Annotated in this window: 53 protein-coding genes and 1 pseudogene; 22 read left to right on the top strand and 32 right to left on the bottom strand. The window is 69.4% G+C overall.

Translation table 11 applies throughout. The features are described from left to right. Positions 1-6: 6 nt before the first annotated feature. Positions 7-333 (bottom strand): hypothetical protein, encoded by a 327-nt coding sequence (locus VFZ09_RS33680; protein WP_329731832.1) that lies wholly within the window; start codon positions 331-333, stop codon positions 7-9. Between the two features lie 264 nt (positions 334-597). Further along, complete coding sequence (locus VFZ09_RS33675) at positions 598-810, bottom strand: SDR family NAD(P)-dependent oxidoreductase (RefSeq protein ID WP_329731831.1); 213 nt, start codon at positions 808-810, stop codon at positions 598-600. A 216-nt stretch (positions 811-1,026) separates the two neighbouring features. Between VFZ09_RS33675 and VFZ09_RS33670 the strand changes: the two genes are divergently transcribed. After that, complete coding sequence (locus VFZ09_RS33670) at positions 1,027-2,961, top strand: serine/threonine-protein kinase (RefSeq protein WP_329731830.1); 1,935 nt, start codon at positions 1,027-1,029, stop codon at positions 2,959-2,961. An 18-nt stretch (positions 2,962-2,979) separates the two neighbouring features. Here the strand turns inward: VFZ09_RS33670 and VFZ09_RS33665 are convergent, their stop codons facing one another. Then, positions 2,980-3,378 (bottom strand): hypothetical protein, encoded by a 399-nt coding sequence (locus VFZ09_RS33665; protein WP_329731829.1) that lies wholly within the window; start codon positions 3,376-3,378, stop codon positions 2,980-2,982. After that, positions 3,375-3,992, bottom strand: coding sequence for a hypothetical protein (locus VFZ09_RS33660; protein WP_329731828.1), 618 nt, complete (start codon positions 3,990-3,992; stop codon positions 3,375-3,377). Before VFZ09_RS33660 ends, VFZ09_RS33665 begins: the two co-directional genes overlap by 4 nt. Positions 3,993-4,134: 142 nt before the next feature. On the opposite strand from VFZ09_RS33660, the gene VFZ09_RS33655 reads away from it, so the two are divergent. Next, positions 4,135-4,854 carry a hypothetical protein gene (locus VFZ09_RS33655; RefSeq protein ID WP_329731827.1) on the top strand — a complete coding sequence of 240 codons (720 nt, stop codon included), beginning with the start codon at positions 4,135-4,137 and terminating at the stop codon, positions 4,852-4,854. A gap of 155 nt (positions 4,855-5,009) precedes the next feature. Next, positions 5,010-6,242: a hypothetical protein gene (locus VFZ09_RS33650; protein ID WP_329731826.1), complete on the top strand. Its 1,233-nt coding sequence runs from the start codon at positions 5,010-5,012 to the stop codon at positions 6,240-6,242. Positions 6,243-6,294: 52 nt separating this feature from the next. On the opposite strand, the gene VFZ09_RS33645 is transcribed toward VFZ09_RS33650, so the two are convergent. Next, on the bottom strand, positions 6,295-7,608 hold the full coding sequence (locus tag VFZ09_RS33645) for a hypothetical protein (RefSeq protein WP_329731825.1): 1,314 nt from the start codon (positions 7,606-7,608) through the stop codon (positions 6,295-6,297). A gap of 110 nt (positions 7,609-7,718) precedes the next feature. Then, positions 7,719-8,246, bottom strand: coding sequence for a hypothetical protein (locus tag VFZ09_RS33640; RefSeq protein WP_329731824.1), 528 nt, complete (start codon positions 8,244-8,246; stop codon positions 7,719-7,721). A gap of 178 nt (positions 8,247-8,424) precedes the next feature. Between VFZ09_RS33640 and VFZ09_RS33635 the strand changes: the two genes are divergently transcribed. The 3 genes from VFZ09_RS33635 to VFZ09_RS33625 all read left to right on the top strand — a co-directional run bounded on the left by VFZ09_RS33635 (position 8,425) and on the right by VFZ09_RS33625 (position 11,998). After that, complete coding sequence (locus VFZ09_RS33635) at positions 8,425-9,360, top strand: peptidoglycan-binding protein (RefSeq protein ID WP_329731823.1); 936 nt, start codon at positions 8,425-8,427, stop codon at positions 9,358-9,360. 358 nt (positions 9,361-9,718) lie between these two features. Beyond that, entirely contained in the window at positions 9,719-10,825 is a 1,107-nt protein-coding gene (locus VFZ09_RS33630; protein ID WP_329731822.1) for an acetyltransferase, read from the top strand. Between the two features lie 114 nt (positions 10,826-10,939). Continuing rightward, the gene (locus tag VFZ09_RS33625) at positions 10,940-11,998 is read left to right on the top strand and encodes a hypothetical protein (protein ID WP_329731821.1); all 1,059 of its coding nucleotides are present in this window, start codon (positions 10,940-10,942) and stop codon (positions 11,996-11,998) included. On the opposite strand, the gene VFZ09_RS33620 is transcribed toward VFZ09_RS33625, so the two are convergent. After that, the gene (locus VFZ09_RS33620; RefSeq protein WP_329731820.1) at positions 11,995-12,777 is read right to left on the bottom strand and encodes a glucose 1-dehydrogenase; all 783 of its coding nucleotides are present in this window, start codon (positions 12,775-12,777) and stop codon (positions 11,995-11,997) included. The genes VFZ09_RS33625 and VFZ09_RS33620 overlap by 4 nt on opposite strands. 191 nt (positions 12,778-12,968) lie before the next feature. On the opposite strand from VFZ09_RS33620, the gene VFZ09_RS33610 reads away from it, so the two are divergent. Beyond that, complete coding sequence (locus VFZ09_RS33610) at positions 12,969-13,757, top strand: LysR family transcriptional regulator (RefSeq protein WP_414640776.1); 789 nt, start codon at positions 12,969-12,971, stop codon at positions 13,755-13,757. A gap of 1 nt (position 13,758) precedes the next feature. Here VFZ09_RS33610 and ygiD read toward each other — a convergent pair whose 3' ends face one another. Together ygiD and mobA are read right to left on the bottom strand one after the other, a co-directional pair. Next, a complete protein-coding gene (gene ygiD, locus VFZ09_RS33605) occupies positions 13,759-14,556 on the bottom strand; it encodes a 4,5-DOPA dioxygenase extradiol (RefSeq protein WP_329731819.1) in 798 nt (265 codons plus the stop codon). Positions 14,557-14,794: 238 nt separating this feature from the next. Continuing rightward, positions 14,795-15,484: a molybdenum cofactor guanylyltransferase gene (mobA, locus tag VFZ09_RS33600; RefSeq protein ID WP_329731818.1), complete on the bottom strand. Its 690-nt coding sequence runs from the start codon at positions 15,482-15,484 to the stop codon at positions 14,795-14,797. A 109-nt stretch (positions 15,485-15,593) separates the two neighbouring features. Between mobA and glp the strand changes: the two genes are divergently transcribed. From glp to fdhD, 3 genes are read left to right on the top strand one after another with little or no spacing between them, the layout of a single operon-like run. Then, positions 15,594-16,835 carry a gephyrin-like molybdotransferase Glp gene (gene glp, locus VFZ09_RS33595; protein ID WP_329731817.1) on the top strand — a complete coding sequence of 414 codons (1,242 nt, stop codon included), beginning with the start codon at positions 15,594-15,596 and terminating at the stop codon, positions 16,833-16,835. Continuing rightward, complete coding sequence (gene mobB / locus VFZ09_RS33590) at positions 16,835-17,338, top strand: molybdopterin-guanine dinucleotide biosynthesis protein B (protein ID WP_329731816.1); 504 nt, start codon at positions 16,835-16,837, stop codon at positions 17,336-17,338. The genes glp and mobB overlap by 1 nt, the downstream gene beginning before the upstream one ends. Further along, positions 17,335-18,219, top strand: a complete 885-nt coding sequence (gene fdhD, locus VFZ09_RS33585; protein ID WP_329731815.1) for a formate dehydrogenase accessory sulfurtransferase FdhD — start codon at positions 17,335-17,337, stop codon at positions 18,217-18,219. The genes mobB and fdhD overlap by 4 nt, the downstream gene beginning before the upstream one ends. Before the next feature lie 30 nt (positions 18,220-18,249). Here the strand turns inward: fdhD and VFZ09_RS33580 are convergent, their stop codons facing one another. The 3 genes from VFZ09_RS33580 to VFZ09_RS33570 all read right to left on the bottom strand — a co-directional run bounded on the left by VFZ09_RS33580 (position 18,250) and on the right by VFZ09_RS33570 (position 21,608). Further along, positions 18,250-19,302, bottom strand: coding sequence for an Rpn family recombination-promoting nuclease/putative transposase (locus VFZ09_RS33580; RefSeq protein ID WP_414640775.1), 1,053 nt, complete (start codon positions 19,300-19,302; stop codon positions 18,250-18,252). A gap of 161 nt (positions 19,303-19,463) precedes the next feature. Continuing rightward, positions 19,464-21,101: a phosphoglucomutase (alpha-D-glucose-1,6-bisphosphate-dependent) gene (gene pgm / locus VFZ09_RS33575; RefSeq protein ID WP_329731814.1), complete on the bottom strand. Its 1,638-nt coding sequence runs from the start codon at positions 21,099-21,101 to the stop codon at positions 19,464-19,466. A 93-nt stretch (positions 21,102-21,194) separates the two neighbouring features. Then, positions 21,195-21,608, bottom strand: a complete 414-nt coding sequence (locus VFZ09_RS33570) for a hypothetical protein (protein WP_329731813.1) — start codon at positions 21,606-21,608, stop codon at positions 21,195-21,197. A gap of 273 nt (positions 21,609-21,881) precedes the next feature. On the opposite strand from VFZ09_RS33570, the gene glgC reads away from it, so the two are divergent. Then, entirely contained in the window at positions 21,882-23,135 is a 1,254-nt protein-coding gene (gene glgC / locus VFZ09_RS33565; RefSeq protein ID WP_329731812.1) for a glucose-1-phosphate adenylyltransferase, read from the top strand. Between the two features lie 67 nt (positions 23,136-23,202). On the opposite strand, the gene VFZ09_RS33560 is transcribed toward glgC, so the two are convergent. From VFZ09_RS33560 to VFZ09_RS33530, 7 genes are all read right to left on the bottom strand, one after another. Further along, entirely contained in the window at positions 23,203-24,912 is a 1,710-nt protein-coding gene (locus tag VFZ09_RS33560; protein WP_329731811.1) for a WD40 repeat domain-containing protein, read from the bottom strand. A gap of 70 nt (positions 24,913-24,982) precedes the next feature. Continuing rightward, the gene (locus tag VFZ09_RS33555) at positions 24,983-26,056 is read right to left on the bottom strand and encodes a hypothetical protein (protein ID WP_329731810.1); all 1,074 of its coding nucleotides are present in this window, start codon (positions 26,054-26,056) and stop codon (positions 24,983-24,985) included. A 69-nt stretch (positions 26,057-26,125) separates the two neighbouring features. Next, positions 26,126-26,467 carry a hypothetical protein gene (locus VFZ09_RS33550; RefSeq protein WP_329731809.1) on the bottom strand — a complete coding sequence of 114 codons (342 nt, stop codon included), beginning with the start codon at positions 26,465-26,467 and terminating at the stop codon, positions 26,126-26,128. A gap of 244 nt (positions 26,468-26,711) precedes the next feature. Further along, positions 26,712-27,491, bottom strand: coding sequence for an AHH domain-containing protein (locus tag VFZ09_RS33545; protein ID WP_329731808.1), 780 nt, complete (start codon positions 27,489-27,491; stop codon positions 26,712-26,714). Between the two features lie 37 nt (positions 27,492-27,528). After that, positions 27,529-27,846 carry a DUF4150 domain-containing protein gene (locus VFZ09_RS33540; RefSeq protein WP_414640774.1) on the bottom strand — a complete coding sequence of 106 codons (318 nt, stop codon included), beginning with the start codon at positions 27,844-27,846 and terminating at the stop codon, positions 27,529-27,531. A gap of 100 nt (positions 27,847-27,946) precedes the next feature. Then, positions 27,947-28,972, bottom strand: a complete 1,026-nt coding sequence (locus tag VFZ09_RS33535; protein ID WP_329731806.1) for a DUF2169 domain-containing protein — start codon at positions 28,970-28,972, stop codon at positions 27,947-27,949. 15 nt (positions 28,973-28,987) lie between these two features. After that, on the bottom strand, positions 28,988-30,436 hold the full coding sequence (locus tag VFZ09_RS33530) for a TIGR02270 family protein (protein WP_329731805.1): 1,449 nt from the start codon (positions 30,434-30,436) through the stop codon (positions 28,988-28,990). Between the two features lie 155 nt (positions 30,437-30,591). Between VFZ09_RS33530 and VFZ09_RS33525 the strand changes: the two genes are divergently transcribed. The 3 genes from VFZ09_RS33525 to VFZ09_RS33515 all read left to right on the top strand — a co-directional run bounded on the left by VFZ09_RS33525 (position 30,592) and on the right by VFZ09_RS33515 (position 32,854). Beyond that, positions 30,592-31,362 carry an energy transducer TonB gene (locus tag VFZ09_RS33525; RefSeq protein WP_329731804.1) on the top strand — a complete coding sequence of 257 codons (771 nt, stop codon included), beginning with the start codon at positions 30,592-30,594 and terminating at the stop codon, positions 31,360-31,362. Between the two features lie 94 nt (positions 31,363-31,456). Next, entirely contained in the window at positions 31,457-31,906 is a 450-nt protein-coding gene (locus VFZ09_RS33520; protein WP_329731803.1) for a hypothetical protein, read from the top strand. 51 nt (positions 31,907-31,957) lie between these two features. After that, on the top strand, positions 31,958-32,854 hold the full coding sequence (locus VFZ09_RS33515; RefSeq protein WP_329731802.1) for an alpha/beta fold hydrolase: 897 nt from the start codon (positions 31,958-31,960) through the stop codon (positions 32,852-32,854). A gap of 86 nt (positions 32,855-32,940) precedes the next feature. Here the strand turns inward: VFZ09_RS33515 and VFZ09_RS33510 are convergent, their stop codons facing one another. After that, positions 32,941-34,179 (bottom strand): saccharopine dehydrogenase family protein, encoded by a 1,239-nt coding sequence (locus VFZ09_RS33510; protein WP_329731801.1) that lies wholly within the window; start codon positions 34,177-34,179, stop codon positions 32,941-32,943. Positions 34,180-34,232: 53 nt separating this feature from the next. Here VFZ09_RS33510 and VFZ09_RS33505 point away from each other — a divergent pair, with 53 nt between their 5' ends. Beyond that, positions 34,233-35,045 (top strand): sterol desaturase family protein, encoded by an 813-nt coding sequence (locus tag VFZ09_RS33505; RefSeq protein ID WP_329731800.1) that lies wholly within the window; start codon positions 34,233-34,235, stop codon positions 35,043-35,045. Here VFZ09_RS33505 and VFZ09_RS33500 read toward each other — a convergent pair. The 6 genes from VFZ09_RS33500 to VFZ09_RS33475 all read right to left on the bottom strand — a co-directional run bounded on the left by VFZ09_RS33500 (position 34,988) and on the right by VFZ09_RS33475 (position 41,390). Continuing rightward, positions 34,988-36,124 carry an aminotransferase class V-fold PLP-dependent enzyme gene (locus VFZ09_RS33500; RefSeq protein WP_329731799.1) on the bottom strand — a complete coding sequence of 379 codons (1,137 nt, stop codon included), beginning with the start codon at positions 36,122-36,124 and terminating at the stop codon, positions 34,988-34,990. The two genes, VFZ09_RS33505 and VFZ09_RS33500, sit on opposite strands and share 58 nt — an antisense overlap. Next, positions 36,121-37,290, bottom strand: coding sequence for a GAF domain-containing sensor histidine kinase (locus VFZ09_RS33495; protein WP_329731916.1), 1,170 nt, complete (start codon positions 37,288-37,290; stop codon positions 36,121-36,123). The genes VFZ09_RS33500 and VFZ09_RS33495 overlap by 4 nt, the downstream gene beginning before the upstream one ends. After that, on the bottom strand, positions 37,220-38,722 hold the full coding sequence (locus VFZ09_RS33490) for a PAS domain S-box protein (protein WP_329731798.1): 1,503 nt from the start codon (positions 38,720-38,722) through the stop codon (positions 37,220-37,222). Before VFZ09_RS33490 ends, VFZ09_RS33495 begins: the two co-directional genes overlap by 71 nt. Before the next feature lie 182 nt (positions 38,723-38,904). Then, positions 38,905-39,588 (bottom strand): CHAP domain-containing protein, encoded by a 684-nt coding sequence (locus VFZ09_RS33485; RefSeq protein WP_329731797.1) that lies wholly within the window; start codon positions 39,586-39,588, stop codon positions 38,905-38,907. 204 nt (positions 39,589-39,792) lie between these two features. Beyond that, positions 39,793-40,227, bottom strand: coding sequence for a hypothetical protein (locus tag VFZ09_RS33480; protein WP_329731796.1), 435 nt, complete (start codon positions 40,225-40,227; stop codon positions 39,793-39,795). An 11-nt stretch (positions 40,228-40,238) separates the two neighbouring features. Next, entirely contained in the window at positions 40,239-41,390 is a 1,152-nt protein-coding gene (locus tag VFZ09_RS33475) for a zinc-dependent alcohol dehydrogenase (protein WP_329731795.1), read from the bottom strand. Between the two features lie 281 nt (positions 41,391-41,671). On the opposite strand from VFZ09_RS33475, the gene VFZ09_RS33470 reads away from it, so the two are divergent. Together VFZ09_RS33470 and VFZ09_RS33465 are read left to right on the top strand one after the other, a co-directional pair. Beyond that, the gene (locus tag VFZ09_RS33470) at positions 41,672-42,613 is read left to right on the top strand and encodes a DUF3445 domain-containing protein (protein WP_329731794.1); all 942 of its coding nucleotides are present in this window, start codon (positions 41,672-41,674) and stop codon (positions 42,611-42,613) included. Positions 42,614-42,688: 75 nt separating this feature from the next. Beyond that, positions 42,689-44,911, top strand: a complete 2,223-nt coding sequence (locus tag VFZ09_RS33465; protein WP_329731793.1) for a hypothetical protein — start codon at positions 42,689-42,691, stop codon at positions 44,909-44,911. Positions 44,912-44,953: 42 nt separating this feature from the next. Here VFZ09_RS33465 and VFZ09_RS33460 read toward each other — a convergent pair whose 3' ends face one another. Continuing rightward, entirely contained in the window at positions 44,954-46,198 is a 1,245-nt protein-coding gene (locus VFZ09_RS33460) for a hypothetical protein (protein WP_329731792.1), read from the bottom strand. A gap of 404 nt (positions 46,199-46,602) precedes the next feature. On the opposite strand from VFZ09_RS33460, the gene VFZ09_RS33455 reads away from it, so the two are divergent. Beyond that, complete coding sequence (locus VFZ09_RS33455; protein WP_329731791.1) at positions 46,603-47,052, top strand: hypothetical protein; 450 nt, start codon at positions 46,603-46,605, stop codon at positions 47,050-47,052. Here the strand turns inward: VFZ09_RS33455 and VFZ09_RS33450 are convergent. Then, positions 47,030-47,428 (bottom strand): hypothetical protein, encoded by a 399-nt coding sequence (locus VFZ09_RS33450; RefSeq protein ID WP_329731790.1) that lies wholly within the window; start codon positions 47,426-47,428, stop codon positions 47,030-47,032. The genes VFZ09_RS33455 and VFZ09_RS33450 overlap by 23 nt on opposite strands. Beyond that, entirely contained in the window at positions 47,425-47,877 is a 453-nt protein-coding gene (locus tag VFZ09_RS33445; RefSeq protein WP_329731789.1) for a hypothetical protein, read from the bottom strand. Before VFZ09_RS33445 ends, VFZ09_RS33450 begins: the two co-directional genes overlap by 4 nt. Positions 47,878-48,235: 358 nt before the next feature. Here VFZ09_RS33445 and VFZ09_RS33440 point away from each other — a divergent pair, with 358 nt between their 5' ends. Both VFZ09_RS33440 and VFZ09_RS33435 read left to right on the top strand, forming a co-directional pair. Then, positions 48,236-48,982 (top strand): hypothetical protein, encoded by a 747-nt coding sequence (locus VFZ09_RS33440; RefSeq protein WP_329731788.1) that lies wholly within the window; start codon positions 48,236-48,238, stop codon positions 48,980-48,982. Positions 48,983-48,988: 6 nt separating this feature from the next. Continuing rightward, positions 48,989-49,717 (top strand): hypothetical protein, encoded by a 729-nt coding sequence (locus VFZ09_RS33435; protein ID WP_329731787.1) that lies wholly within the window; start codon positions 48,989-48,991, stop codon positions 49,715-49,717. A 35-nt stretch (positions 49,718-49,752) separates the two neighbouring features. Here VFZ09_RS33435 and VFZ09_RS33430 read toward each other — a convergent pair whose 3' ends face one another. Further along, the gene (locus VFZ09_RS33430; RefSeq protein WP_329731786.1) at positions 49,753-51,144 is read right to left on the bottom strand and encodes a PLP-dependent aminotransferase family protein; all 1,392 of its coding nucleotides are present in this window, start codon (positions 51,142-51,144) and stop codon (positions 49,753-49,755) included. A 126-nt stretch (positions 51,145-51,270) separates the two neighbouring features. Here VFZ09_RS33430 and VFZ09_RS33425 point away from each other — a divergent pair, with 126 nt between their 5' ends. Next, positions 51,271-52,338 carry a branched-chain amino acid aminotransferase gene (locus VFZ09_RS33425; RefSeq protein WP_329731785.1) on the top strand — a complete coding sequence of 356 codons (1,068 nt, stop codon included), beginning with the start codon at positions 51,271-51,273 and terminating at the stop codon, positions 52,336-52,338. 107 nt (positions 52,339-52,445) lie between these two features. After that, positions 52,446-53,519 (top strand): enoyl-CoA hydratase/isomerase family protein, encoded by a 1,074-nt coding sequence (locus tag VFZ09_RS33420; protein WP_329731915.1) that lies wholly within the window; start codon positions 52,446-52,448, stop codon positions 53,517-53,519. A 35-nt stretch (positions 53,520-53,554) separates the two neighbouring features. On the opposite strand, the gene VFZ09_RS33415 is transcribed toward VFZ09_RS33420, so the two are convergent. Further along, positions 53,555-54,190 (bottom strand): DUF4304 domain-containing protein, encoded by a 636-nt coding sequence (locus VFZ09_RS33415; protein WP_329731784.1) that lies wholly within the window; start codon positions 54,188-54,190, stop codon positions 53,555-53,557. Positions 54,191-54,426: 236 nt separating this feature from the next. Beyond that, positions 54,427-54,653, bottom strand: a pseudogene (locus tag VFZ09_RS33410) (serine/threonine protein kinase); the annotation flags it as partial.

Below are 54,653 nucleotides of genomic sequence, written 5' to 3'. Positions count from 1 at the left end.
TCTCCGTCAGAAGTCGTTGGCGTTGGGACGACACCCCAACGCTTTCTGCGCCCGCTTTATCTTCCGCACCTCTGCCGTGTCACCACGTGCAGCGGCATCTTTCTGCAGGTCCCGAAGCCAGGCGCAAGGATCCGTTCCCTTGGGTAGATCCCTGGCCTGAAGCACGTACTCATTGTCGATGTTCTGCTTTCCGCCCTTCGCGCAAAGGACCTCGTACTTCTCGCAGAAATCCTCCAGCGACATGCTCTCGGAAAGAGCAACAGCCTCAATGGCTCCAGCCAGCCCCCCCGTAAGCTCGATGAGGGTCTTCCCACATGCGTAGGTGTCACCCACGACAGCGCATCCGGGATAGCAGCTCATGGTCTCCGACGGGCATGCATGGAGACCGTGCGGCCGTGGAGGGTGACTCGGGAGAAGCCCATTACTTCCACCATGGTCCGGGAGAACGAGCACCCCCAGGGATACCTCGCGTGCAGATGCCGCCGCGCAGCCCTCCTGAAGCCAAAGCACGCAGCAGAAAAGCATCAGCAACGGACGTATCCACATCGGGCGCCCTCCTTCGCTACAGCCCCGCCATGATTCCGCCGTCCACCGTCATCATGCAGCATCCCGTGCTTCCCCATGTCCACCTGCACGTAGAGCGCCTCCAGCCCCTCCTCCTTCAGCACCCGCCGCCGCCTCGCCCCGCTCCCGGCCCCGGCCCACCAGCGCCACCTTCGCCCCCGCCCTCCCCAGCTCCCTCGCCGCCGCCAGTCCGATCCCCGAGCTGCCCCCCGTCACCAACGCCACCTTGCCCTCGAGTCCCTTCATCGCGTTCCCCTTCTTCCTTCGGTGAGTGTCCGCCACCTCAACCTCCCATTCTCCCGTCCCTTCCCTCCCCCCCTCCACTGTCGGCTAGCGAGCACAATCCTGCACCCTGAATGAATCATTACAGCCGGGCTCGCTGCGCCTACACGGGCGGGTGGGGAACAATGGCATCCACGTTTCCAACCCAGGTGGAGAGGGATGTCCCGGGGGGGAGTTTTCGTGGGACCATCCCTTTCCGCCTTCAGCGCCGTCCGTCCCATGTCCAGCGAAGCAGGCCCCGACAACTCCGCCGATCTGCGCACGACCCTCGAGCCCTCGGTGCAACGCCGGGAGGCGGGAGCGGACTCGCTGCTGGGGACGAGCATCGGCAGCTTCCGGCTCACCCGGAAGCTGGGCCACGGGGGCATGGGCGCGGTGTACCTCGGCGAGCACGTGGACATCGGCAGCCGCGTGGCCATCAAGGTGCTGCACGGACGGCTGGCCAGCTCGCCCCAGGTGCTGCGCCGCTTCCACATGGAGGCCCGCGCCGTCAACCTCATCGGCCACGAGAACATCGTCAACATCATCGACATCAACCCCGCGCCGCCCCGGCCCTACCTCGTCATGGAGTACCTCGAGGGTGAGCCACTCTCCGCGCTGCTCTCCCGCGGGCCCGTGCCCGCCGAGGTCGCCGTGGCCCTGCTCGCCCAGGTGTGTGACGCCCTGCAGGCCACGCACGCGCGAGGCATCGTCCACCGCGACCTCAAGCCCGAGAACCTCTTCCTGCTGCAGCGCGGCCACGGCCCCGCCTTCGTGAAGGTGCTCGACTTCGGCATCGCCAAGCTGCTCGACAGCGAGGAGCGCGGCACCGACACGCAGGAGGGCGCCATCATCGGCTCGGCCGACTACATGGCGCCGGAGCAGTCGCGCGGCGAGGCCCTGGATGGCCGGGCCGACCTCTACGCCCTCGGGGTCATCGCCTACCAGCTCGTCACCGGGCGGCTGCCCTTCGTCGAGCGCTCCCTCACCGCGCTGCTGCTCGCCCACCAGACGAAGCAGCCCATCGCCCCCACCTCGTTGTACCCCGACGTGCCGCCCGCGCTCTCCAGCGTCATCCTGCGCGCGCTCGCCAAGGAGCCCGGGGACCGTTTCCAGAGCGCCTCGGCGATGCGCGGCGCGCTCCAGGTGGCGCTCGACATGGTGCGCTCGCCGGCCGGCCCCGCCCGCACGCCCCCGCCCGTGGGCCCCTTCGCCGTGCGCCCCGCCCTGGCCCTGCCCGTGCTGGTGACGGCGCGGCCCGGCGCCGCGGCCGAGCAGCTCACGTGCACGGACCTGACGCGCGGAGGCATGTTCCTGTGCACGGACCAGGCCCTGCCGCCGCTGCTCTCCCGCGTGGTGGCGGCGCTGGAGCACCCGGATGGGGAGCTCACGTGCGAGTGCGAGGTGGTGCGGCACGTGCAACCCGAGGAGGCACAGGCCTGGGGCATGGCCGCCGGCTTCGGCGTGCAGTTCGTGGAGCCGTCCGTGTCATTCAAGGCGGCGGTGGCGCACCTGATGTTGGGGCAGCCGCTCAACACGCTGCGCCCGCCGATGGACCCGGCCGCCGAGGCCGAGGTGGAGCAGGTGCTCGCCCCGTATCGCGAGCGCGGGACGGAGGACCTCTATGTCTTCCTCGCGCTGCCGCCGGACTCGGGGTGCGAGGAGCTGCGGGTGCGTGCGCGCCGGGCGTGCAGTGCGCTGGAGCGGTTGCGCGAGCGGCCCATCTCTCCCGCGCTGCGCGCCAAGGTGGAGCTGGTGCTGGACCGGGTGCGCAAGGCGTCCGAGACGCTCGGCCAGCCGCAGCGCCGGGCCGCCTACGACGCCGAGCGGGGCAACTTCCAGGGCGTGGCACGCTGTCTGGCCGCGGGGCTCACCGCCACGCAGTTGGAGGAGCTGCGCCGGGACTTCCTCACCCGGCGGCCGCATGCGCAGGGGCCGTTGCGGGTGCACCTCGCCACGGCCCAGGCCCACCAGCAGGCCGGGCTGCTCTCCCACGCGCGCGAGGCCTATGAGCGGGCGCTCATCCTGGACCCGCTGTCGCTCGAGTTGCACAAGCAGTACCTCGCCGTGTGCCGGGCACTGGGCACCTCCGGACGTCCGGGCCCCGGCTCCGGTGGCAAGGTGAACATCGCCTGACGCTCGCCCGGCCGTGCTTCAACCGTTGGCCGAAGCAGGAGGCGTGGGGTTCTGGACGGCGAACTCGGCCACGGTGTCCAGGTACCGCTGGATGGCCTTCAGGTGGTCTCCCCCGCATTCAGCGAGGTACCGCTTATGCCAGCCCTCCGTGGAGAGCTCCCGTTTGAAGAGCCAGCCATTGAATGCCTCGTACCAGGGGTCCTCCATGCCCTGGTACCGGCAGCAGGCCCGATAGCCGGTCTCGAAAGCGGCCACGGCCTGGGTCGTCTCCATTCCCCCGAAGAAGACCCACAAGGGCCTGCCGCGCGCATGCTCGGACCGGACGCGCAGCAGGACGTCGATGAGGGAGACGAAACGCCCGCGCCACTCCTCGGGAAGCGGCACGACCTTGACGACGGTTTCCGGGCCACGGGTCATGGTTCGTCCAGGCTGTTCAGTACCGCGGAGGAGATCTTCATTCCCTCTTCCGTCACGAGGCGGCGAATGTACTCGTCCTCCGGCAGCCCCTGTGGCCCGGTGAAGGCATCGTAGATCTTGTTCTGCAGACGTACAGCGACGTGCAGGCCCAAGTCCGAGAGCTGAACCGTGCTGCGTGGCTCACCCGCGCGCATCTCGAAGGCGAGATATCTCGAACCATGTGGCGTGAACCGGATGAACTCGGGCTTGCCGCCGAGTTGTTGGAACGCCGTGAAGATGCGCCGGGCCACTTCGAGGCAGGGTCCTGGCCTGCGGTTCTCGGCGGTGAAGGCGAGCTCGAGGAGTTGAAGCCACCGCGGAAGGGTCTGCCGGCCCGTCTCCAACTGGTAGAGCGCGATGGCCTTCTGGATGTCTCCCCTGGCGAGCATCGCCAGCATCTGCGCCCGGACCGTGTCCGTCATCTGGAGCACGGCCTGGGAAATCCGCAGAGGCTGCGTGGACGCCTGGGCCACGACGAGCTGCCGCACCCGTGTTGCCGGATGCGACGTCACCGGCGCGGAGGCGGTGGCCGTGGCGGCCCACAGCACGAGCAGTCCAAACAGGCGAGCACGCATGAGTCCCTCGACGATGGCCCTCTATGTAGGACAAGTCAGCCGCGGTGGCGAGGTGCCCATCACGTAACGCTCGCGTCCTCTCAGCGCGTGGGAAGCCTCACGGCGCGCGCCCGTCCGTGCTAATTCCCCGCTGACTCCACCTATGTCCTCGACATCCGGCTCCGAGCCGCAGCCCTCCGCCGTGTCCCCGCAGGTGCAGCGTGTGGCGCTGTACGCCGTGGCCTCCGGCCTCACCCCCCTCATCCCCGTCCCCTTCCTCGACGAGTACGCCCTGCGCCGCGTCCGCGAGGGCATGGTCCGCACCATCCTCCGCGAGCGCTCCTTCTCCCCTCCGGAGCGCACCATCACCGTGCTCGCCGGCCTCCACCCCCGCGAGGGCAGCCGCCTCCAGCAGCTCGCCAGCAAGATGGCCCTCTTCTCCCTGCGCCTCACCTGGCGCAAGGCCTACAGGCGCATGGCCACCGCCCTCTGGGTGAAGGACTGCGTGGACATGGCCTCCGTCTCCCTCCACCACGGCTACCTCCTCCAGCACGCCCTCGAGCGGGGAGACCTCGACGCGGCCACCCTCGCCACCGAGGACGTCCCCCGCCGCGTCCACGCCGCCATCGACGCCGCCTGCAAGGAGTTGGACGCCCGCCCCGTCAACCAGGCCCTGCGCCGTCTCTTCGCCGGCAGCCGCCTCCTCCTCTCCGAGCTCTCCAAGGCCCTCGAGACGTGGAACGGCGCTCCCCGCACGCCCCTCGAGGGCGAGGAGCAGGAAGTCGCCTCCCTCGCCGAGCGGCTCGCCGCCGCCATGTGGGAAGAGCGCGGCTACTTCCAGTCCCTCGAGTCCCTCTACGCCAGGCACCTCCAGGCCCGCTGACCGCTCCCCCTCCGTGACGGACCCCCCACCCGCCCGTCACGGACCCCGTCGCTTGCCAGACAAAGCATTGCGAAACATCGCGGTGCATTGACTTGAACGTGGAATTCCGGAAACTACCGGATAGGTTCCGGGCGTCTCCCTCCGGAAGGAATTCCATGCTCCCCCCGTCCGCGAAGCGCCGCGGTGCGCGCGCCCTCGCCTTGCTGCCCCTGCTCGCCGCCTGCGGTGGGGGCCTCGAGTCCGAGCCCACCGCCGCGCCCGAGACGGGCACGCGGCAGTCCCCCGTCATCCTCGGCGCCAACCGCTATGGCGTGGTGACGGGCGGCATCTACAACGCGGGCCCCCAGCCCCTGAGTGACGCCGCCTCGCGCGCGAAGTTCTTCTGCGAGATGAAGCAGCTCAACGCGAAATGGCTGCGCATCGAGGCCGCCTGGCCGAACGTCTCCACCACCACGTACCAGCAGCTCGTCGCCGACGCGCACGCCAACGGCCTCAAGGTCATCGTGCTGTACACGCACCCGCAGTTCTGCGGGGACCCCAACAGCGGCGCCTCGCGGGACGCGTACATCAACGACTACCTCACCCACAAGGTGAGCGGGTGGACCTTCAACGTCTTCAACACCACCGTGAATGGCTGGTCCACCAAGGCCGACGCCATCGAGGTGATGAACGAGCCCAACATCGCCGAGCCGTGCCCCGATGGCAGGACGCCCTTCCGCGTGGAGCCCAACACCTTCGCCTGGACGGTGCGCCGCGTGAAGGAGTGGAAGCAGGCCAACGGCCGCTCCGAGCTCATCATCTCCGGCGGCATCCTCAACACGTACACCACCGAGTCCTTCTGGACGGGGCTGTTCAGCTCGGGCGCGCTCACCGCCTACAAGGGCAACCCGCCCTGGGACTCTTTCGGCATCCACCCCTACAACCCGTACAGCTACGACTGGAACTGCCTCAACAACGGAGGCGGCTCGGCGTGCTTCGGCACCTCCACCTCCGGGTACAAGTACACGCTGCGCACCGGCCTGCAGACGGTGCAGAGCAAGCTCAACTCCGCCACCGGCGTCACCAACACCCGCCTCTTCGTGACGGAGTTCGGCTTCCAGGAGCGCGGCTCCGTCACCGGGCCCGACAACGCCGTGCGCACCGAGGCCGAGGTCGCCGAGGCCATGCGCATCTCCGCCGAGGCCTTCGGCGACTCGGGCGTGGTGGACTCCGCGCTCTGGTACGCGTACCGCAACCACTCGGACGGCTCGGGCGACTTCGGCCTCCGCAATGACTGGAATGGCTCCACGCACTACCCCTCCAAGTGGGAGCCGTGGCACGAGTTCCAGAAGCTGTCCAAGGGCCTCACCACCCGCACCGGTGACAGCCCCGACGCCTGCTGGCTGTAGCAGTCCGTGGTACCGGGGCGGAGGCGGTGCCGCTCGTGTCACCGCCTCCGCCCTACTGCCCCTCCTGCGTCATGTAGAAGAGGCCCAGGCACATCTCGTCCCCCGTGCCCTCGCCCCAGTTGGCCTCCGCCGCTCCCGGCGCGCTGTTGTTCCAGTGGCACTCCAGCCGCAGCGTGTCCCCCGGCTGAATCACCCGCGACCGCGTCAGCGTGTAGCTCGCCTGCCAGTGGAAGTCCCAGCGCGGAATGTCGAGCAGGCACTCGCGGCCCGCCGTCTGGCGTTGAATCTCCAGCCGCGTGCTCGTCCCCAGCGTGTGCATGTGCAGCGCCACGGAGTGCACCGTGAGCGGCTCGTTCTTCCGGAAGAGGCCTCCCGTGAGCTGATCCGCGATGCTCGTCGGATCGAACGCCCAGTCGTGCACCACGTCCGCCTGGCCCGCGGGGATGTTCATCGTCTTGCGGGTGATCCACTCGGGGTTCGCCCAGGGCTGCACGAAGGCCACCTTGTCCACGCGGGAGTCCACCTTGAAGGACACCGAGGTCCTGTCCGGCCCTCCCGCGGGCTCGGCGTGGAGCCCGTGGCCCGTGTTGTAGTGCACCTGGAGGATGACCTTGGAGCCGCCCTGCACGAGCAGGCCCGTGCCCGCCGGGTAGTCCATGCCCGGGCTCCCCGGCGCCCACGAGCCGAGCCACGCGACCTGGCCCCCGTTCAGCCCCGGCCCTCCGAAGCAGGTGTAGCCCGGCCCCTCCTCCTGGTCGTCGAGCGCCTGCGCCTGCGCCACCTGCGAGGGCAGCGCGAGGAACGCGATGACGTGGTGGACGATGCCCATGTTGCCCGGGTTCGCGCGGAAGCCCGTCACGTAGCGCGTGTCCGCGTACGGCCAGTCGAGGATGAAGCAGCGGTAGTCATCCGGTGACTGCCTCGGCGTGTACTCGGTGGGCATCTGAAGCGTGGCATCCACGCGGGACAGTCCTCCCGGTGGGGGAGCGGGCGTGCCGGGCGCATCGGCCGGGTTGCCCTCGGGACCGCCCGCGTCCACCCAGCGCGTGATGAGCGCGAGCTGCTCGTCGCTCAGCGAGCGGTCCTCCACGTACCGCGCGCACTCGTTCGACGGCGGCCACGGCGGCATGTGGCGCGACTGCACCGAGGCCTTGATGGCCTCGCGCTGCGCGTGGGCGTCCGCGTACGTCTGGAACGCCATGGGCCCGATGCCTCCCTCCACATGGCACCCGCCGCACTTCTGCTGCACCAGTGGCCCCACGTCCTTGTGCCACGTGATGGCCTCGGGCTGGGGTTTCGGCTCGTCGTCACAGGACGTGAGGACGGCCAACATCAGGAGCGCGCTCGCTCCGAACCTTCGACGCATGGTGGGTCTCCTCCTCAAGGGGCGCGGATTGTCTCCAGACGCCTTCGCCTCGGGGCCTCCATGCTTCGTCAGTCATCACAAGTGGACAGGCACTGCTCGGGAAGTGTGCATCAGTGCAACAGATTGCCGGCGCCGCCCTCGTTGGCGTCCCCGCGGCCCTCGATGCGCACCACCGCTTCCTTGAAGCTCTCCACGTACCGGCGCAGCTTCGCCCCCAGCTGCACCGACGGGCTGTCGTAGCGCGCCAGGCACAGCGTCACCGCCCGCCCCCGCACAGGGTCTTCCCCCGGCACCAGCGTCGTCTCCCGCGCCTCGCCGAACACCAGCCAGTCCAGCTTCCACAGCGCGTCCAACAGCTGCGCGAAGTGCTCCTCCATCTCCTCGCGCAACGCGTCCGGCAGCCCGTGCACGTCGCTGTACTCCGAGCAGTCCCTCAGGAAGCGCTCCACCACCGCGCTCTCCTCCGCACGCTCCGGCACCTCGTGCGAGAAGGAGCACGCCATCGCCCCCTCCAACAGCCGCGCCAGCTCCTCCCCTCGCGTCACCAGCGCGAGCCTCGGCCCGTCCTCCTGGTGCGCCACCCCATCCTCCAGCCGGAGGAACGTCTCCCCCGCCAGCGTGTCGAGTCTCATCCTCATCGCCACGTTCCCCTCCCGGAACCCGAGCCCCTCCAGCGTACCGGCCCTCGGCCCCGCGTGGCAGCGCTTTCCTCTCCCCTCGTGGATCACCCCCATCGACACGTGTGAGGAAACTTCTTCCTGGCACCTACGAAAATAGGAGCAGGTTTTCCCCTTCGACCCCCCGAGCCCCCCCGCCATGGTCGCCATCGCCCGCTCCTCCGCCGCGCTCGCCCCCCGCGCCACCACCGCGCTCGCCGCCCCCCCCACGCTCCGCCTCAACGCGAGCGGCCCCGCGGTGACCTCCCTCCAGAACAAGCTCCAGGCCGCGGGCTTCAACCCCGGCGCCGCCGATGGCTCCTTCGGCCCCAAGACGCTCGCCGCCGTGAAGGCCTTCCAGAAGGCCAAGGGCCTCGAGGCCGATGGTGTCGTGGGCCCCAAGACGTGGAGCGCCCTCGACAAGGCCACCGCCCCCAAGCCCTCCACCCCCGCCTCCTCCGGCGGCTCCGGCCCCACCCTGCGCGAGGGCGCCCGCGGTGAGCCCGTCCGCGCCCTGCAGAACCGCCTCAACCAGCTCGGCTTCAACGCCGGCACCGCCGATGGCTCCTTCGGCCCCAGGACCGAGGCCGCCGTGAAGGCCTTCCAGAAGGCCAAGGGCCTCACCGCCGATGGCGTCGTCGGCCCCAAGACGTGGGACAAGCTCGGCATCAAGGTGTCCGGCCCCGTCACCACCCCGGGCACCGGTGGCGGCCGCGCCGTGAAGGGCTACGTCAACGGCGTGCCCCGCGACATCACCGTGTCCCCCATCGCCGGTGGCAAGGAGATGCGCTCGGACGCCGCCGCCGCCTTCAACCGCATGCACGCCGCCGCCCAGGCCGCCGGCATCAACCTCCACGTCAACAGCGCCTTCCGCTCCATGGAGGAGCAGCGCGTCCTCTACCAGAAGTACCTCAACGGCACCGGCAACCTCGCCGCCAGGCCCGGCTACTCCAACCACCAGGGCGGCATCGCCCTCGACATCAACGTGGGCGGCACCGGCACCTCCACCTATAAGTGGCTGGCCAACAACGCGAGCCGCTTCGGCTTCGCCCGCACCGTCCCCTCCGAGCCCTGGCACTGGGAGTACCGGCCATGATGCCGGCGGGCACCCTCTGAACCGCCCCCCCCCACGGACCCCCGCCCCTCTCCCCGAGGCGCGGGGGTTTTCGTTTTTCTGTCCGAAAACACGTCATTTCCTGTCCTCATTCAGGACAGTGGAGGGAGTCTACGTATAACCCCTGAAGACTCCTGGATTCTTGGCTTCCGGGAGCCCCCTCGGGCGCGGGGAGCGCGTGGTTGACTGGAGCATCAATGCTCCACTCCTCCTACATAACGCAATGCGTCGTCCCCGCATCGATGACGCAACGGGTCTGGCGCGAGGATTGCTGGGGGAGGTGAGCCACACCCCCACTGCCCTGACCGGGCCCCCGGCAGGGACACCCCAAGGAGTCCCCATGAAGAAGCTGCACACCCTCGTGATGGCGCTGTGCGCGCTCGGGCTGACCACCCAGGCGCACGCCGGTGCCGCGAAGACGACCTACCCCGTGGTGTTCGCCCACGGCATGGCCGGCTTCGATGACATCCTCGGCTACGACTACTGGGGCGACGACTACGGCATGTTCGTCGGCGACACCTGCGGCCTCTTCGAGGTGCCCTGCAACGAGGACCTCGCCAGCGGCCAGAAGAGCTTCGTGGGCCAGGTGCAGCCCTTCCAGAACTCCGAGGTGCGTGGCCTGGACCTGGCCAACGACATCGAGGGGTACATGGCCAGCTCGGGCGCCACGCGGGTGAACCTCATCGGCCACTCGCAGGGCGGCATGGACGCGCGCAAGGCGGCCAAGGTGCTCTACACCCGCAAGGGCTACACCGTGGTGAGCGTGCTCGTCAGCGTGTCCTCGCCCCACCGCGGCTCGCCCGTGGCCAAGTACATCCTCGACCTGAAGCCCGGCGTCACCAGCGTCGTCTCCGCCCTGGCCGAGTTCTTCGGCAACGTCGTCTACCAGCCGGGCAATGACGCCTTCGCCGGCGCCAAGCAGCTCGTCTACAACGACTACAGCTCCACCGACGGCCTCACCACCGGCGCCAAGACCTTCAACGTCAACAACCCCATCGACGCGCGCTACGCCTCGCGCTACGTGTCGCTCATCACCGCGCAGAACGGCGTCAACGTGAACCCCGCGCTCTGGCTGCTCAACGAGTTCATCTTCGATATCGACGGCGACGGCTACTGCCTGGAGGACTGCGACAACGACGGCGCCGCCGGCAAGGGCGACGGCATCGCCAACGAGTCGGATGACGACGGCGTGGTGGGCATCAACTCGCAGCAGATGGGCTACCGGCTGAAGTACACCGAGTACGCGCTGGGCTTCGACTACGTGGGCACCGACGCCAACGTGCCGTACATGGGCAACATCAACACGCCCAGCGCCTCCTCGCAGATGACCTCCACCTCGAGCGTCATCACCCAGGACCACCTGGACGTCATCGGCGTGGGCCCCGACACCTTCGATGAGCCCGAGTTCTACGCCGCCATCATCGACTACATCGCCTACTTCGACTGAGCCGTCCCCGCTGTCCCGCTGTCCCCCCCGGAGGGCCCCCCCATCGCGCGCGAGGGCCTTCCGGGGGTAGCCTTCTCCCGCTTCCGCCCCCCCCACTCCGAGATGAAGCCGCCCATGAACCGTCGGAAGGCTCCGCTGTTGCTGGCATTCGTGTTGCTCCTCGCCGGCTCCGCCCTGCTCGTCTTCAAGGGGCGTCCCGGCTCCGGCCCGTCCTCCGAGCCGGCCACGGCGCGCGCCCCCGCCCCGGTGGCCCCGGGCGCCCAGGTCCGCGTGGACCAGACGCCGGGCCCCCTCTCGGAGGAGCAGCAGCGCGAGGACGGCCTGGAGCGGCCGGAGAAGGACATCGTCTCCTACCTGCGCTCGCGCTACGGCGCCCGCATCCGCGACCCGCACACGCAGATGCGCATGCTCGAGCAGCTCATGCGCCACTTCCAGAAGCTCAACCCCACCGGCTGGGAGGCGGACCTGCTCGCCGTCCTCAAGCAGGCCTTCCCCGAGCTGTATGACGAGCTCGTCCAGCGGCTGCGCCAGCGCCTGGACTACGAGTCGTGGGTGAAGGAGCACCACGCCGAGCTCAAGGACAAGCCGGAGGCCGAGCGCCGCGCCGCCATCTGGGAGGAGCGCAACCGGCTGTTCGGCAAGGACGTGGCGGAGAAGATCTGGGCCGCCGAGCTGCGCAACACCGCCGTGGCGGATGCGCTCAAGAGCATCGACGCGCTGCCCGGCGCGAGCGTGAGCGACCGGATGGCGCAGTACAAGCAGAGCCTGGAGAAGACGTACGGAGAGAAATCGCAGGCCTACGTGCAGGCCCACCAGCAGGAGCTGATGAACCACTTCCTGGACCTGGGCTCGGTGCAGAAGGACCTGGCGGCGATGCAGCCGGAGCAGCGCGCGAAGAACCTGCGCACCATCCGCCAGGAGATGGGCCTGGACGAGCAGGCGCTGCAGCGCTGGGAGGAGCTGGACCGGGCGCGCGATGCGCGCTGGGAGCTGGGAAGCCAGTACATGTCCGAGCGCGAGGCGCTGGCCCAGCAGTACTCGGGGCCGGAGCTGGAGGCGCGGCTGACGGAGCTGCGCGCGCGCTACTTCGCCGACGAGGCGCAGACGGTGGCCGAGGAGGAGCAGAGCGGCTTCTTCCGCTTCACCCGCCCCCGGCAGTGGGGCCGCAACTAGCGCGCGGTGTAGCCGCCGTCCACCACGAGCTCCGCGCCGGTGACGTAGCGCGAGGCGTCCGAGGCCAGGTAGAGGATGGCCTCGGCGATGTCCTCGGGCTCGCCCATGCGGCCCAGCGGCGCGGCGCCCTCGAGCCGCTTCCAGGCGTCCTCCTCGCTGCCCACCTGCTGGACGAAGCCGTCCCACCAGTCCGCGTTCTGCCAGATGGGCGTGCGCACCCCGCCCGGGAACACCGAGTTGACGCGGATGCCATCCGGCGCGCACTCCATGGCCACCGCCTTGCTCAACATGCGCACCCCGCCCTTGCTCGCCGAGTAGGCCGCAGTCCCGGGACTGCCCACGAGTCCCGACACCGAGGCCACGTTGACGATGGAGCCCCCGCGCTTGCCCAGCCGCATGGTGCGCACCGCGTACTTGGTGCCCAGGAAGACGGCGTCCAGGTTCACCGCCATCTGCTCGCGCCACTCGGCCATGCTCATCTCCGCCACCGAGCGCGAGATGGCGATGCCCGCGTTGTTCACCAGCACGTCCAGCCGGCCATACACGTCCAGCGTGCGCGCCATCACCTTCTGCCAGGTGACTTCGTCCGTGACGTCATGCACCGCGAAGAAGGCCAGCCCTCCGGCCGCGCGAATGTCCTGCGCCACCTGCTCGCCCGCCGGCGAGATGTCCGTCACCACCACCCTCGCGCCCTCCCGCCCGAACATCAGCGCCGTGGCACGCCCGATTCCCGAAGCCGCCCCCGTCACGAGGGCCACCTTGTCCTTCAATCGACTCATAGCGGCCGCACCACCTCGTCCTCTCCACCCGGAGGGACACCTGGGTGGGAACGCACGTTACTCGACTTGCTGGCCTTTCCGACTGTGTAATTTTCGAGAAGGACTGGAGTTTTTCCCACTTCGGGTGAAAACCCCGCTTCTCGGAAGCGGCCCGCAGGCTCGGGCTGCCCAAGTCCTCCGTGAGCCGGGGCGTGGCGAGCCTCGAGGACTCGGTGGGCACGCGGTTGCTCCACCGCACCACCCGCCACGTGTCGTTGAGCACCGCCGGCTCCGCGCTGTACGAGCGCGCCGCGCCCCTGCTCGCCTCCCTGAAGGAAGCCGTCGGCACCCTGCCCGAGCGCGAGGAGGCCCCGTCCGGCGAGCTGCGCCTCACCGCGCCCCATGACATGGGCGCCACCTTCCTGCCCGAGGTCGTCGCCCGCTTCACCGCGCGCTACCCCTCCGTGCGCGTCGACTGCCGCCTCACCAACCGCAACGTGGACCTGGTCGCCGAGGGGTTCGATCTCGCGCTGCGCGCCTCGGGCGCGAAGCTGGCGGATTCCTCGTTGATGGTGCGGCGGCTCGGGGTGCTCGACGTGCAGCTCTTCGCCTCGCCCACGTACCTCGCCCGGCGCGGAACGCCTCGCACGCCCGAGGACCTGGCGCAGCATGATCTCGTCGTGTTCCGAGGGCTCAAGTACCTGCGCGAGCTGGGCCTGCCGGAGAAGCAGGCGCGCGTGCTCGGCGATGACATGCTCTTCCTGCGCGAGGCGGCGAAGGCCGGCGCGGGTATCGCCGTCCTCCCCACGTTCCTCGCCCAGGCGGATGTGACGTCCGGGCAGCTCGTCCGCGTGCTGCCCCGCTATGCGCAGCCGTCCACGTCGCTCGTCATGCTGTACCCGCGCACCCAGCACGTCCCCCGGAAGGTCTCCGCCTTCCGTGACTTCCTGCTCGAGTTCCTCAAGGGACGGCCTCTGTCCGCCGCGTCCTCCGGCGGATGAGTCAGCTGTAGAGCACCGAGCGCATCGACAGCGAGCCGAGATCGAAGCCGCTCACCGGGAAGCGCACCGTGCCGCCGTCACCCGCGGCCCCCGCCGCGTACAGCAGCGGGAGGTAGTGGTCGATGCTCGGGTGCGACATCCGGCCCGCCTCCGTCTCGATGACGCGCGCCAGGAAGGCTCCGTCGCGCTGCTCCAGGGCTCGGGCCACCTCCTGGTCGAAGCGCTCGGCCCACGCCGGGGTGGTGGTGTCTCCCGAGCGCAGGCTCGTGAAGGCGTGGCGCAGGTTGTGCGTCACGTTGCCGCTCCCCATCACCAGCACACCCTCGTCCCGCAGTCCCGCGAGCGCACGGCCGAGTGCGAAGTGCTCGGAGGGGGCCAGCCGCGCGTCGATGCTCAGTTGCACCACCGGAACGTCCGCCTCGGGCCGCAGGTGGTGGAGAACCGTCCAGGTGCCGTGGTCCAGGCCCCAGTCGTCCTGCACGGAGGCTCGCGAGGGCCCGAGCAGTTGCACCACGCGCTTCGCGAGCTCCTGGCTGCCGGGCGCCGGGTACTGCATCTCGTAGAGGGCTCGGGGGAAGCCGCCGAAGTCGTGGAGGGTGGGCGGACGCTCGTTCCCCGTGAGGAAGGTGCCGGGCAGGAACCAGTGCGCGGAGATGGCGAGGATCGCCTTGGGCTTCGGCAGCTGCCGGGCGAGCGAGCGGAAGCCCTGCGTCCAGGTGTTCTCCTCGATGGCGTTCATCGGCGAGCCGTGCCCGATGAAGAGCACCGGCAGGCGGGGCTCGGGGGTAGCGGTGGTCATGGCGGAGGTTCCCTCCTGGGACGGACGCGCCGTACGGGCTGAATCGCGGCAGCCCACCAGCGGCAGAGACGAGGCCACGCCGAACACAGCGGCCTTGAGCAGGGTTCGCCGGTCCGGTCGGGATGAAGACATGGGGAAAGCATGCGCCGCGCGGCCCTGTTCCACTAGAGGGTCTTCGGGCAAATCACTGTTCCCCCGGTGGAACAGTGCGGGGATTCAACCCGGGATCCGGGCACCCTCACCCCGTCCCTCTCCCGGGGGGCGAGGGGAGATTGGGCGGGGTGTTGGCAGGGGGACCTGGGGGACTGGGGGGACGTGAGACACCGTGACGGGCGAGGTCCTCGGGCGTGTTCACGCTCACCACCGCTCGGAGCTCCGCGTCCACGGCTCTCAGAGCCTCCTCGGGGAGATGCTTCGTCCGGCAGCGGGAGAGCAGGGCTCGCAAGGAGGGCTCTTCCTTCTTCAGCGCCTCGCCCCACTCGTCCGACAGGGTCCGCCGGTACAGGGCCAGCAATGGCTCCACCCGGCCTCCCACTGTGAAACATACGGCGTCCACCTCGGGCGATCGTGCGTCCAGCAGCACCCGCACCGCCGCCTCCGACACGAAGGGCATGTCGCACGCCACCGCCAGCACCCACTCCGTCCTCGCCCCCACCAGCGCCGCGTGCACCCCTCCCGGTGCGCCTCGCCCCCGCACCACGTCCCCCACCGTCCGCAGGTGGAAGCGCTCGTAGGGTCCTGGCTCGTTCGTCCCCAGCAGCACGTCCCCACACAGCCGCCCCAGCTCCAACACCCGCTCCAGCACCGTCCGGCCCTCAAGCTCCAGCAGGCCCTTGGCCACTCCGCCCAACCGCTCGCCCTTGCCGCCCGCGATCACCGCCAGCGTCACGTCCGCATATTCCGGCCCGCTTCGTTCCCTATCGCTCACGCCAGGCCTCCTCGCGCCCCGTGCTCCGTCCGCTGGTGAAGGCTACCTTCACTCCAGCCCCCGCCCGCCCCTCCCTTGCGCTAAAGCTCTCCGGACGACGTCTCCTCGCATGTCCCTCTCCCCCCTCGCCACCGCCCGGACGGCCGCCCTCGACGCGATTCAGCCCGCGTCCCCTACTCGCGTCCCCCTCCTCGACGCCCTCGGCCGATTCCTCGCCCAGGAGGTCGTCGCCTCGCGCTCCCTCCCCGGCTGCCCCGTGTCCGCCATGGATGGCTATGCCGTCCGCGCCGAGGACACCTCCGGCTCCAACCGCGACCACCCCGCCCGGCTGCGCGTCGTCGACACCGTCTACGCCGGCCACCTGCCCTCGCGCTCCCTCCAGCCCGGCGAGGCCTCGCGCATCTTCACCGGCGCTCCCCTCCCCGAGGGCTCCAACGCCATCGTCCGCCAGGAGGCCACCGTCATCCCCTCCGAGGGGCTCGTCGATGTCTGCGTCGGCGTCCCGCCCGGCAAGGACATCCGCCCCACCGGAGAGGACCTCCTCGCCGGTACGCCCCTGCTCCACGCCGGTCAGCGCGTCGACGCCTCCATGCTCGGTGTGCTCGCCTCCCTGGGTGACTCCCACGTCCTCGTGCGGCCCCTGCCCCGCGTCGCCGTGCTCGCCACCGGGGATGAGCTCGTGCCTCCCGGCGCTCCCGCCCTTCCCCACCAGGTGTACGAGAGCAACCTCATCCTCGTCGCCGCCCTGGCCCGCGAGGCCGGTGCCCTCGTCGTCGCCCAGGAGCGCGCCCGCGATGACGATGCGGTGTTGCGCTCGGCCCTGCGGCGGCTCTCCCAGGACGCCGACGTGCTCGTCACCACCGGCGGCGCCTCCGTGGGCGACAAGGACCGCGTGAAGAGTCTCCTCGCCGGCCTCGGTGCCTCGTTCCTCGTGGATGGCGTGGCCCTCAAGCCCGGCAAGCCCGTGGCCGTCGCACGGCTCGGCTCCACCACCGTCGTCGTGCTCCCCGGCAACCCCGGCGCCGCCACCGTCGCTTTCGATCAGTTCGCCCGCCCTCTCCTCCTGCGCTTCCAGGGCGTCTCCGAGGAGCGGCAGCGTGTGCGCGTCCGGCTCGATGACTCGCGCCACAAGCAGGCCGGTTTCACCTACCTCATCAGCGGCACCCTGGAGACGCGCGAGGACGGGCAGGTGTGGGCCCGCATCCGCTCGCAGGGCGCCGGGCAGCACCTGCAGAACATCGGCGCCGAGGGGTATGCCGTTCTTCCTCCAGGCCGCGCCGACTTCGCCGTGGGGGACAAGGTGGACTTCGAGCGCTTCGACCGGCCCCGCTTCCTCCCCGGGGTGCCCTGATGCGTCCACCCGCGCTCTCCGTGGTGGGCTGGTCCGGCTCGGGGAAGACGACGCTCCTCACCCGGCTCGTGCCCGAGCTGCACCAGCGCGGCCTGCGTGTCGGCGTGGTGAAGCACTCGTCCGATGTGCATCCGCTCCACCGCGCGGGCAGTGACACCGCGCGCTACGCCGAGTCCGGTGCCGCCTTCGTCGCCTTCGCCAACCCGGCCGGCGTGCAGCTCTCCCTCCCCGAGCCTCCCGAGCACGTGCTGGCCCTGCTCGAGCGCTTCGCTGGCACCGTGGACCTGGTGCTCGTCGAGGGATGGAAGTACGGGCCGCTGCCCAAGCTGGAGGTCTGGCGCGAGGGCTTGGGGCCCCTGCTCGCGGCGGAGCGGCGGGATGTGCTCGCCGTGGTGGGCGAGGCCCCGGTGCCCGAGGGAATGACACGCTTCGGCTCGGAGGACGTGCAAGGGATTGCCTCCTTCCTCCAGCAGTGCCTGCGCGATGGAGTGCTCTCGCGATGAGCGAAGACAGACACCCGGCCCCCCTGCCTCCCGGCGTCACCCGGCGGCCCGTGCGGCGCTACACCGCGGACGGCCGGCTCGCGCCCGAGGAGCAGGACACCGTGGCCCTCGAGGAGCCGCTCGACATCCGCATCAGCGGCGACACGGTGGCCGTCACCATGCGCACCCCGGGCGCGGACCGGTTCCTCGTCACCGGCTTCCTCTTCGCCGAGGGTCTCATCCACTCGGCCGAGGACCTCGGTGGCCTCGCCCACTGCGGCAGGCCCGGTGAGGAGGGCTACGGCAACATCGTCGAGGTGACGCCCGCTCCCGGGCTCGTCATCGACCTGGAGCGCATGGGTGCCACGAAGCGCGGCACGCTCACCACCGCGGCCTGTGGCGTGTGCGGCCGACGCAGCGTGGAGGACTTGATGGCCACGTGCAGCCCCGTGCCCCCGGGCCCCGAGCTTCCCGCCTCCGTGCTCGCCCACGCCACCGAGCACCTGCGCTCCGTTCAGCCCAACTTCGCCCGCACCGGTGGAGTCCATGCCGCCGCCGCGCTCGATGAACGGGGCTCGGTGCTCGCCGCCTTCGAGGACGTGGGCCGCCACAACGCCGTGGACAAGGTGGTGGGCGCGCTGGTGCTCGAGCACGGGTTGCGCTCGGCGCGCGCCTCGCAACCGGCCGCCCTGCGCCCCACCGTGCTCGTGGTCAGCGGACGCGTCAGCTTCGAGATCATCCAGAAGGCCGCCATGGCACGGTGCCCCTTCGTGGCCAGTGTCTCCGCGGCGAGCTCGCTCGCCATCGACCTGGCCGGACGCGCGGGCATCACGCTCGCCACCTTCGTGCGCAACGGGCGATTCAACGTGTACTCCCACCCCGAGCGTCTCCGCGAGGGCTGAGCCCCGCGCCCCGCGTCGGAGTGGGGAACGCTACTGGGTCAGGTCGTCCAGCACGTCGCGGAGCGAGGTGGCGTTCAGGGCGCGATCGAACCAGCGGTCGAGGATTGCACCGTCCGTGCAGGAGCGGATGCGCTGCCGGGCCGCCTCGTCGGTGGGAACGCCTCGCGCGGTGAGGATCCGGAGCACCGCCTCGGCGCGTTCCTGGAGCCGCCCCTGCGCCAGACCCTGCGCCATGCCCTTCTCCAGACCCTTCTTGACTCCCCGCTCCAATATGTCTTCGGCCCAGGTTCCCATCAGTTCCTCCGCGCGCTGCTCATCCAACACCGAATGTAACACCCGCCTCGCCGCCGCGTGGACGGCCGCATCCTTCTCCACCCACAGCAAATAACGGATGACCACCACCAGATGCTCCGTCCCCCCGGGACCCGCCCGTACCTGCGCGAAGAGCACCGTCCAGTCCGGTAGACGGTGAGCCAGCTCCCCCGTACGTCCGTAGCGCAACACCAACCACGCCAGCCGCGCCAGCGGTGGGCCCGGACGCGCTTTCAGCGCTTCTTCCCGCTCGGCCGTCAGGTCATCGAGCAGGTACTCGAATCGCGGCACCAGCGCTCGCCACCGCTCCCGCTCCTCCTCTTCTTCCGGCAAATCGAAGAGGTCCTCCACCCGGCGCGGTGCCGTCCAGGCTCCGTCCGGCCCGTGGTACATGACGAGCGGAACGATGACCGGCAACCGGGTGCTCTCCGGGTGCGCCTGCCTCCAGCGCTCCACCTGCCGCACCACGTAGCGCAGCATGCGCAGCGCCATCCACGAATCTACTGACGACTGGTGCTCCAGCAACACGTACAGCAACAACGAGCGGCCCGAGTGCAAACGCGCCGTGAAGAGCAGATCGCTCTCCGTCTCCCGCAGCTCCGGGTCCACCACGCTCCCGGACTCCTGACGCAGGCTCGACCAGTCCACTTCCGAGACGACGTGCGCGGGTAACACGGCGCGCAGCTCGGCCGCGGCCCGCTCGGGGTGGCCGAAGGTGTAGCGGGCGAAGAGATCATGCGGTCCAGGCATCGTGCCCGATGCCCTACGCATGGAACGGGCCAGCGGCTCCGCACAGGGAGCGATCCGGCCCCGCGCGTCCACCTCGCTGCCAACCATCCCGGCTGCGAGACAGCGAGGCCCGGCGGGGGGTCGACTCGGAACAAGGGAAGACCCTCACCCTGACCCTCTCCCAGAGGGAGAGGGGACAGCGCTCAGCCTCGCGCGAAGGCGTCGCTGACGATCTTCCGCGCCTCCTCCACGATGGAGTCCAGGTGCTTCGCGTCCCGGAAGCTCTCCGCGTAGATCTTGTACACGTCCTCGGTGCCCGAGGGCCGCGCGGCGAACCAGCCGTTCTCCGTCACCACCTTGAGCCCGCCGATGTCCGCGTTGTTGCCGGGCGCCTTCGTGAGCCGCTGGAGAATCGGCTCGCCCGCCAGCGTGGTGGCGCGCACCGCGTCCGGCGACAGCTTCTTGAGCGCCGACTTCTGCGCCGCCGTGGCCGGCTGGTCGATGCGCGTATAGAGCGGCGCGCCGAACTTCCGCGTCAGCTCCTGGTAGTGCACGCCCGGATCCTTGCCCGTGCGCGCCAGAATCTCCGCGGCCAGCAGGTCCAGGATGATGCCGTCCTTGTCCGTGGACCAGACGGTGCCGTCACGGCGCAGGAACGAGGCCCCCGCGCTCTCCTCGCCGCCGAAGCCGAGCGAGCCGTCCAGCAGCCCGTCCACGAACCACTTGAAGCCCACGGGGACCTCGACCACGCGCAGGCCCAGGTCCTTGCCCACGCGGTCGATCATGCTGCTGCTCACCAGCGTCTTGCCCACACCCGTGCCGGGCTTCCAGCCGGGACGGTTCCGGTAGAGGTAGCTGATGGCCACGGACAGGTAGTGGTTGGGATTCATCAACCCCACGCTGCGGGTGACGATGCCGTGCCGGTCCGAGTCCGTGTCGTTGCCGAAGGCGATGTCGTAGCGGTCCTTGAGCTCGACCAGGCCGGCCATGGCGTAGGGCGACGAGCAGTCCATGCGAATCTTGCCGTCGTGGTCCACGCGCATGAAGCGGAAGGTCGGGTCCACCGTCTTGTTCACCACCTGGATGGACAGGCCATAGCGGGCGGCGATGGGCTCCCAGTACGCGAGGTTCGAGCCACCCAGCGGATCCGCGCCGATGGACAGCTTCGCCCCCCGCACCACCTCCAGGTCCACCACGTTGCCGAGGTCCTCGACGTACGGGGTGATGAAGTCATACGTCTTCACGGAGGAGGCCGTGCGCGCGCGCTCGTAGGGGATGCGCTGCACGCCGGTGTTGCCCGCGGCGAGCAGCTCATTGGCGCGCTTCTCCACCCACCCGGTGATGCCGGTGTCGGCGGGGCCACCGTTGGGCGGGTTGTACTTGATGCCCCCGTCCTCGGGCGGGTTGTGCGAGGGCGTGATGACGATGCCATCGGCCAGCCCCTGCGTGCGCCCGCGGTTGTAGGTGAGGATGGCGTGCGAGATGACCGGCGTGGGCGTGGCCTCGCCGGTGAAGCGCACCTGCACCCCGTGGGCGGCGAGCACCTCGAGCGCCGAGCGCTGCGCCGGCTCGGACAGCGCATGCGTGTCCATGCCGAGGAAGAGCGGACCGCCGATGCCTTCCTTCTCGCGGTACTCGCAGACGGCCTGCGTCACCGCGAGGATGTGCGGCTCGTTGAAGGCACGGCGCGCGGCCGAGCCGCGATGACCGGAGGTGCCGAAGGCCACGCGCTGCTCGGCCACGTTCACGTCCGGGCGCTCCGAGTAGTACTGGGAGCGCAGCGTCTCGGGGTTGATGAGGAGGGAGTCGGGAGGGAGCTTGCCAGCGAGAGGATGGGCCACGCGGCGAATCTAGCGCCACGTGGCCCCCGTCCCGTCCACTTGTTTGTTCCGATGTTGCCTCGTTCACGCCGCTCGGGCGGCGCGCGCGGTGCGTCACGGGGTCGGAACCGGAGCGCCCGCGGGCGGCGGGGCGGGCTCGTTCACCCGCTCGCTGTCGCTCGGGAAGCTGTCCCCCTCGAAGCGCTGATCGTCCTCGAGGCCCGAGCCGCCCGTCCCCGGGTTCTCCGGGTTCATCGTGCCCGAGCCGCCGTAGTCCTCGGGCACCGTGGCGCCCGTATCCGGAACGGGCTCGCCGAAGTCATCGGCGCCCACGTCACCGGCGCCTCCCGTTCCTCCGGGCGGCGTCGTGGTGGTACCTCCCGGGTCCGTGGCCGGCGGCGGGGGGGTCTCCTCCGTCGTGGTGGGATCCTCGGGCGGCCTCTCCGCCGCCTTGTCCGACTTGCACGCCGTGCCCAACGCCATGGCGCCCGCGATGAGGCCCGCCAGGATGAACTTGCTCCGGGTCATGGTTGTGTCTCCCCTTCGAGAAAGCCGTCGTTGGCCGGGAACGTGGGGAGCCCTCGGCCTTCACGCAGGGAGCGCCTCCCCGCACGGCCGCTCATCGGGGCGGCGCGTCAAATCCCTTGCGGCCCACCGGCTGTCGCTTCGATGAACCCGGCGGCCTCCCTCGGGATGGTTGGCGCCCCAACACTGCACCACCGTTCCGAGGCGCCCGGGCCGAAACCGCGCCTTTCCCGGGAAGCCTCCTATACTGGCCGCCGGGAGGGAGTTCTCCATCACATGAGCAGCCGCAAACGCGTCCTCGGGATGATTCTCGCGGGGGGCCAGGGCACACGCCTGGCGCCCCTGACGTCCAAGCGTTCCAAGCCGGCCGTCCCGTTCGGCTCCAAGTTCCGCATCATCGACTTCGCCCTCAGCAACTTCCTCAACTCGGGCGTCTACGCCATCTACGTGCTGACGCAGTTCAAGGCCCAGTCGCTCACCGAGCACATCCAGCGCGGGTGGCGCTTCGGCTCGGGCCTGCTGGCCGACTACTTCATCACGCTGGCGCCCGCGCAGATGTACCTCTACGAGGAGCTGGGCAACGTGTGGTACCGCGGCACGGCGGACGCCATCTACCAGAACATGCACCTGGTGGAGAACCACCGCGCCGACGACGTGGCCATCTTCTCCGGCGACCACATCTACAAGATGAACGTGGCGCACATGCTGGAGCAGCACGAGGCCCACCGCGCCGACATCACCATCGCCGCCTACCCCACGCCGCTGGCGGATACCACGCGCTTCGGCGTCATGCAGGTGGACGAGCGCGGCCGCGTCACCGAGTTCCAGGAGAAGCCCCAGGAGCCCAAGGCCATGCCGGGCAAGCCCACCCTGGCCCTGTGCAGCATGGGCAACTACATCTTCAGCCGCCGCGTGCTCAGCGAGCTGCTGGAGGTGGACGCGCGCACCGAGGGCTCGCAGCACGACTTCGGCAAGGACGTGCTGCCGCGCGCGCTGCGCGATGGCTACCACATCCACGCGTATGACTTTCACTCCAACCCCATCCCCGGGCAGACGCGCGCCAACACGTACTGGCGGGACGTGGGGACGCTCGAGGCCTACCACGAGGCCTCCATGGACCTGGTGTCGGTGGACCCGGAGTTCGACGTCTTCAACCCGGAGTGGCCGCTGCGCAGCGCCGTGGAGTACAGCCCGCCAGCCAAGTTCGTCCACGAGGCGGGCGAGCGCGTGGGCCGGGCGCTCAACTCCATGGTGGCCGGGGGGTGCATCATCTCGGGCGGCACGGTGCGCGAGAGCATCCTGTCCCGCCGGGTGCGCGTGAACTCGTACTCGCAGGTGGAGCGCTCCGTCCTCTTCGACGAGGTGGACATCGGCCGGCACGCCAAGGTGCGCAACGCCATCATCGACAAGGACGTGCGCGTGCCGCCCAACGCACGCATCGGCTACGACCTGGAGCAGGACAAGGCGCGCGGCTTCACCGTCACGGACAACGGCATCGTCGTGGTGCCCAAGGGCTACAAGTTCGACTGAGGCGAGCCAGGGCGACGCACGCGCCCGGGCATGTCCACCTCAGCGGACGGCCCAGGCGCGCGACACCTCAGCTTCCGCCGAGGGTGGCGCACACGTCGGCGAGCTTTCGGAGCGAGGGGTGCAGAGAGGCCAGCCCGCTCTCCCCCAGAGTCCGCGCGTAGGCTGCGCAGTCCGCCGCGCGGATCAGCCCCCCCTCCACGTAGAAGCGGAGGTGTCCTTCCGGGCCATGGGCCTCATCCCCCGTACCACAGAAGAGAACCAGCGCATCTCGCACGGCCTCCCACTCGGCTTTCACCATGAGTTGCATGAGGAGATGCAGTCCCAGCGGTACGCAGTCCAACCCGATGTTCAGGCCAGCGCAGACCGAGCACACCTGGCTGTAGGCACGAACGAGCATTGTCCGTAACTTGGCGGGAAGCTGCGTGACATCGGCTTGGAGGAGCTCTCCCACGAGCCTCCGTGCGAAGGGGATGAGCTCACCCCGTGAATCATGGCCGATGGCGTCCGAGCTCGGGAGTACGCTCCCCAGGAGCTCTGCGGCGAGCGTGCGCGCCATCACGGCGTCCTTCTCCCGGACCTTCTCGTAGAGAGGCCAGAGCAATCCCACGGGACTTCCGCGGTGAGGAGAGCCCGCCGCCTCCTGCACCAGGGCCCGGGCTATCTCCAGCAGTTGGTTGACGGGGGTCTGTGTGTCCCCAATTAACACGCGCAAGGCCTCGCTCTGCAGATAGCCTTCCTGCGTCCGCAATTCGAAACGCTCGAGCGGTCTCCCTGGGGAACTCACGGCGGCGGCGGGGGTGCTCCCGCCGGGCAACAGCCGGGTCTCCTCCGCGGGCGTCCCAGCTTCCGCCTCCACGGCGAACACCAACGGCCGACCACTTCTCGTGCCGGCAACCAGCCGCGCATGCGTCTCCCCGAAGGACAAGCAGGTCAATCCGAGCAGAGTACTCTCTGGGATGAAACCGGCCACCTCGACTCGAGTCCGAAGATCCCAGATGCGAATGGCGTGACGATGCGCGCCAGAGGCCACCCAGCCCCCACTGCGAGAAAAGGCCAGACACTGGATGCTCAGGTCCAAGGCATCTTCAACCCCTTGCACCTCATCCGCATTCGGCACAAGGGTCGCATAGGGAATTCCCGTGGTGAGCTCCCACACACGAACCTTGCCATCACCTCCTCCCGAAGCCAGGAAACGCCCACCGGGAGACACCGCCAGCGCCGAGATGGCGCCCATGTGCGCCTCGGGTTGGCACCACACTTCTCGCCCCGTCAAGGCATCGCAGGCCGTGAGAGTGCCCTCCCGCCCCACGATGAAGAGACGGCACTCTGGACTGAAGATGAAGCGGTCACAGCTCGTGCTGTCGTCGCCATGCTCGGCACGCACCTCGCCCGAGGCAACATCCATGACCTGGACGTGATTGCCCGCCTTCCCCACGAACACCCGCTCGCCCTCTGGCGAGAACGCCACGGCCTTGATGTACATCTGGGCGGGATGCGCCCACCGGAGTTCCCCCGTGTTCAAATCCCAGAGGTGAACACCTCCCCAGGAGCCATGACCCACCGCCGCCCAACGTTCATCACGGGAAACCGCAAGACATTGGATGTCATGATTCTTCCCCTTGACGTCCTGCAGCACCGCGCCTGTTCCGAGCGAGTAGAGCCGCAACCGGTGGTCATTCCCCCCCAGCAGCAATCGCTCACCGCTCAAGCAGCTGATCGCATTGATTGCCGCGGGCTTCTGCATGAGCCCGGTGAAGTCCAGGGACAGAGGTTTCAAGGGACGCACTCGCATGTATTGCGCATGATGGCACACACACGGAGCCACCTCAAATACAGCGTCTCCACCCCTATTCATTCCCTCCGTGGATCAATGCCGCACCGCGATCCTCGCGCTCAGAGGAGCACCACACCAGACACGGAGCCTGGCGATAGCCTTTCTGCATCCCGAGTGCGGAGAGCACGACCATCATGGGCCCCAACGCAGCTCCGGGATCTCCCATGAACTCGACTGGATGCTCGATGGAGAATTGCTCCTCGAAATACCTGGCGTGCCGCAGATAGGCCACTCCCCATTCCTTGGCCCAGAAGCTCTCACCATTCATCCCCGTATAGACACAGCGAACCCTGGGCACCGATGGTGGCAAGGCCTCGAACAGGAGCTGGAACGCTCGCGCCAGCCCTTCTCCGCGGTAGGGTTTCTCACTGTAGCGATGACCCTCTTCGTGCCCCGTCCCAACACCCATGACGCGAGCATGAATGGACCGTTGCCCGGGCCAGCCCCGCTGTGTCAGCCCCAGCAGCAGGAATGCAGCCCCTTCCCCGGGTATCAGCCCATCCGAGAGCCCATGTCCACGAAGCCGCTCCTCCGCATCCAAGGCGGTAAGCAGGGACAGGTCCAAGAAGGAGTCCACCCCGCCGACGAGCACATGGCGTACGCGGCCACTCGAGAGCAGACGGAGGGCCTCCTGCAGCGCGAAGAAACCTCCCGCCCGCCCATGCGGGAAAAGCTGGCTCTGCTTCTTGTCGAGGGGCACCCCGGAGAAGTCCATGAGGTGCGTCAGGAAGTCAGTCGCTCCAGGAGCAGGCGCTCCGGGAGTGGGCTCGGGCAGTGCGAGCAGGAGGGGAGGCGGGACGGGGCAGTCGCGGGCGGCCTCTCTCAGGGCGCCTACCGCCAGGCGCAACATGCGTTGGTAACGCATGGTCACCGTCCGGGTAGCCCGGCGTACCGCATCCGGCAACTCCGGGAGGTGCACCTCGTCCAGGAACCCCGCCAGCAGCGGTTTGAGTGTCCGGCTGTAGATGGCGGTCTCTCGCAACCGCGTGATTCCAGCACGGACCGCGGCGGCGGAACTTCCCGCCGTCAACCCCACGGGGCTCACCAGTCCGGCCGTCAGGATCTCCGCTGGCTGCCAGGCTGCCATCTACTCCCTCCCTCTTCCTTTTCGTTGGCGTTCCGCCGGTCCCGAGCCTTGTTCGTCCACGCGCAGCGACTACAGCGCGCACCGCGACGGCTCCAGGAAGGACATGTCCTGGAAGCCGCTCGCGCGCAGGTGCTCCACGAGCCGCTCATGGAAGAGGAGTGCGCTATTGGCCTCCGCCAGGCGGAAGAGCAGGGCACCGTAGGTGCGTGACTCGTCGAGGATCAACCCGTCGAACTCCACATCCAGCAGGGCGCCACCCGGATTGAGCCTCGCCTTCGAGCTGCTCATATCCGCAGCGGCAATCAGTCCCAGAACGTTGATGGCCTTGTAGTCCAGGATGCGTCTACCGCTGTCGGGATCCCAGATGACCGCATCATAGCCATCCAGGTTGTCAGCCCCACCGCGCCTCATGGCATCGAGCAGATCGTCCCGGAACAGGGGAATGCCCCTCAAGAAATAAGGAGGGAGTCTCGGGCCATGATCCGAGAAGGCGGGATTCAATCGGGACAGGGTGAACTCCAAGGGCCTGGGGACCGGCTGCGTATGCCTGGCGCCCATCGTCCATCGCAAGGTGCGATCGAACGGGAAGGTCTCGATCCATCGACACGGGTATTGCGGTCCCGAAAGCAGGTAGTACATGAGCGGCCACAGGCTCCTAGAGCGATTGCTTCTCCATCATCAGAAGCAGGGCGAACCGGGACGTGTAGACGTTGAGCCTCCAGGACTTTTCTGGCGTTCCCGTCAGCAGTCCACGCATGCGGCCCGAGATGGAGTTGAGCCGGCCAACGAGCGCGTAGAGCGGATAATCTTTCTCCGGGTCGCGCTCACCCGCTTTCTTCTTCTGTTCCGGGCACCAGATGGATTTCATCGCATCGAGCTTGTCGTAGACCTGATCCAGCGCCGCCAGGACAAAGTTGCTGTACTCCTGATGCGCATCGTGAAATTGTGCTTGGTATGCCTCCATGGCAGCGAAAGCATACTCTCGCTTGAAGAACAGGGGTTTGGTGGACCATGGGCGAACGGCGTAGTTGCCCGGAAGCCAGACGCCATTGGCGGACGAGTTGATGTTGTACCCGATGTTGCCTCTCACCCTTCCGTCCTTCCAGAGGTACTTGGAGGACTTGAAGAGCTTGCTGTTCGCCAGGGACGCATTGCCAGGAATCAGGTGGTGGGCGGCGGCGATGACGTCCTTGCTTTCGGTGCCCACCTCGATTTGCCTGGGAGGGGACGCGCCCAAGGCCTTTCCAAGCGTGCCTGCGTCGTTCTTGAAGGCGGCGTTGAATTCGCCGTCCAGATCCAGGTCTTCGTCATAGTCGTTGGGGAACTCGTTCTCCTCGACCCTGGGCTCCTCCTTGGCGCTGCAGAAGTAGCAATAGTCGTCATGCTCGATGCTGGCGACCTCATCAACGGTGATGGGCTCTCCCATTTCCGGCATTGGTTGTCTCCCGAGTGGATCCGGCCAGAGCCGGCAGTCAGCCCATGATGTTCTTCTTGTTGTGGAACAAGGGGTCCCCCAACCGGCACACGTTCTTCCCCTCGAACTTCACGTCGAAGGAGTAGAGCATGAACTCCGCCGGCCCCTGGGTGGAGCCGCTCACCACGCCCCCGCCCGCCGTCCCCGCCTCGTCTCCCGAGGACGTCTTGTATTGAGCGCCCTTCACCATGGGCATCTTGCCGTTGACCGTCACCTTCTTCGGACCCTTGGAGGCATCCGAGGACTTCGCGATGTTCGGGTAGGGAATGGGCACCGGCCCACCAGGACTCGGGGTCTTGCACACATCCGGGAACATGACGCTCTGCCCGCCGCTGTCCTCGCTGGCGATTCCTCGCCCATTGGCAAATACCTTCGTGCCCACAAGTGCCCCCTTCGTTGTGCCGCGAGCTCCCCGCTCAACCATTCACGCCCTGCATCGACTTTACCGCGAAACACGCCTCCTCCACCTTCAGCGCACGCTTGTCGCAACCCACCGCCCCTCGCCACGAGAGACACACCCGCCCCCTGCCAGGCTCCAGCAGTACAGTCTCCAGCGACATTTCCGCCCGCTCTGTCTTTCCGGAGATCCTCACCGTCACATCCAACTCGCACCGAGGCAGGATGAAACGCTGCACCCCCTCTGGGGATACATTGAGCAGTTCCACTGACTCGCCCCCCTTCAAGCCCGCTCGTGCTCGTAGAGCTGGCGGCGCGACACAGAAGAACTCCGGACGGAAGTCCCGCGGCAGGTAGGGCGCACGCCGTTTCTGCCACTCCTCGTCATACGTCCCAGCACAGCTCTTGCGTGGCTCCCAGGCAGGAGCCACCGGCCCTACCCCCATCGGCGCGGGCGCATCGGAAATGGAGCCGAGCAGGTGGTGTGGATCCTCCAGGTTGGGAAGCGCGCGTCCCGCCATCTCCGAGCCGCTCCGCTTCCCCCGGAAGCCCTGCCCCACCGGGTTGCGCGCCTCCGCCAGCACACGCCCATCCCCCACCTCGTGCGACCCACCGAAGGCCCGCTCCCAGACCAACGGCATCCTCACGAAGGGTTCCGGCTTCGAGATGTCTGGCGACGCCCATCCGCTCTTCCACTTCCGGTCACCAAAGACCTGGAGCACCTGCTGGAGCGGACCGACACGCACCGAGACGAGGCATGACTCCACCGCGCGCCCTTTCGGCGCATGGGCCTCGCCCTCCAGCAGCACGTCCGTCCCGGGCTTCAACAGATGAGCCTCACTGGAAGCGCTCAAGCTCGAACTCCCAGGTGCTCCCCGGTATTCATCCCCCATGACCAGGGGGCACTGCTTGTCCGCGAGGAAGAGGGCTCCGCCGCGCACCTCGAAGGAGGCCTTGAGCGCGACATACAGCGTGTCCACCCCCTGCTCATCGGGGAACAGGAACATGCCAGGAACAAAGGGGGTCTTGTTGCGAACCTGGAGCACGAAAACTCCTTGGACCTACCCGGTGAGAAGCCGGGCAAAGGAAGCACCCGGGAGACGAATCCCCATGGAGGCCGCCCGCTTCAGTTCGACTCGTTGCCGGCGCGTCAAAGCTCGCGACTCGACACGGCAGGCACGTCTGCTGCGAATCTCCAGTTCCCGTGCCCACACATGCCGACGCCGCATGGGCCCTCGCTCCAGTGCGGTCAGGAGCAGCTCGCCCTGAAAGGGTTGACCCAGCCAGTAGCGAGTCCCCCGGACAAAGCGCCCACGAGCCCCCCGCCACCAGGCAGCCACGGCCTCGGCGTCCGGCCTTGGTAGATCGTCCTCTGGACGAGGAGTCAGGTCGGCGTCGAGGTTCTCCATCTCGAGGGGAATGGGCTCTTCGAGTGGTGGCTCGGGGGGGAGGGCATGGGGACCGTCCATGCTCAGACCCGTGATGGAGCTGAAGGCCTCACCGGCCAGCCGTGAGACCTGCGCATCCTCCATCCACTCCAGGCACGCCTCTGCCGCAGTCACACGCCCGCTGAACCCCAACGCCCACAAGGCGCCGGCACGGCGTTCCGGTATGCGCAGCAGGTCCACGAGCAGTGCCACATCCTCCTCGTCAGCGCCCATCGCCCAGAGGACAAGGGACTCACGGCCCTGTTGCTTCACGGCCTGCCTGCACACCGCCCACGCCTCCTGGGAACCCACCGCCAATCCCCATTCGATGGCCGCGTCTCGGATGACGGGATTCACGGAGGCGAGCGCCGAGGACAACAGTGCTCGCGCATTCGTCCGTGGCAGCGTGCGCAATCCCCGCATCGCCGCCATGCGCATCCGGGGGTCCTCGTGAGGGAGGAAGTCAGCCAGCACCTCATCTGGGAGCTCTTCACGGAAGACAAGTGCGTCCAGCACGAGCGCTTGGAGTTCCGTATCCGTCCCCTCGAGCAACGGTAGCAGGGCTGTGCCCACCCCCTCCCAGTCACACACCTCCAACACCCTCCGCATGGCGGAGTGCTGCGCGGGAACCGTATCGCACACCCACGCACGCACCTCTTCTGCGGGCGGATGCGACTGGAGAAACGCCAGGAACGCCGCGGACACTCGCGCCAGTTCCTCTGACTCCAACGCTGGCCGCAGCAACGCCTCGACCACGGGCGGCCCGCCTTCACTCAGCCCATCCACATGAGCCAGCAGCCGCTCCTCCACCTCTGCCGTGTCGGCCAGATCGTAGTCAGGCGCCGCCAGTGCGTGCTCCCACCGCGTCCAGAACCATTCCGCCTCATCCAGGTGCGTCTCGCACACATCCAGCAGGAACGTCGTGGTCATATGACTCGGACTGACTTCTCCTCGACTCGGACTGACCTGGAATCGTATCCCGAGAGCATACCACCACGAGGCGCCGATGAACCTGGTGGCGACGAGCCTGGAGTTCGACATCTTCAACCCACGCTTGGCGTAGACTGCGGGGCGAGGCCTCATCGCATGCTCCGCTCCTCCTCGTGGCTGACCTGGCTCGTGCTTCTGCTCGGAGGGTGCGCGGCGCCCTCCGCGTCCGTGGGAAGCGCCGCCGTCGCCCGTGGCACGGGAGTCTCCAGGCACCGCGCCCGGAGCTGACGCGGGCCCGGATCGCGGAAGTGCTCTGCCAGTACCAGCTGCTCCCGGAGCCCGTGCTCTCGCGCCTCCCGGAGTCCTACCGCCCCTCCGAGCTCATCCGGCAGGAGGACCTCGACTTCCTCCGGCGCCATCCCTCGTACCTGCCGGAGATGGACCTCGACCGGCCCGGCCTCCAAGCCGCGCTGTCCCGCTTCGTCGAGTGCTCGGTGGAGCGCGAGGTGGATGACGGCAACGGGCAGGCCGCCGGCTCCGTCCGGTACACCCGCCCCCGCTGGGAAGCCGCGTCGCTGAGGACGTCGCCCATCCTCAACCCCTCGTCGCCCACGCGGCGCCTCATCGCGCTGAATCAGTGGATCCACCGCCACCCCGAGACCACCACCACCTGGCAGACGGTGCTGTTCGAGCGTACGCCCACGGGCTGGCGCGCCGACTTCCAGCGTCCCGAGCAGGAGGCGCTCCACCCCCGCCAGATCCGGAGCTGCTCCGACCCGAGCCGTCCGGTGGCCCGGCTCTTCGGACCGGGGATGAGCATGCCCCGGCTGCTCTCGGGAAGCTGGCCCACGTACACCCGGGACGCGTACGAGGCGCGCGTGCAGGGACTGCTCATCGCCCAGTGCCGCATCACCACGGAGGGAGAGACGAAGGACTGCTGCATCAGCAAGCCCCTGCCGCACCTGGAGTGGGCCGTCCTCCGCCAACTGTCCGGCCTGCACTTCGAGCCCGCGACGGACGGGGGCGAGCCCATCGAGGTGGAGTACGTCTTCCGCCTGCGCTTCAGCCTCCCCCGCTGATGGACCGTGTCCAACCCGCCACGGTGTGAGTGGACGCGGGTGGGCTAGTCTCCCTTTCACGTGCCACGCGGATGCGTGAAGGGAGGATGTGCCCATGAAGGATGACGGACTGCGTCTCGCGTTCGAGCCGGATGACGACGGCACCGGGAAGCTTCATGCCAGTGTCCGCTCCCAGGGCTTCAGCGGGCAGGGCAGCGCCTGGTTCGGCACGGAGCAGCTCGAGCGGTTCGCCTCGGCGCTCGCGGCGTTTCCTCTGGCCGAGGAGGCCCGGACGGGCCTCGCCGGTGGATACTGGAGGAACGACCGGTTGGAGCAAATCCACCTGGCGATCTCCGCCTATCAGGTGGACGCTGCCGGCCACATCGGCGTCCGCGTTCGTGTCGCGACGACCGTCAGCCCCTCCGAGCGCCCGCAGTCCCAGCACATGACCGAGGTCGAGCTCCAGACGACCTATCATGAGCTGGAGTGCTTCAGCCGGGAGCTCCGGGAGCACCTCGCGGGAGAACGGGAGGACGCCTTCCTGCGAGCGGACGCGTGGACCTGAGCCTCTTTTCCCGCACTGCATGTCTCGGGGACGCCGCTATCATCCCGCCGCATGAACGTGCGTGTCACTCCTCCCGAAAGACAGACGACCCTGCGGCTGAACGACGGCCGCACCCTCGCCTGGTCCGAGTGGGGACCCGTCAACGGCCTCCCCGTCCTGTTCTGCACCGGCGCCGCCATGAGCGGCTCGCTCGGCTTCGGCGCGGATGCGCTCGCGGAGCTCGGCCTGCGGCTCCTCTCCATCGATCGGCCCGGCCTCGGCGCGTCCACTCCGCACCCGGAGAAGACCTTCGCCTCCTGGGCCGAGGACGTGCGCCAGCTGCTCACCGCGCTCGAGCCGCGGGACGTCACCGCCGTGGGATTCTCCCAGGGCGCACCGTTCGCGCTGGCGCTCGCGGGCCGAGGGCTCGTGAAGGCCGTGGCCCTCGTGTCCGGGCAGGATGACCTCGCCTGGCCGTCCCTCGCGCCGCGCCTGCACCCGGATGTGGCCTCGATGGTCCGCGCCGCCCGCCAGGACCCCGCCGGCTTCGAGCAGTCCTTCTCCCGCATGGCCACGTGGGACGGCCTGTGGCAGCTCATCCTCGGCATGAGCGGCGAGCGCGATCGGGCGCTCTACCTGAGTGACTCGTTCGGCCCGGCGTACCAGCGGGCCCTGCGCGAGGGCTTCTCCCAGGGCGCTCAGGGGTACGCGAGGGATCTCGTCAACGCGCTGAACCCGTGGCTGGTGGAGCCCGAGCACATCACCGTCCCGGTGGACCTCTGGTACGGCGGCGCGGACACCAGCACCGTCCACTCGCCCGACTTCGGCGCCACGCTGGCCACTCGCTTCCCCTACGCCACCCGTTTCCTGGAGCCCCAGGAGGGTGGCTCGATTCTCTGGACGCGCGCCCGGGACATCCTCGTGAGACTCCGGGGCCACGTCACCGCATCGGGGGCGTCACTCCGCTGACGCGGTCGGATGCGTCACCCCCTGGGCTCACCGAAACACCGGTGAGCCCACCGATGGCTCCTCGCAACACCCTGTGGGGGCTTGCTTCAGGGGGCCTCGGCCTGGAACGTCATGCCCGCGGCGCGCAGCCGCTCGACGAGCTTCATCCCCATGCACGAGGCCGGGGTCAGCAGCCCTCCGCGCTCCGGCAGCGCGTCCTCGGCGAGGCACAGCGCGGACTCGCCCAGCATCCACGACGTCGCCCCGTACCCCGGGTCCTGCTTCGCCCCCACGCGCGCTCGCACCCGCTCCCCCGCCGTCCCCACCCCGAGCAGCTCGATCTCGAACAAGCCGCTCTCCCGCTGCTCGCGGCTCGGCCCCTCGCCCGGTGCGGGCAGGAAGCGCTCGGCCAGCTTGCGCACCGGCCCGAACACCACCGCTCCCGACAGCGCCATGCCCACGCTCGTCGCCGCCGCCCGCGCCATTCCCCCCAGGCCCCGCCCCACGTCGATCGCCTCGTCGTAACGGAACTCGCGCCCGTAGGCGTAGCCGAGCAGCGCGTTGCTCCGCCGCACCACCCGCGTGTTCACCGGCGCCATGAAGAACGGCGCCAGCCACCGCCCCGTCTCCGGGTCTCGCCTCGGGCGGAGCCAGTCCCCGTGCCCCTTCCGCTCCGGCGCTCCCTCCGGGCTCAGCGAGAACGGATCCCCCATCACCCGGCGCACCGCGGGGTCACTCATCCGCTCCGCCGCGTAGAGCCCGCTGGCGATGGTTCCCCCACTCGCGCCGCCCTTCATCCGCCGCACCCGGTAGTGGGCCTCGGCCAGCCGCCCGCCCTTCGCGGCGAGCTGCTCGTGGAGCAGCAGCACCCCGAGGTCCGACGGGATGGAGTCGAAGCCGCACGAGGGGACGATGCGCGCCCCCGTCTCCACCGCGCGGGCATGGTGGGCGTCGATCATCTCCCGGACCCAGTGCGTCTCGCCCGTCAGGTCACAGTAGTGGGTGCCCTGCTCCGCGCACGCGCCGAGCAACAGGCTTCCATACCGGGCGTAGGGGCCCGCCGTGGTGCACACCACGCGCGTGCGCCTCGCGAGCGCGTCCATGGCCGCCTTGTCCAGGCTGTCACCCGCCACCAGGGGCAGCTCCTTCGCGGAGGGCTCCAGCGAGGCGAGCTCGTTTCGCACCCGCTCGAGCTTGTCGAGGCTCCGGCCGGCGAGGGCCCAGCGGAGCGAGGGGCGCTTCTTCACGAGGTACTCGGCGACGAGGCGTCCGGTGAACCCCGTGGCTCCGAAGAGCACGAGGTCGAACTCCCGGGCCTGGGTGCGGCGCTGCTCACGGTCTGTCATGCTCGCGGATGCAAGCACCGGAAGCACCCGAGCGGAAGGAAGGAGTACGTCCCATGCACCAGATCATCGACTGGCTGCGCACCGTGCCGCTGTGGCAGGCCGCCCTCGTCTTCCTGGCCAAGAATGCCCTGGTGCTCCTGCTGGCCGTGGCGCTCGGGGAGTGGCTGGTGCGGCGCTACTCCCACCGCCGCGTGGCCCCCGAGGCCCTTCCGCTCCAGCGCGAGGAGTGGGTGCTCGCCACGGTGTGCGTCGTGCTCAACTCGGTGGTGACGTTCGCCGGCCTCCTGCTGTGGCGCGAGGGGTGGATACACTTCCGGCTCGACTGGGGCCCCCGCGTGCTCGTGGACGTGCTGGTGCTCGTGGGGGTGATGGACCTGGGCATGTACCTGCTGCACCGCACCGCGCACCTGCCGCTGCTCTACGGCTGGCTGCACGCGCCCCACCACCGCTACGAGCGCGCCCGGCCCCTCACCCTCTTCGTCCTCAGCCCGCTGGAGGTGCTCGGCTTCGGCGCCCTGTGGCTCGCCGTGTGCGTGGCCTATGAGGCCTCGTGGGCCGGCATGCTGCTCTACCTCGTCTTCAACACGCTCTGGGGCCTGCTCGGACACCTGGGTGTGGAGCCCTTCCCGGATGGCTGGGTGCGCTGGCCCCTCCTGCGTGCCGTGGCCACCACCACCTTCCACGCCCGGCACCACCTGGACCTCGCCCACCACTACGGCTTCTACACCGTCGTGTGGGACCGGCTCTTCGGCACGCTCGCCCCGGACTACGAGGCCTCCTTCGCCCGCTCGCAGGTGGTGCCACCGGCTCACACGAGCGCGTCCAGCTCCTCCAGCAGCCGGTCCACATCCGCCTCGGTGTTATAGAGGTGCGGGGACACGCGGATGCTGTCACCGCGCACGCTCACGAACACCTTGCGCGCCGCCAGCTTCGCCGCCACGTCCGGCCCGTAGCCTCCCCGCCGCTTCAGCCCCACCATGTGCCCCGCCCGCTGTGACTCGGGCGGCACCTCCAGCGTCAGCGCCCTCGCCCCCTTCGCCACCCGCTCCGTCAGCGCGCGCAGCGTCTCCTGCACGTCCGCCACGCCCCACTTGAGCAACTGCCGCAGCGCCGCCATCGCCATCGGCACCAGCACGAAGTTGCTGCGCTCCCCCACATCGAAGCGCCTCGCCCCCGGCTGGAAGTCGTCCCGGTAGTCCACCAGCCGCGCGAAGTCCTCGCTCCCCCCGCGCATCAGCCAGTTGTGCTCGAGGGGCCGGCCCTCGCGGAACCTCGGCGCCACGTACAGGTAGCCCTGGCTGTACGGCCCCATCAGCCACTTGTAGCCCGCCGCCGCCAGGAAGTCCGGCTTCACCTCCGCCACGCTCAATGGCAGCGCGCCCAGTGACTGCGTCGCGTCCACCGCCAGCGCCGCGCCCACCTCGCGCGCCCGCTGCCCCACCCGCACCAGATCCACCACCCCTCCGTCCGTCCAGTGGCAGTGCGGCACCGCCACCAGCGCCGTGCGCTCGTCCAGCTCCTCCAGCAACGCCCGCGTCCAGTCCCCATCCTCCGGCCGGCGCACCGTCACCACCTGCCCTCCCGCGCGCTCCGCCAGCTCGCGCCACGGGTACACGTTGGAGGGGAACTCCTCGGCCAGCACCAGCAGCCGCTGCCCCACCTTCACCGGCACGTTCGCCGCCGCCACCGCCAGCCCGTAGCTCGCCGAGGGCACCAGCGCCACCCCGTCCGCGTCCGCCTCCACCAGCCGCGCGAAGAGCTTGCGCAGCGCCTCCGAGTCCGTGAAGAAGTCCTCCGGCTTCAGCAGCCACGGCTTCGCCTTGCGCATCACCGCTTCCTTCCCCACCTCGCTCACCTCGTGCAGCTGCGGGGACATGTACGCGCAGTTGAGCCACGTGACGTCATCGGGCAGGTCGAAGAGGTGGCGCTGGGCGGGAAGGATCATGGCCGCGCGAGCATAGCCCGCGCGCCCGCCTCCGCGGCGTCCGGCGGCAGCTCCACGGTGAACGTCGAGCCCTTCCCCACCTCGCTCTCCACCAGGATGGAGCCCCCCAGCGCGCTGACAATCTGCTGGGTGATGTGCAGCCCCAGCCCCAGCCCGCCGTAGTGGCGCTCGGACACCGCGCGCTCGAACTTGCCGAAGATGCGGCCCCGGTGCTCCGGCGCGATTCCAATCCCCTCGTCCCGCACCGACAGCCTCGCCACCCCGTGCCCCCACCCCACGTGCACGTGGATCGGCCGGCCCGCGCCGTACTTCAGCGCGTTGGTCAGCAGGTTCGTCACCACCTGCTCCAACCTCGACCGGTCCCACCTCCCCACCACCCGCTCCCCGTCCATCAGCTCCACCCGGCAGCCCGCCCTCACCGCCTCGGACGACAGCTGCTCCAGCACCTCGCGCGCCACCGCCCCCAGGTCCACCTCCTCCAGGTGCAGCGGCAGCCGGCCCCGCGCCAGCTTCGACACGTCCAACAGATCATTCACCAGCCCCGCCAGCTTGCGCACCTGCGACTCGCAGCTGCGCACCGCCCGGAGAATCCGCTCGGGCGGCACCGGCTCACCCCCCTGTGCCTCCACCCCCCGCCTCAGGCCCTGCAGTTGCAGCCGCAGCGGCGTCAGCGGCGTCTTCAGCTCGTGCGAGGCCACCGCGAGGAACTCGTCGCGCAGGCGCACCGCCCGCTGGGACTCCAGGAAGAGCCGCGCGCTCTCCAGCGCCGCCGCCAGCCGGTGGGCCAGCTCCTGCCCCATGGCCAGGTCCTCCGGCCCCTGGCGCCGCCGCGGCATGCACGTGCCCAGCGTGACGAGCCCCAGCCCCCGCTCGTGCGAGCGCAGCGGCACCACCATCACCGAGCACACCTCCCCCGCCTCCATCACCTGCTCCAGCGGCACGAAGCCCGACGACACCTCCCGCCACGTCTCCGCGCGGAAGTCCTGGAAGAGCAGCGGCTCGCCCGAGTGCAACGCCTCCAGCAGCCGGCCCCCGGAGTCGTGCGGCGAGGGCGTGGGCCAGGCCCGCAGCAGCTTCAGCTCCCTCGCGGGGTCCTCATGGGCCGCCGCCGCGCGCCGCAGCCCCCCCTCGGGCGTCACCAGGTCGATGACACACCACGAGGCCACCGACACACTCGCCAGGCACGCCACGTGCTGGAGCGTGGCGTCCGAGACCTCCAGGGACTGGCCCAGCACCCGGCTGGCCGTGGCGAGGAAGCGCACCGCCCCCTCCGCGCGCTTGAGGTCCGACAAATCCAACACGAAGCTGAGGATGCGCTCCTGCTCCTCCACCCGCGCCGAGCCCGTCAGCACCGGTACGCGGCTGCCATCCCGGCGCAGCAGCTCCAACTCGAAGGCGGAGGCCACCCCCGCGCGCCCACAGCTCGCGCAGCCCGCGCTCCCCCACCTCCCGCCCCTCGGGCGGCACCAGCGCCTGCCACCGCAGCCCTCCCCGCTCCAGCACCTCGCGGCCATGCCCCACCAGCGAGAGGAAGGCGTCATTGGCCTCGTGGATGCGCCCCTCCGCGTCCGAGAAGGCCAGCCCCATCATGTCCGACTCCATGATGCGGCGGAACACGGCCTCGCCCTGGCGCAGGGACGTCTCCAGGCGCAGCCGCTCGGTGATGTCCTCCATCAGCGCCACGGCGGCCGTCACCCGGCCCTCGGCGTCGCGCACCGGCCCGGCGCTCACCGACAGGCTGAAGCGCGAGCCGTCCGGGCGCGCCACCTCCATCACCTCGCCGCGCACCACCTCGCCCCGGGTGAGGGCCCGCACCAGCGGCCACTCGTCGGGGGAGTAGGGCCGCCCGTCCGCGTGGAAGCCCGTCCTGGCCGTCGTGTACTCCTCCTTGCTCCAGTTGGCGGGCACGGTCTCCCCGTGGAGCCGCACCGCCTGCGCGTTGCCCATCACCAGCCGGCCCTCCGGCGCCTCGGCGAGGATGACGGCCTGGGGCAACTGCTGCAGCACGGCTTGAAGGCGGTTGCGCTCCAGCTCCATCCGCCGGCGGTGCGCCTCGGCCTCGGCCCGGGCCCGCTCGGCCTGCTCGCGCAGCTCGCGCTCGCGGGCGTAGAGGTGGGCGCGCTCCAGCGCCTGCGCGCACTGCCGCGAGACGAGGCAGGCGAAGTCCCGGTCCTCCGCCGCGAAGCCCCGCTCCCGCTCGAAGCCGAGCGTCAGCACCCCCAGCACCCGCCCCTCCACGTCCAGGGGCAGGCTGGCCCACGCCCGCTGGGGGTTCAACGGCACGCCCTCCATCGACGGGTAGCGCTCGAGCAGCACCTGCGGGGACTCCATCCAGACGGGCTCGCCCGTGCGCGCCGCGTCGGCGATGGGCACCGGCATCTCCAGCGGCACGCAACTCCAGCCATCGAGATCCAACTGGGGTACCCCCACCAACTGGACGAGCCGCAGCACTCCCGGCTCCTCCCACAGGTAGATGGAGCACTCGGCCGCGCCCATGGCCGGCCCCGCCTGCTGGACGATGACGCGGGCCACCTGCTCGGGCGTGAGCGCCTGCGACAGCTTGCTCGTCACCTTCTGGAGCCGCAGCAGCCGCTCCATGGCCCGTCGCGTACTGTGCGGCCGCGTGTCGCTCACCCGTACCCCAGGGGCAGCAGAGTCCACCCGTTCAACAGCGCCCGCGCCTTTTCTTCCTCCTGCCCTGGGGGGTAGGTACTCACCGGGGTACGAGGGAGGGCACGGGCCCCCGGCCGGAGGCACGCCCGCTCCCCGGAGCCCGGGGACTACAGCCGCGACACCGAGGCGTAGCCGCTGAAGAGCTCGCTGGCGAATCTCGCGCGCTCTCCATCCTCGGCCCGGCGGATGTAGTCGTTCAACACGCGCCCGCCCTGCTCGCGTTTCGTCGGGAAGCGCAGGTTCATCCGCGAGCGCTTCACCCCACTGCCGCCGCGGTGCACGAAGACCACGGTGCCGTCGCGCTCCACCGACTCGATGACGCCCACGTGCGTCAGCCCGTCGTTGCGCTCCCCGTCGCGGTTGCGGTCATACGTCTCGCGGAAGAAGACGATGTCGCCGGGCTTGGGCGTGCGCTGGTGCAGGGCCCCCGCGCGTTGCGCGCGCCGGTGGATGGCGCTCACCGCGTTCTCCCCGGGCCGCGTGCCGTGCGAGAGCAGCTCGATGCCCACGGCCTGGTAGGCGGCGCGCACCAGGCCGGAGCAGTCGTCCGGGACGCGGTACGCCGTGAGCGAGGCGCCCACGAGCTTCCCCGCGCGGGTGGCCACACGGCGTCCCTTGGGCAGGGGGGCCGCGGGCCGCTTCTTCTGGGCGGGTGTGGCCTTCACCACCGGCTTCGCCGTGGCCTTCTTCGACTTCGCCGCGGGCGTCACCGGTCCACGCGATGCGGCCACGGCCGGAGCCGAGCCGAGCACCGCGAGCATCAATGGCAGCAGGAGCTTGCGAAGCATCATCCGGGCAGACGAGCGTACCGCCCGGCGCATTCACTCGCGAGCGGCCGCGGCCGTGGCTTCCCGTGCCCGCCTGTTCACCAGACTACGGCTCGCGGGTAGGTGCGTGGGCGTGGGCGTGGGGAATCCGGGTTCCCCAGCACCCTCACCCCGTCCCTATCCAGAGGGGAGAGAGGAAGTGGGGAGGTGTCCCCGCAGGTGGGTCATCTACGTCCGCAGCCGTCCCAGCAGCCAGCTTCCGCCCACCAGGCTCAGCACCGTGCCCAGCGTCTTCGCCGGGCTCCCGAGCAGCCTCGACTCCAGCACGTCCACGCGGTCCGCCATCAACAGCAGCATCACGTGCCGTACCCGGTTCTCCGGTATCGCGTACGCCACCCGCCGCAGCACCCCGCTCAACCCCTTGGGCGGCGCCGCCGTGCCGAACGCCGGTGTCAGCTCATCCAGCTCCGCCCGCTTGAACACGGGGAAGTCCGGCGGCGGCTGGCGCTCCGGCCTGTGCCAATGCGCGCCCCCGCGCGGCTCCGGCTTCAACAGCATGGGCACTCCGGGCCGGTTCTCCGGGTCTCCGTCCACGCCCCAGCCCGGAATGTCCGCGTGCACCTGCTCCGCCGTCGTCATGTCCTGCTCATGCTCAGCAGCCATCCCGTGTCTCCTCACGCATGCCCGTGCGGCAGCAGCACGCACTTGATGCACCCATCCCGCTTCTTCTCGAAGAGCTCGTACGCCCGCGGCAGCTCGGCGAGCGGGAAGCGGTGCGTGATGATGCCCCTGGCGTCGATGCGCCCCGCGCGGATGTGCTCCAGCAGGTGCGGCATGTAGCGCTTCACGTTGCACTGGCCCATGCGCAGCGTCAGTCCCTTGTTCATCGCCGTGCCGATCGCCACCATGTTCCACGGCGGCCCGTACACGCCGATGATGGACACCGTGCCGCCCTTGCGCGCGGATTGAATCGCCCAGTTGATGGCCGTGGGCGAGCCCGCCTCCAGCTTCAGCTTCACGCCCAGGATGCTGTGCATCGCCGAGCCCTCCGCCTCCAGGCCCACCGCGTCGATGCACACGTCCGGCCCGCGGCCGCGCGTCAGCTCCTTCAAGGTGGCGACGATGTTCTCCTCGTCCTTGAAGTTGAGCGTCTCCACCTGCGCGTACTTGCGCGCGAAGTCCAGCCGGTACTCCAGGCTGTCCACGGCGATGACGCGGCCGGCGCCCAGCAGCCATGCCGACTTCATGGCGAACAGGCCCACCGGGCCCGCGCCGAACACCACCACCGTGTCCCCCGGCTGGATGTTGCCCATCTCCGCCCCCTGGTAGCCCGTGGGCAGGATGTCACTGAGGAAGAGCACCTCCTCCTCGTCCATGTCGTCCGGAATCTTCATGGGCCCCACGTCCGCGAAGGGCACGCGCACGTACTGCGCCTGGCCGCCCTCGTAGCCCCCCGTGGTGTGCGAATACCCATACACCCCCGAGGCCATCTCGCTGTTGGGGTTGGTGTTCTCGCAGCAGGCCGTCAGCCCGCGCTGGCAGTAGAAGCAGGTGCCGCACGAGATGTTGAAGGGCACCACCACCCGGTCCCCCGGCTTGAGCGTGCGCACCGAGGTGCCCACCTCCTCCACCACCCCGGCGAACTCGTGGCCGAAGGTGCACCCCACGCGCGTGTCCGTGATGAAGCCGTGCAGCAGGTGCAGGTCCGAGCCGCAGATGGCCGAGCGCGTCACCCGCACGATGGCGTCATTGGGGTGGAGGATGACCGGGTCCGGCTTGTTCCCCACCGAGACGCGGTAGGGCCCCTCGAAGATCATGGCTTGCATTGTCCGCTTCCCTCCCTGTCGCCGTCCCTGCCGTCCGCGGCGATGCACGGACAAGCTACGCACCGTGCTCGCGCGGGGGCCCCGGGGACATGCGGGCCGCGCAGCCCACTCCGTCCCAGCAACGGCCGCCGGAGGGCTCCCCTGCCCGGCCGCCCTCTTGCGCACCGCGGCACCCGCGCACAGGCCATCCCCATCGGTTCAACGCCACGCGCCGGCGTCTGGGAATGGCTGTTCCCGGGGGAGAGTGCAGGCCGTACAATCGGGAGCCGGAGAGCCACCACGTGTTGCCCTACTTCCCCTTCGAGCAGGACAGCTACGCGATGACGCTGGGCGTGCGCGCGCTCCGCCCCGGCGAGACCCTCATCGAGGTCGACGAGGCGCACTACGCCCGGGAGCTCGCCCTCAAACAGGCCCACCTCTCCGCCAACCTCCACGCCCGCTTCCAGGCCCTGCCCGGCACCGAGCCCCACCAGTGGGAGACGGTGACGGAGCTGCTGCCCCTCCTGGCGCGCCAGCACCCCCGGCACTTCGCCCTGGAGGTGGAGGGCGGGCGCTGGCACTGGCGCAACCTCCTGCTCGGCACGGAGACACGCTTCACCCCGGGGGACTCGGGCAGCCTGCCCCTGGCGCCGCTGGACTGGCTGGGCCGGCAGGTGCAGGAGGACCTGTTGCTGATGGACGGCACGCGCGAGGGCCTGCCGATGATGGCCGGGCAGCTGTGCTTCCCCTCCATGTGGAGCCTGGACGAGAAGATGGGGCGCTCGCTGCTCGACATCCACGCGCCGGTGCCGGGCTTCGGTGAGAAGCTGGGCGTGGCCACCACGCGGCTGATGGAGGGCCTCAAACCCGGGCGCACCGTCACCCGCTGCAACTGGGCCATCACCGTCACGGACCGGATGGACCTCGAGCCCTGGAGCTTCCCCGAGTGGCGGCACCTCTTCGAGGGGATTACTCCGGACAACGCCGGGGAGCGGTGCTTCCTGCGGCTGGAGCGGCAGACGCTCTCGTTGATGCCGCGCACGGGCGCCATCCTCTTCACCATCCATACCTACAGTGCCCCCGTGGCCACCGAGGTGGAGGATCCCGCGCGCCGCCGCCGGCTCGCCGGGGTGCTGCGCACCGTGCCCGCCGACACGAGCACCTACAAGCGGCTCACCCCCTTCCTCGCGCCGCTGCTGGCCTGGCTCGACGCCGAGCCCGTGCCCCGCGCGGTCAACTCCTGACAGCGGCCCGCGAACGAGGCTTCCCGTCGCGCCATGGACAAGCGAATACTCCGGCCTCCTGGTCGGAGGAGCTCCATGAGACGGACGACGGGCCTGCTTCCCCTTTGCCTCGCGCTGTGGCTCGCGGCCCCGGCGCTCGCCAGGGACCTGGTGGAGCTGCCGGCGGGCCGGGTCTACTCGGTGAAGGTGGACGCGGACGCGCGGACGCTGTGGATCGCCCTCGCCCCGCCCGCCGGTGGCACCCTGGAGGGATTGGACATCGGCGAGAAGCCCATCGACGTGGGGCTCGGCGACTGGCACGACAACGCGCTGCGCGAGGCCTTCACCGCCACGCTCTCCGAGTCCGCTCCCGGGCAGCACCCCGGCATCTCGCTGACGGTCGAGCTCGCGAAGCTGCCGCAGCCCGGCACCTATGACGTGCAGCTCTCCCTGCGGCAGGGACAGGAGCAGCAGTACCTGAAGCTGCAGGTGCTCGTCCCCGAGGCCCGGCTCCGGGCGCAGGCGACGCCCCTGATGGAGCGGGTCATCGGCCTGTTCAATCGACACCAGGACACCCCGGGCCTCTTCACGCTCTCGGAGACGAGCGGGCGCTCGCGGGTGACGCACCTGTCCATCCAGCCCGTCACGGCGGCCACCTCGGGAGACACCACCCTCACGGGGTCCCTGAGCTTCGACACGGCTCGCGGCACGCCGCCCGTCCCGGTGGTCATCCCGCCGGGAGGCTCCGCGGACATCTCCTATAAGGTGAGCGGGGACTTCCCGGTGGGCACCGCGAAGGGCACCGTGGAATTGCTCTCGCCCCAGCTCCAGACGCCGCTCACCGTCACCTACGAGGTGCGCACCCGGCGGACGGTGCTCTGGGTTCCCCTCCTGCTCGTCCTGGGCCTGTTGACGGGCTACCTGCTGCGCACGTGGCTCAAGTACCAGGTGGAGCTGAACGAGAAGCGCGTGGAGGCGGAGGCGCTCCGGCTGAAGCTCGACGAGGAGCGGCGTCTGCGGCCGGATCCGCTCTACCTCAAGTCGCTGGAGGAGGTGGGCGCGCCGCTCGCGCAGTTGCGGACGCTGGACGTGAAGGGGCTCTCCGAGCAGCTCCCCCAGGTGGAGCAGCAGTTCGAGGCGGCCCGCGCGGAGTTCGACAGACGCCAGGCCGAGACCGAGGCCCGGCTCACCGAGGCGGAACAGCTCCTCTCCATCGCCTGGTCGCTCCCGCCTTCCACCCAGGAGACCCTCGGGAAGGCGCGCGAGGCGCTCGCGGCCAGCCGGAAGTGGCTTGAGTCCCACTCCGTGGCGGCGGCGGACCAGGAGCTCGAGAGCCAGCTCGCGCTGCTCGCCCAGGCGCTCCGGGAGAAGCTGCGGACCTGGCGGGGAGCCGTGGACACCCAGCTCGCCCGCTTCGATGACGCGCCGCTGCCCCTGAGGCAGGAGGACCAGAAGGCGCTCTCCGAGCAGATCGAGCACCTCCACGACGCCTTGAGACAGATTCCCCTGGACGCGGCCCAGCTCGACCTGCGGGCCGTGCTCTCGGGCGCCCACGATGCGCGCACGATGCTGCTCAACACCGAGCCCCAGCTCCGAGCCCAGCTGCTGCGGATCCTCTACGGCGTGCGGGACGTCTTCGACGCGGGGGGCGTTCCCCTGGGTGGGCTGGAGCAGGAGCTCCAGGAGTGGTCCCGGCCGCGGAACGGCACGGTGGAGGAGCAGCTGGCGTGGCTCATCGACCGAAGCCGTCCGTTGGAACGGGTGTTGAAGCAGGTGACGGTGGCACCGCTCGGGAGCACACCGGACGACGCGGCGCGGGAGCTCATCGACCACCGGCGCTATGTGGAGCTCGCGGCCCTGGTGGTCAAACACAGGCAGGAGCAGGAGGCGGTCCATCGAGGCTCGCCGATCCTCGAGTCGTTCTCCGGCGATGATCAGCAGGCACCCCAGCGCTCCGTGGCGATTCCCCTCCCCACGGTCCCCGCCATTCCGCCGGTGACGTTCCCGGAGAGTCCGCAGGGATTGCTCGGGGCGATTCCCGAGGCGCTGAGCCGACTGCTCCAGCGGGTCCGTCAGCCGGCGGCCCCCGTTTCTCCCGTGGTGGGCCATGCACTGGCCTTCAAGGCGCTGCTGCGGGCCAAGGCGGCGCGGACGATCATCGCGGGAATCGGAATCCTCGCGGTGGGCTTCTTCCTGTTCGCCGAGAAGTTCACCGGCACCGCGCAGGACCTGGCCGCGGTGTTCGTCTGGGGCTTCACCATCGACGTCAGCGTGGATGCCCTGGTGGATGTCATGTCCAGGGGAATGAAACAGACGTAGGAAGGAGCGCCACCCCTCGCCGCAGTGGCGCTCTCTCCGTTCTCAATAGCAGACGCCAATCGGGATGTACCGGCACATGCCATCCATCCCGCAGGTGTCCGTGGTGCACGCCTTCCCGTCATTGCACTTGCCGCTGTCCACGGCGTCGGCGGGACACGTGGCGCTCGTGCCTGTGCACTTCTCCACCACATCGCAGTCCCCCCGCGCCGCGCGGCAGACGGAGCCCGCGGGCTGGAGCCTGTCCACCGGGCACGCCGGAGTCACGCCGTCACACGTCTCGGCCGGGTCGCAGGCTCCCGCCGAGGCATGGCACACCGTCCCCGCCGCCACCTTCCGGTCCCCGGGGCACGAAACCCCCTGGCCATCGCACCGCTCCTCCACATCACACGCGCCCCGTGAAGGCCGGCAGACGATGTCGTTGCCGATGCGCTTGTCCGCCGGGCACACGCCCGCGGTGCACACCTCCTCCTGGTCGCACACGCCCGCCGCCGAGCGGCACGTCCTGCCCTGACAGTCCGGGTCCGCGCAGTCCACGAGCCCATCGCAGTCATCATCCTTTCCGTCCCCACACAGGAGCTCGGTGGCGCCGCCCGGGCAGGCACAGCTCGCGCCGCCGCACACCTTCCCATTGGCACCGCAGGACTTCGCCCCACAGTCCGGGTCCGCGCAATCCACGAGGCCATCACAGTCATTGTCCTGCCCGTCGCCGCACCGGCTCTCGGTCTGCTCCGTCTTCGCGCACACGCACGTGCCCGTCGCCGTGTCACACCGGGGCGTCGGGCCCCCGCACTGCGCATCCCCCACACAACTCACACAGGCGCGCCGGGCCGCATCACACGACCCGGAGCAGCTTTCACAGGCCGCGCCTCCCTTGCCGCAGGCCGCGTTCGCCGTGCCCGGCACGCACGTGTTCCCCTGGCAGCAGCCGTCCGCGCAGGACTTCGCATCACAGACGCACTGGTTCCCCACGCACCGCTGCCCCTGCCCACACGTCTCGCACGCGCCCCACGTCCCGTCCGCCCCGCACGTCTGCACTCCCGCGCAGCCCTCCTCGCAGGCGCGCTTCGCCCCCACCGCGCACTTCGCCTCCTCCTCCGGTTCCTCGGCGCACACGCCGGCGATGCACTGCATGCCCCGGGGACACTCCCAGCCCTGCTCGGGTGCGCACCGCAGCTCCCCGGGCTCCACCGGCCCGCAGGCCATCACCCCGCCCAGCAACCCCACGCAGCACAGCAGCCACTGCGCGCCCCGACCGCCCACCCCTGCTCCCACGCCTCGACCCATCACGATGACTCCCCCAACCCTGGCACCACGCCAGCGAATGCTTCGAGGCACCGCTCGAAGCAACCGGCCTGCCAACGCCCTCCTCCGAGGAGAAACACGCCCCTTCCCACCTCGCGGCCCATCCCCCGCGAGAGATGCTCATCCCGCGGGAGCGACAGCCCCCCGTGTCACCGGCTCGCCGCAGCCCGCTCCAACCAGAGCAGGCCCAGCTCGAGCGGTACCGCGTCGAAGGGCTCGGCGCACCTCCTCGCCTGTCCGGAGGGCTCCACCCCCCCGTGACTTCAGAAGTCTACCCATCCATCTGACATTTCAGGTAGGGTAGGGTCACCTGGCGTGATGGGCAACGAGCCAGGACAACCGGCGGCCGGGGCCACGCGCTCCGAGCCGCCCGCATGGGAGACACGAGAATGATCGGCAGAGCGGAATGGGCTGGAGGCGGCAAGGTGGGGCGCATCGGCGGCTGGGCCTGCGCGATGACGGCACTCGCGGGGAGCGCCGTGCTGCTCTGGCCTCGTCCCCCCGAGCCCTCCGCGGCGAAGCACGCGTCCACCGTCGCCGAGACGGCCCTCAGCGAGCCCCTCCTCTTCCTAGACCAGGGGAACGAGACGCCGGTGGTCATCGGCTACCCGCTGCCGGAGGCGCCCTTCCCGGGGCAGCGCAAGCCGCCGTGCGAGCCGCCCTCGGAGGAGCTGCACGGCCACTGCTGGGTGCGGATCGCGCACGCGCTCCCCTGCCCTCGCGGCACGGGCGTGCACGAGGGCGGGTGCTACCTGCCCGTGAGTGACAATCGCCCCGCCCCTCGCCAGCTCCTGCCTTGCGAGGAGCCGAGGGCCCTCACTCGCTGGACATGTTGCTGAGCTCGAGCACCACGGCCGCGGCCAGCGGAACCAGCAGGACCGTGGGGAACAAGAGGGCCGCCACCCCCAGGAACCCCGCGAGCACCGGCACCAGTCCCAGCAAGGCCGTGCCGAGCGCCCTCCAGAAGGAGCCACGTCCCGACAACAGGGCGTGGCCCCCGAAGGCCCCCACCACCGCGCCCAGGGGCGCCACCGCGGCGCCGCACATCCAGGTCACGTTCCCGATGAACCCGGCGGCCCTGCCCAGCGGGTAGCCCAGGGCCTTGTCGAGGGCATGGCCCCCCTCCATCCCGAGCCACGCCCCGAGCCCCAACCCCACCCCGCCCAGCACCGCCGCCACGAGGCAGCGCGCCAGATTGAAATGCCTCGGCCTCATTCCCCGCCGCCCCTCACGCGGGCCCCGTGGCCGAGCTCGAGGCCCACGGCCACGACCACCGGGAGCAGGAGCAGCATCGGGAGCGCGAGGCCCCGGAGCATCAGGGACACCAGGAGTATCGGCGCCAGTCCCACGAGGAGCGCGCCGAGTCCCGCCCAGAGGGAGCCACGTCCCGCGAGCAGGGCGTGGCCTCCGAACGCACCGAACACCGCGCCCAGGGGCGCGGCCAGCACGGTGCACAGCAGGGTCAGGTGCCCGAAGTGCAGGAAGTCACCCGAGCCGCCCATCGGTTCGCCCAGCATCTCGTCCAGGGCACCGACCGCATACAACCCGAGCCACGCTCCGAGCCCCAGCCCCAGTCCGCTCGTCACCATCGCGACGAGGCAGCGCAGGACGCCGAGGAACGCGGAAGGGCGCTCCTCGTGTTCTCCCGGTCCCCTGCTTCCCATGCTCGAATGCCTCCCGCTCAGACGATGGCGGCCAGCGGCTCGGGCCCGGCGTCGAGCACCTCGCGCAGCCGCCGTCCTGCACTCTATCCGGGCGCATCTGTGCGGGGCACCGATGCACACACCCACATGAAAAGCACCGACAAAACCCACCCCCTCCACAACTTTGCGCGCGGGGGATCGACAATCGGTCAGGAGGTATGATCTATCTCCCACCTGTGCGCGTTCGCTGTCTCCGCTCCTGCTCGACGGGCTCTTCAGTGAAGAGACTCTGCACCGTGGCCCATCAACCCACTGGTCGAGAACCTGCTCGCTCGCCTGCCGTAGCGCTGTCAGACCCGACAGTATTATCTGGTGACTGATGGATGGCTCTTTTCCAGCTGAGCGCCTCCCTGAACTCGTCCAGCTCATCTGCCAATGGGCTGCCGAACGTGACGAGGTGTTGACCCCGATTCGCCTCGTCAAGTTCCTGTACCTCGCGGATCTCTACTACGCGCGCAAAACAGGGGGCAGCACGTTGACCGGGTGGCCCTGGAAGTTCGTCCATTTCGGACCTTATTGCGCAGAATCACTGAACGCGATCGACAAAGCCGTAGCCCTAGGTCTCATCGAGAAACAAGCCTACGAATCGAGGCACACCGGCGAGGAGCGATTCGTCTACCGAGGGCGTCGCCCGAAGTCCGAGCTGCCAGCCGAGCGCATCCTCGATTCGTTCTCGATGTCCGTTACCTCCGGGATGAAAGCAGCTGTACGAAAGTGGGCCGATGATACTCCCGGCCTGCTGACGCATGTGTACTTCGAAACCGAGCCGATGCAGCACATCGAGCCAGGAGACACACTGGATTTTCGGAAGGCACAGACTCCACAGAAGGTTGTTCGTGTACCCGCCATGAAGCTCTCCGCGAAACAGATGAAGCAAGCTCGCGAGGCCTTGGCATCGCTCCGTCGCCGAACGCTGGATGAATCTCCAAGAACCCCCGTGGACACTGGGCCTCACGATGAAGCATTCCTCCAAGCAGCGGCTTACGAGGACGTGAGCGAGAACAGCCCGGAGTTCTCTGGGGTCGTCACATTCGGCGACCTGCGACAGCCAGACCTTGAGGACTGAAGTCGTATGAGTCTCACGACGCTCATCAGCCCTTTCTACAAGCCGCTGAATCAGAACTCCTTCCGCCAGATACCGACGTTGGGTCAACTCGCCTGGGTGCCAGTCCCAGTGTATCCGCCGATCCCCCAGATTCTGGACGTCGAGCGCGACAAACCACGAGAGCATGAATCCGCCCGCGCCCAGATTCGAAACGTGACGCGAGACGACTTCAAACGGCGTCAGGGACTTCCCGTCTATCGGCTGCAACTCGCCGATAATGAGGAATTGATGGTGCAAAAAGCCAAGCGAAGGCTTGCCATCATCGTTGCTGCTGTAGGTACCGCTTTTGACGATGTTGACCCGCTCCTTCGCCAAGCAGGCAAGAAGCACCTCCAAGAGCGGAATGTCTTGGTCGCCCCTCTCTACGGAATCCAATCCGACGAGCATCCCAAGGGCTTTCCTGAAGTGATGCGGCATCGGATCGATGCACTGCTCTACAGCCAGTTCTTCTTCTGTCCGGCGAATAGCGCTCCCAGCGTTTACGACGGTGTCGCACGGCTGGACCGTCTTTTTCCCGTCGTTCCGAAAGATCCCGCTGCATACGACCCGCTGCCCCTGGCCCTTGCAGATGAAGCGCTATCTGTTCTCCTAGCGCTGCTCCGGCTTCGGTTTGGCTCGAAAAGCGAGCCCGAAATCAATGAACTCAGAGAACTACTCCAGGACTCCATCCCAGAGGAGTTCCGTCCTACGCGGTAGAAGACCTCCGAAGCAGAGGAACGTGAGCCTCCGGCTCAAACGATGGCGGCCAGCGGCTCGGGCCCGGCGTCGAGCACCTCGCGCAGCCGCTTCACTCCCCGCTCCAGCTGCGCGCGCGTGCGCGGGGCGCCGATGCACACCCGCACCGCCGCCGGCACCGGCCCCGTCCCCGTGGTGAACAGCTCCGCCGACGACACCGACACCCCGTTGCGCCGCGCCTGCGCCACGAACTCCTCGCTGCGCCGGCCCTCGGGCAGGCCCAGCCACAGGTGGTAGAGCGGGGCCAGCGCCGCCCTCGGCAGCTCGCGCCCGAGCAGCCCGCGCACCAGCGCCAGCCGCTCGCACACCTCCTGCCGCTGGCGCACCACCAGCTCGTCCGCCGTGCCGTCCTCCACCCAGCGCGCCAGCACCTCCGCCATCAGCGGCGTCGTCATCAACGAGGCCAGCCCCACCTCCTCGGCCAGCCGCTCGCCCCGCGCCCGCGCCGGTGCCACCAGGTAGCCGATGCGCAGCCCCGGCGTGAGCAGCTTGGACACCCCGGCGATGAAGTAGCTCGCCTCGGGCAGGAAGGTCGCCAGCGGCGGCGGCCGGCTCTCCGGCAACAGCCCGTACGCGTCGTCCTCCAGCACCAGCACCCCGTACTTGCGCGCCACCTCGGCGATTCTCCGCCGCCGCTCCTCCGGCTGCACCGCGCCCGTCGGGTTGTGGCACGTGGGCTGGGTGTAGAGCAGCTTCACGCCCACCCGGCACGCCGCCTCGAAGGCCTCGGGCACCAGCCCCTGCGCGTCCATGGCCACGCCCTGCAACCGCAGCTGGAAGCGCCGCGCCATCACCTTGATGCCCGGGTACGTGAGCGTCTCGGTGGCGAGCGTGTCCCCCGGCCGGGTGAGCGCCGCCAGCGCCACCTCCATGGCATGGTGCCCGCCCGCGCACACCACCACCTGCTCCGGCCTGGCCTGCAGCCCGAAGCGCGAGGCCCACGCCGCTCCTGCGACGCGGTGCGCCGTGGTGCCCGCGGCCGGCTGGTAGCCCAGCAGCTCCGACAGGCGCGGCGTCCGGCCCAGCTCCTCCAGCGAGCGGCGCAGCGCCTGGCTGGCCGGGTCACCCTCGGGCGTCGCCGGGGCGTTGATGCCCAGCTCCACGGGCGAGTCGTCATGCGCCAGGTCCACCGGCGAGGGCATGTGCACGGGCACCTCGCGGTCCCTCACGTACGTGCCGCGGCCCACCTCGCCGCTCACCAGGCCCCGCTTCTCGGCCTCGGCGTACGCGCGCGTCACCGTGCCCACCGTGACGCCCACGCGCTCGGCCAGCTCCCGGTGCGTGGGCAGCCGCGTGCCCGGACCCAGACGCCCCGCGTCAATGTCCTCCGAGAGAGCGTCCGCGATGGCCCGGTACAGCGGACCGTTGCGTCCTCGAAGCTCCGGCATCCAACTTGTCATGGTGACAATCGATACACTTGACGGGACAAGGCTGCCAACGTAACTGATTGTCTCGATTCTACCCTGGATTGTCACGACATTCCGGGGTGGAAGCGCGAACCGAGGAGTCGAAGCATGTTGCCCATCGAGGTCCAGCGCGCCCCCACCCTGAAGCCCAAGCCTCCGTCCGAGGGGCTCGGTTTCGGCAAGTACTTCACCGACCACATGTTCCGGATGGAGTACTCGCCGGAGCGTGGCTGGCACCAGGCGCGGATTCTTCCGCACGGGCCGCTGGGGTTGGATCCGGGCGCGGCGGTGCTGCACTACGCGCAGGCGGTGTTCGACGGCTCGAAGGTGTTCCGCGGCAAGGACGGGCAGCTGCGCGCCTTCCGCATCATGGACCACTGCAAGCGCCTGTACACGAGCGCCGAGCGGCTGGCCATGGCGCCGGTGCCGCCGGAGATGGCCCGCGAGGCGATTGAGGCGCTGGTGAAGGTGGAGGCGGACTGGGTGCCGAGCGCCCCGGGCACGGCGCTGTACGTGCGGCCGACGGTGATCGCCTCGGAGGCGTTCCTCGGGGTGAGGCCGGCGGACAAGTACACCTTCTTCATCATCCTGAGCCCGGTGGGCAGCTACTTCTCGGGCGGCGCCGAGCCGGTGCGCATCTGGGTGGAGCAGCAGGCCACGCGCGCGGCGAAGGGCGGCCTGGGTGGCGCGAAGGCGGCGGCCAACTACGCGGCGGGCCTGCAGGCCTCGATGGAGGCCAAGAAGCGGGGCTACGCGCAGGTGCTGTGGCTGGACGCGGCCGAGCACCGGTACATCGAGGAGGTGGGCACGATGAACCTCTTCGTGCGCATCGGCGACGAGGTGATTACGCCGCCGCTCGAGGGCACGTTCCTGCCGGGAATCACGCGCGAGAGCGCGCTGGCGCTGATGCGGGACTGGGGCATGAAGGTCAGCGAGCGCAAGCTGTCGGTGGACGAGATGCGCGAGGCGCACAAGAAGGGCGAGCTGCGCGAGGTGTTCGGCACGGGCACGGCGGCGGTGATTTCGCCGGTGGGCGCGCTGGGCTTCCGCGAGGGCCAGCTGGTGATTGGTGACGGCAAGGTGGGCGAGGTGTCGCAGCGCCTGTACGACACGCTCACCGCCATCCAGTACGGCACGCATCCGGACCGCCACGGCTGGATGACGGTCATCCAGTAGCCGAGGTTGTGCGCGGACTCCCTCTCCCTCTGGGAGAGGGCGGGGGGTGAGGGTCGTCCCCGCGCACGGTGTCGACGCGGGGCGTGGATCTGCTATGGCGCGCGGCCATGACCACGGATGTGCAGCTGGAGAGGCGCGGGCCGGTGGGACTGGTGACGCTCAACCGCCCCAAGGCGCTCAACGCGCTGGACCTGGGGATGATTCGCGCGCTGCACCCGGCGCTCGAGGCGTGGGCGAAGGACAGCCAGGTGAAGGCGGTGGTGATTCGCGGAGCCGGGGGCCGGGCCTTCTGCGCGGGCGGTGACGTGCGCGCCGTGGCGCTGTCGATGGGCTCGCCCGCTCCCGCGGGACAGGAGCCGCTCGCGCGCGCCTTCTTCCACGAGGAGTACCGGCTCAACCACCTCATCCACCACTACCCCAAGCCGTACATCGCGCTGGTGGACGGCATCAGCATGGGCGGAGGGCTGGGGCTGTCGGTGCACGGCTCGCACCGCGTCGTCACCGAGCGGCTGGTGCTGGCCATGCCGGAGACGGCGATCGGCCTGTTCCCCGACGTGGGCGGTGGCTGGTTCCTCCCGCGCTTCCCGGGCGAGGCGGGCACGTACCTGGGACTCACGGGCACCCGGTGCAACGCCGCGGATGCGATGTGGCTCGGGTACGGGACGCAGCACGTGACGCACGAGCGGCTGGAGGCCGTGGTGGAGGCGCTCGCGGCGGCGGACTGGAGCACGGACGAGGCGCGCGCGGTGGCCACGCGGGTGCTGAATGGCTTCGCCTCCGAGCCGGGGACTTCGCCCCTGAGCGCGCACGCGGAGGCCATCGACCGGTGCTTCGCGAAGGACCGCGTGGAGGACATCCTCGCGGCGCTGGAGGCCGAGGGCACGCCGTGGGCCACGGAGACACGGGCCACGCTGGGGCGCATGTCACCCACGAGCCTGAAGGTGACGCTGCGCCAGCTGCGGCTGTGCCGGGGCAGGCCGTACGACGAGACCGTGACGGTGGAGTACCGGCTGAGCCAGCACGTCACCGCGCTGCCGGACTTCCGCGAGGGCATCCGCGCGGTGCTCGTGGACAAGGACAACACGCCCACGTGGAACCCGCCCACGCTCGCCGGGGTGCGCGAGTCCGACGTGGAGGCGTGCTTCGCGCCGCTTGGCGCGCGGGACCTGGTAGCGCCGTAGCAGGCCGCTGTGTCCTCCAGGGAGAAGGACCTGCTTCAGGGCTTGCTGACGAGCAGGTCTCGTAGGCGCTCTGGGACCATGCCACCGCGGAGTTGCTGGGTCTCGACCGCGGTTCGAATGCCCTCCATCGTCGCGATCGACTCGAGGAACGGAATGGCCTCGGTCCGCATGAACTCCGCAATGAGCGCTTCACGCTCTTCCGGGCTCATGGCCGTGTCCACGAAGTTCAACGCCTGCTCCAGCGCCTTGGCTTTTTCGGTCCGCAAGGAGGTGGCGCGCTGTCTGATGTGGCACTGATACTCCTTGGGTGCCTCATTCTCTCCCAGCAACCTCACCCATACCCCCAGATTGATGTAATGGACGTCGCCATACTGTGACTTCTGGAGGTTGACGACCAGAATGGTGTCCTGACATGGCTTGTGCCAGGTATTGGCGCGCCCCTTGTAATCGGCCTTGCGCAACTCCCGCGCCATCACCGTCCTGTTCAGAGAGGTCGAATCCTTCATGGCTCCCCCGTGTACGACGTGGCAGGATTGCGGTGCTTCCGTGGTGAAGAGGCGCTCGTCCTCAAGTGCGCCAGGAACAAGGCTGGAACCTGAAAACAGCAACAGCGCGGCCGTGAACAGCAAGAACCGGCTCGTCAGCCGCTCTCCTGGTGCCGGATAGTGCATGGAAGTCCCTTCACATGATGGCGAGATGACCGTGACATCTCCCTCTTGTTCCGCCAGAGCCACTTGAGAAACAGCGGCACCGCCAACACGGCCTGGTCTTCCATCAAGAGCACACCGAGCCGAAGCCGGAGAAGTGAGAGGAACCAGCGTCGCTCAACTGCTCGGCTTCGCCCAGAACGAGTGATCGCGATGGCCAGAATACGCACGAAGCCGAGGTCCATGCAGTTGCATTGGCCTTACGGCCAGCGCCAGACGGCGTTCACTGGCAACTCCCGGTTCAGCACGGCGGCCCCTTCCTTGGAGCCTTCATGTTTGGGCACGAGCCCGCGCTGGTCGCCCAGCACGATGCACACGGGGTACTTCCGTCCATCGGGCAGCACGGCCAGGGTGTAGCGGCCCATGACGGCCGGGCGCTTCCAGATCTCTCCCATTCTTCGAGAGGAGACGTCGTAGATGTCGGGGC

This window comes from Archangium sp., assembly GCF_036277355.1.
In the GTDB taxonomy this organism is placed as follows: domain Bacteria; phylum Myxococcota; class Myxococcia; order Myxococcales; family Myxococcaceae; genus Archangium.
The sequence above is the reverse complement of the archived record's forward strand: the minus strand, read 5'-3'. Positions and strand labels throughout refer to the sequence as shown.

Excerpts from the sequence above, each read along its gene's own strand:
- VFZ09_RS33675 (WP_329731831.1), bottom strand. The coding sequence starts at position 810 with ATGAAGGGACTCGAGGGCAAGGTGGCGTTGGTGACGGGGGGCAGCTCG.
- VFZ09_RS33665 (WP_329731829.1), bottom strand. The coding sequence starts at position 3,378 with ATGACCCGTGGCCCGGAAACCGTCGTCAAGGTCGTGCCGCTTCCCGAG.
- VFZ09_RS33660 (WP_329731828.1), bottom strand. The coding sequence starts at position 3,992 with ATGCGTGCTCGCCTGTTTGGACTGCTCGTGCTGTGGGCCGCCACGGCC.
- VFZ09_RS33655 (WP_329731827.1), top strand. The coding sequence starts at position 4,135 with ATGTCCTCGACATCCGGCTCCGAGCCGCAGCCCTCCGCCGTGTCCCCG.
- VFZ09_RS33650 (WP_329731826.1), top strand. The coding sequence starts at position 5,010 with ATGCTCCCCCCGTCCGCGAAGCGCCGCGGTGCGCGCGCCCTCGCCTTG.
- VFZ09_RS33645 (WP_329731825.1), bottom strand. The coding sequence starts at position 7,608 with ATGCGTCGAAGGTTCGGAGCGAGCGCGCTCCTGATGTTGGCCGTCCTC.
- VFZ09_RS33640 (WP_329731824.1), bottom strand. The coding sequence starts at position 8,246 with ATGAGGATGAGACTCGACACGCTGGCGGGGGAGACGTTCCTCCGGCTG.
- VFZ09_RS33635 (WP_329731823.1), top strand. The coding sequence starts at position 8,425 with ATGGTCGCCATCGCCCGCTCCTCCGCCGCGCTCGCCCCCCGCGCCACC.
- VFZ09_RS33630 (WP_329731822.1), top strand. The coding sequence starts at position 9,719 with ATGAAGAAGCTGCACACCCTCGTGATGGCGCTGTGCGCGCTCGGGCTG.
- VFZ09_RS33625 (WP_329731821.1), top strand. The coding sequence starts at position 10,940 with ATGAACCGTCGGAAGGCTCCGCTGTTGCTGGCATTCGTGTTGCTCCTC.
- VFZ09_RS33620 (WP_329731820.1), bottom strand. The coding sequence starts at position 12,777 with ATGAGTCGATTGAAGGACAAGGTGGCCCTCGTGACGGGGGCGGCTTCG.
- ygiD (WP_329731819.1), bottom strand. The coding sequence starts at position 14,556 with ATGACCACCGCTACCCCCGAGCCCCGCCTGCCGGTGCTCTTCATCGGG.
- glp (WP_329731817.1), top strand. The coding sequence starts at position 15,594 with ATGTCCCTCTCCCCCCTCGCCACCGCCCGGACGGCCGCCCTCGACGCG.
- mobB (WP_329731816.1), top strand. The coding sequence starts at position 16,835 with ATGCGTCCACCCGCGCTCTCCGTGGTGGGCTGGTCCGGCTCGGGGAAG.
- fdhD (WP_329731815.1), top strand. The coding sequence starts at position 17,335 with ATGAGCGAAGACAGACACCCGGCCCCCCTGCCTCCCGGCGTCACCCGG.
- VFZ09_RS33580 (WP_414640775.1), bottom strand. The coding sequence starts at position 19,302 with ATGCGTAGGGCATCGGGCACGATGCCTGGACCGCATGATCTCTTCGCC.
- VFZ09_RS33570 (WP_329731813.1), bottom strand. The coding sequence starts at position 21,608 with ATGACCCGGAGCAAGTTCATCCTGGCGGGCCTCATCGCGGGCGCCATG.
- glgC (WP_329731812.1), top strand. The coding sequence starts at position 21,882 with ATGAGCAGCCGCAAACGCGTCCTCGGGATGATTCTCGCGGGGGGCCAG.
- VFZ09_RS33555 (WP_329731810.1), bottom strand. The coding sequence starts at position 26,056 with ATGGCAGCCTGGCAGCCAGCGGAGATCCTGACGGCCGGACTGGTGAGC.
- VFZ09_RS33550 (WP_329731809.1), bottom strand. The coding sequence starts at position 26,467 with ATGAGGCGCGGTGGGGCTGACAACCTGGATGGCTATGATGCGGTCATC.
- VFZ09_RS33545 (WP_329731808.1), bottom strand. The coding sequence starts at position 27,491 with ATGCCGGAAATGGGAGAGCCCATCACCGTTGATGAGGTCGCCAGCATC.
- VFZ09_RS33540 (WP_414640774.1), bottom strand. The coding sequence starts at position 27,846 with ATGTTCCCGGATGTGTGCAAGACCCCGAGTCCTGGTGGGCCGGTGCCC.
- VFZ09_RS33530 (WP_329731805.1), bottom strand. The coding sequence starts at position 30,436 with ATGAGGCCTCGCCCCGCAGTCTACGCCAAGCGTGGGTTGAAGATGTCG.
- VFZ09_RS33520 (WP_329731803.1), top strand. The coding sequence starts at position 31,457 with ATGAAGGATGACGGACTGCGTCTCGCGTTCGAGCCGGATGACGACGGC.
- VFZ09_RS33515 (WP_329731802.1), top strand. The coding sequence starts at position 31,958 with ATGAACGTGCGTGTCACTCCTCCCGAAAGACAGACGACCCTGCGGCTG.
- VFZ09_RS33510 (WP_329731801.1), bottom strand. The coding sequence starts at position 34,179 with ATGACAGACCGTGAGCAGCGCCGCACCCAGGCCCGGGAGTTCGACCTC.
- VFZ09_RS33505 (WP_329731800.1), top strand. The coding sequence starts at position 34,233 with ATGCACCAGATCATCGACTGGCTGCGCACCGTGCCGCTGTGGCAGGCC.
- VFZ09_RS33500 (WP_329731799.1), bottom strand. The coding sequence starts at position 36,124 with ATGATCCTTCCCGCCCAGCGCCACCTCTTCGACCTGCCCGATGACGTC.
- VFZ09_RS33490 (WP_329731798.1), bottom strand. The coding sequence starts at position 38,722 with ATGGAGCGGCTGCTGCGGCTCCAGAAGGTGACGAGCAAGCTGTCGCAG.
- VFZ09_RS33485 (WP_329731797.1), bottom strand. The coding sequence starts at position 39,588 with ATGATGCTTCGCAAGCTCCTGCTGCCATTGATGCTCGCGGTGCTCGGC.
- VFZ09_RS33480 (WP_329731796.1), bottom strand. The coding sequence starts at position 40,227 with ATGGCTGCTGAGCATGAGCAGGACATGACGACGGCGGAGCAGGTGCAC.
- VFZ09_RS33475 (WP_329731795.1), bottom strand. The coding sequence starts at position 41,390 with ATGCAAGCCATGATCTTCGAGGGGCCCTACCGCGTCTCGGTGGGGAAC.
- VFZ09_RS33465 (WP_329731793.1), top strand. The coding sequence starts at position 42,689 with ATGAGACGGACGACGGGCCTGCTTCCCCTTTGCCTCGCGCTGTGGCTC.
- VFZ09_RS33455 (WP_329731791.1), top strand. The coding sequence starts at position 46,603 with ATGATCGGCAGAGCGGAATGGGCTGGAGGCGGCAAGGTGGGGCGCATC.
- VFZ09_RS33450 (WP_329731790.1), bottom strand. The coding sequence starts at position 47,428 with ATGAGGCCGAGGCATTTCAATCTGGCGCGCTGCCTCGTGGCGGCGGTG.
- VFZ09_RS33445 (WP_329731789.1), bottom strand. The coding sequence starts at position 47,877 with ATGGGAAGCAGGGGACCGGGAGAACACGAGGAGCGCCCTTCCGCGTTC.
- VFZ09_RS33440 (WP_329731788.1), top strand. The coding sequence starts at position 48,236 with ATGGATGGCTCTTTTCCAGCTGAGCGCCTCCCTGAACTCGTCCAGCTC.
- VFZ09_RS33435 (WP_329731787.1), top strand. The coding sequence starts at position 48,989 with ATGAGTCTCACGACGCTCATCAGCCCTTTCTACAAGCCGCTGAATCAG.
- VFZ09_RS33430 (WP_329731786.1), bottom strand. The coding sequence starts at position 51,144 with ATGCCGGAGCTTCGAGGACGCAACGGTCCGCTGTACCGGGCCATCGCG.
- VFZ09_RS33425 (WP_329731785.1), top strand. The coding sequence starts at position 51,271 with ATGTTGCCCATCGAGGTCCAGCGCGCCCCCACCCTGAAGCCCAAGCCT.
- VFZ09_RS33420 (WP_329731915.1), top strand. The coding sequence starts at position 52,446 with ATGACCACGGATGTGCAGCTGGAGAGGCGCGGGCCGGTGGGACTGGTG.
- VFZ09_RS33415 (WP_329731784.1), bottom strand. The coding sequence starts at position 54,190 with ATGCACTATCCGGCACCAGGAGAGCGGCTGACGAGCCGGTTCTTGCTG.